Genomic DNA, 56,333 nt, shown 5'->3' on the forward strand with positions numbered 1-56,333 from the left:
CCGGAACGCCTGCTGGATGAAGTGACCCTGTTCCTGCACAGCGTCGAGGCCAGCCTGCCGACCGACCAGCAGCGCCTGCTGCGCGAAGCGCGCCGTCGCGACACCGTGCTCGATGGCCGTACCGTGCTGCTGGCCGAAGACGATGTCCGCAACATCTTCGCGCTGTCCAGCGTGCTCGAACCGCTCGGCGTCACGCTGGAGATCGCGCGCAATGGCCAGGAAGCGGTGGATCGCCTGGCCGAGCGCGAGGTCGATCTGGTGCTGATGGACATCATGATGCCGGAGAAGGATGGGCTGGCCGCGATGCGCGAGATCCGCGCGCAGCGCCACCTGCAGGACCTGCCGATCATCGCGCTGACCGCCAAGGCCATGCCGGACGACCGTGAGCGATGCCTGCAGGCCGGTGCCAACGATTACATCGCCAAGCCCATCGATGTCGACAAGCTGGTCTCGCTGTGCCGTGTCTGGTGCTCGCGGCAATGAACGAGCAGGCGCTGTTCGACCTGGAACTGAAGGTGCTGCTGGAAGCGCTGTACCAGCGCTACCACTACGACTTCCGCAGCTACGCGGTATCGTCGCTGCGGCGGCGCATCCGCCAGGCCATGCAGCGCTACGAGTGCGAGCGGCTGGCCGACCTGCAGCACCGCCTGCTGCACGAGCCGGACCTGTTCGCGCAGGCGATGCAGTTCTTCACAGTGCAGGTGTCGGAGATGTTCCGTGACCCGGCCTATTTCCGTGAGCTGCGCGAGCAGGTGGTGCCGGTGCTGCGCACCTATCCCTCGGTGAAGCTGTGGGTGGCTGGCTGCAGTACGGGCGAGGAAGTGTGGTCACTGGCGATCCTGCTGCACGAGGAAGACCTGCTCGAGCGCAGCATCGTTTACGCCACCGACATCAATCCGGCAGCGCTGGCCACCGCCGAAGCCGGCGCCTATGGCATCGACCGCATGGCCCAGTTCAGCCGCAACTACCTGGCGGCCGGCGGCACCGCTTCGCTCTCCGACTACTACGCCACGGCCTACGATGGCGCGGTGTTCAACCGCCAGCTGCGCCGCAACGTGGTGTTCGCCGACCACAGCCTGGCCACCGACACCGTGTTCTCCGAAGTGCACCTGGTGTCGTGCCGCAACGTGCTGATCTATTTCAACCGCGACCTGCAGGATCGCGCGGTGGGCCTGTTCCGTGATGCGCTGGTGCATCGCGGCTTCCTTGGCCTGGGCAGCAAGGAGTCGCTGCAGTTCGGGCGCCACCACGGTGCGTTCGAGGTCTGCTCGCGCGAGCATCGCCTGTACCGGAAAGTCGCCTGATGAGCCTGCCGATACGACCGGCCGTGCTGGTGATCGGGGCCTCTGCGGGTGGGGTCGCAGCGCTGCAGACGGTGCTTGGCGCGCTGCCTGCGGCACTGCCGGCGCCGGTGCTGGCAGTGCTGCACCTGCCACGCGATCGCAGCAGCCGCATCGCCGAAGTGCTGGCGCCGTACTGCGCGCTGCCGGTGCGCGAGGCCGAAGACAAGCAGCCGCTGCAGCCTGGCACGGTGACCTTTGCGCCACCGGACTATCACCTGCTGGTGGAAGACGCCGGTTCGCTGGCGCTGTCGGTGGACGCCCCGGTACTGTTTTCTCGCCCGGCCATCGATCCGCTGTTCGAGTCGGCGGCAGCGGTGTTCGGCGCGCAGGTGCTGGCCCTGCTGCTGACCGGTGCCAGCAGTGATGGCAGCGAAGGCGTGGCCGCCGTGCGCGCCGCTGGTGGCCGCGCCTGGCTGCAATGTCCCGAGGAGGCCGAGGCATCGATGATGCCGGCCTCCGCCCTGCAGCACGCTGGCGCCGATGCCGTGCTGCCCCTTGAACTGATGTGCCGTCGCCTGAAGGAGTTGTTTGCATGAACCTGTTGCCACCGGACCCTGCGCAGTCGCAGACCCCGGTCAACCTGCTGATCGTCGATGACGTGCCGCAGAACCTGGTAGCCATGCAGGCGCTGCTGCAGCGCGAGGGCGTGAACCTGCTGCTTGCGGGCTCGGGTGCGCAGGCGCTGGAGCTGCTGCTGGAGCACGAGGTGGCGCTGGCATTGCTGGATGTGCACATGCCGGAGATCGATGGTTTCACCCTGGCCGAGCTGATGCGCGGTTCGCACCGCAGCCGCGATGTGCCGATCATCTTCCTGACCGCCTCGCCGGATGACCCGGTGCGTGCGTTCAAGGGCTACGAAACCGGTGCGGTCGATTTCCTGCACAAGCCGGTCGCACCGCAGGTGATCCTGAGCAAGGTCAACGTCTTCATCGAGCTCTACCAGCAGCGCCAGCTGCTGAAGGCGCGCAACGAGGCGCTGGAACGTTCGCTCAAGCTCAACGAGACGATGGCGGCCGTGCTCACCCATGACCTGCGCACGCCGCTGTCGGCGATCCTGCTGTGTGCCGACAAGCTGGCGCTGGAGCTTCCAGAGGACAATGCCGGTGCGCAGCAGACCCTGAAGCACCTGGAAGCCAGCACCCTGCGCATGGCGCGGATGGTCGAGCAGCTGCTGGACTTTTCGCGGATCCGCAGCGGCGGCCTGCGCCTGCAGGCAAGTGCCTGCGATCTTGCGGAGGTGACGCGTGCCGTGGTGGCCGAAGCGGGCAGCGCCCACGGCCACGCACGGGTGCATCTCGACATGCAGGGCGATACCCGCCTGCAGGGTGATCTGGATCGGCTTGGCCAGGTCGCCGCGAACCTGGTCGGCAACGCGCTTACCCATGGCAGCGAGGCGAGGGTGGAGGTCGACGGCCGCGATCCGCGCAGCGTGCTGCTGCGGGTAAGCAACGCCGGTCGGATCGACGACGCGCTGCTGCCGCGATTGTTCGAGCCGTTCAAGGCCAGTTTCCACCCCAGCAATGGCCTGGGGCTGGGCCTGTACATCGTTGATCAGTTCGTCCGCGCGCACGGCGGCCACATCGGCGCGCGCAACGAGGCGGGGCAGGTGGTGTTCGAGGCGACGCTGCCACGGCGCTCTGAAAGCCCGGCAACGGCGGCCAGCTGAATCCTTCAGCAAGCGACGCGTGGATCTGAGACGGGCTCGTCCGCAACTGCTACCGTGGCGGCAGATATTGCCAAGGAAGCACCATGCCACTGCGTGCGATCGCCTATGTCAGCCGGGCGCTGCCGGATCTCTCCGCTCGACGGCTGCAGGCGCTGGTCGACGATGCGGCCCGCTTCAACAAGATGGCCGGCGTGACCGGCGTGCTGCTGCACGACGGCGGGCGTTTCCTGCAGTACATCGAAGGGCCGCCGGATGGCATCGGTTCGGTCTACGAACGCATCCTGCAGGCCGGCAGCCATATCGACATCATTGAACTGGCGCGCGGCCGCCTGGGCCAGCGCCAGTTTCCGTACTGGTCGATGCGCGCGCTGCCGGTGGAGGAGGCGCTGTTGCGCCAGCTGTCATCCTGTGACTGGTCGGGCTTTACCCGTACGCTGCAGGGTGATCGCTCCGCGCCGACGCCGGTGGACCTGCTCGACAACGTTGTGCAGCCAGCACTGCACGCCGGCTGAGCGTCAGCCCGAGGTGCCGCCGCCGCAATAGGCGGCATGCAGCGCCTGCAGCACGCCCAATGCGGGCCCTTCCTGCATGCGGTAGTGGATGGCCTGTGCTTCGCGCCGGGTCGCCACGATGTCCATATCGCGCAGCACAGCCAGGTGCTGCGACAGCGCGGACGCACTCAATCCGGTCAGCGCCTGCAGCTCCGGTACCGGCGCTTCGCCTTCCACCAGGCGGCACAGCACGCGCAAGCGGGCAGGATGGGCCAGGCGCTTGAGCAGGGCAGCGGCCTGCGCGGCGTGCTTGGCCATCGCGGCACTGTCGAGCGGGGTGCTGGGCATGGTTGACCTTTTTGTTTAGACGTGTCTAATTTAGATAAATCTAAATAAAAGGGCAATCCCATGAAGGGCGTGAATGAGGGCGGGGCATGAACCTGCCGTGGACTGCGGTAGCCGGCGGTGGGTTGATCGGCGCCGCCGCAGTGCTGTTGCTCGCCACCCTCGGGCGTGTGGCCGGTATCAGCGGGATCGCCGCAGGCAGCCTGCGCGCAGCGGAAGGCGAGCGCGGATGGCGCTGGGCCTTCCTGTCTGGCCTGCTCGCGGCGGCCGGGCTGGTGCTGTGGTGGCAGTCGCTGCCCGACGCGTTGCCGCGGGTACAGTTGCGCGATGCCTTGCCTGCCTGGCAGTTGATCGGCGCCGGCCTGCTGGTGGGCTTCGGCACCCGCTTGGGCAGTGGCTGTACCAGTGGTCACGGCGTCTGTGGCATGGCTCGCGGCTCGAAGCGCTCGCTGCTGGCGGTGCTGGTGTTCATGGCCTGCGCGATGCTGACGACGTTCCTCATCCGCCACGGCGGAGGCCTGGCATGAGCCGCGCGACAGGGGCCGCGGCAGCGGCGGGTGCGCTGTTCGGTGCGGGGCTGGCGCTTTCGGGGATGACCGACGCGCGCCGTGTGCTCGGCTTCCTCGACATTGCAGGTGATTTCGATCCCACCCTGGTGTGGGTGCTGGGCGCGGCGCTGCTGGTCAGTGCGGTCGGCCAGCGCTGGGTGCTGCGCCGCGCGCAGCCGTGGTTCGCGGTGCGCTTCCAGCTGCCCAGTGCGCGTGATGTCGATGCGCGCCTGCTGCTGGGTGCCGCTCTGTTCGGTATCGGCTGGGGATGGGCTGGCTATTGCCCGGGACCGGCCATCGCCGGGCTGGCAGTCGCATCGCGTGAAGCGCTGTGGTTCGTGCCTGCAATGCTTGCAGGTTTCTGGCTGCACGATCGGGTCGTACGCTGAGGCTTCACCCCTGTGTCACCCTGCGTGCGGTCAGATCCGGGGTTCACGGGGAAAGGAGCACAACGACATGGTACGGATGAAGTGGACGGGCAGGGCAATGCTGGCGGTCGCACTGGCCGCTGCGGTGGCACCGGCGCTGGCCTGCACGCGCGCGGTGTACCTGGGTGACAACGGTGATGTGATCACCGCACGCTCGATGGACTGGAAGGTCGACGTGGCGACCAACCTCTATGTGCTGCCGCGCGGCATCGCGCGCACCGGCCAGGCCGGACCGAAGTCGCTGGCCTGGACAGCGCGCTATGGTTCGGTGGTGGCCACCGGCTACGACGTGTCGACCACCGATGGCATGAACGAGAAGGGCCTGGTGGCCAACCTGCTGTGGCTGGTCGAATCGGAGTATCCGCAGCAGCGCGGCAACAAGCCGGGACTGGCGATCTCGCTGTGGGCGCAGTATGTGCTGGACAATTTCGCGACCGTGGATGAGGCAGTGGCGGCGCTGAAGCGCGAGCCGTACTCGATCGTCACCGACAAGGTGCCGGGCGAGGACCGCCAGGCAACGCTGCATCTGTCGCTGTCCGACGCGAGCGGCGACAGTGCCATCGTCGAGTACATCGGGGGGCGCCAGGTGATCCACCATGACGGGCGCTACCAGGTGATGACCAACTCGCCGATCTTCGAGCAGCAGCTGGCACTCAACAGCTACTGGCAGCAGATCGGTGGCACGGTGATGCTGCCAGGTACCAACCGCTCGTCCGACCGCTTCGCGCGTGCGTCGTTCTACATCAACGCCATTCCCAAGGCCGAGGACCCGGTGGAAGCGCTGGCCAGCGTGTTCAGCGTGATCCGCAATGCGTCGGTGCCGTACGGCATCACCACGCCGGGCGAGCCGAACATCTCATCGACGCGCTGGCGCACGGTGGCCGACCACAAGCGGCGGTTGTACTTCTTCGAATCGGCGCTGACCCCCAACACCTTCTGGATCGATCTGAACAAGGTCGATTTCGGCGGCCAGGTGCTCAAGCTCGACCTTGGCAAGGACCAGCGCAACACGTTCGCCGGCGATGCATTGGGTCACTTCGTACCCAGTGCACCGTTCGCCTTCCTCGGCGTGGACGGCTAGCGCGAGGCCTGGTCCGGCGCGTCCTTCGGATAGACCGCCAGCACGCTGCAGCCCGGGCGGGCGAAGCGCGGCGTGCTGGCGCGCATGTCGCCGGGGATTCCGGACGGCGTCTCCACGATGCGATCGCCCGGATTGCCACAGATCAGGCCGTTCTGGAAACCGGACTGGAATTCCACCGAGGTCGCCCCGGCCAGGATCGAGCAGCTGCCGGCCAGTTCGACGCGGTAGTAGCGATTGCCGCCATTGCGGCGCGGATTGGTCTCCACCACCACGCCTTGCGGATCCTCGTTCCAGCTGCGCACATGGCGGGTGGCGAAGCAGAACGCTGGCGAGGCCTGGAAGGTATGGCGCGGGCTGCTGCCGCCACGGCTGGGCTTGCCTGTGGCGGTCACGTTCACCGGCGGCAGGATGGCCGCGTACAGGCGGCTGCTCTGGCGAGCGGTGCTGGCGAACTCCCGGTTGTCGATGGGGGTGACACTGCCGACGCCGCAGCGGCGGCCATCCACCATCACCTGTTCACTGGGGCGGCCGCAGGCCCAGCCCGAAGGCGCCTCCAGCCGCAGTGTGCTGGCTTCGTTGACACCCGGGCAGGCTGCGCTGAAGTCGATGCGGAAGGCCTGGCCCCTGCCGTCACGGACCGCGATGGCGGTCGGTGTCTCCTGCTCGACCTGGCGTACGTCACGTGCGTCCAGGCAGTGCGGTGCAGGTGCGATGCGCTCGGCGGCCGATGGCGCGGATGGCGCCTGGGCCAGGGCGGCCAGGGGTAAGGCGCTGGCCAGTGCCAGCGGAAGCAATCGGATCATGCTGTTCATCCTGCCATCCCTGCGTCTGTAACTGGCTGGAACATAGCATGGCCGGTGCCGGGGCCGCGTTGCAGGGAAATGCCAGCACGCGCACACTCGTCATATGGGCGCGATCTTCCACCTGCGGCACTACGGCCAGGCCACCGGCCTGGACCGTCATGACTACGCGCAGTGGGTGCTGCCGCTGCAGGGCGAACTGCAGTTCGAGATGCAAGGCCGCGGTGGTCGCCTGGACCTGCTGCAGGGGGCCTTCGTCGCGGCTGGCGAAGCACACGACCAGATGGCCGATGGCCCGAATGCTTTCGTGATCGTCGACTGCCCCCCGGGTGTGCTCGATGACGGTACCCAGGAACACCTGTGCCGCCAGCGCTGGCTGCATCTGCCACTGGCGCTGCGACAGCGCCTGGCGCTGGTGTGTGAGGGCCAGGCACTGCCGGCCCTGTTGCCGCAGCTGCTCCAGGTGTTCGCACCGGCGGGCAGTGGTGCGCGCCTGCAGGGCCTGTGCGCGGCGGTGCAGGTTGATCCGGGCCAGGCGTGGCCGGTAGCACGCATGGCCGCCTTCGTCGGTGTCAGCGAAAGCCGGTTGCATGCGCTGTTCCAGCGGGAGTTCGGGCTGAGCCCGCAGGCCTGGCTCAGTGCAAGCCGGTTGCGTTGGGCCAAGCACCAGCTGCGTACCAGTGCGGCGCCGATCAGCGATATCGCGCTGGCGGCAGGCTATTCCGAGCAGAGTGCACTGACCCGTGCGCTGCGTCGTGAGTGCGGGCAGACGCCGGCCGCCTGGCGCAGGGGCGCCATCTGACCTGTAGAGCCGAGCCCACGCTCGGCTGCCCTTATCTGCACAGCGGCCAATCGCAGCCGAGCATTGGCTCGGCTCTACAGAGATGACAAGGCAATAGCCTCGGTCAAGAGCGCCCGCTGGCCAGCGCTTACACTGCGCGGCCCGTTCTCTTCCCCCGAAGAACCCGAATGCGCAACAACCCGATGGCCCTGGGCATCGCCAATGGCGTTGCCGCTGGCGCGCTGTGGGGCGTGGTCTTTCTCGCGCCCGCCGTGCTGCAGTCGTTCAATGCCCTGCAACTGTCCGCCGGTCGCTACCTGGTCTATGGCCTGATTGCCATCGCTCTGCTGCTGCCGCGCTGGAAGCGGCTGGCACCGCGGCTGGGCCGCGCCGAATGGTTCGGGCTGCTGTGGCTGAGCCTGGCCGGCAACCTGGTGTACTTCCTGCTGCTGGCCACGGCGGTGCAGTGGGCCGGTGGCGCGGCGGCGTCATTGATTGTCGGCCTGATTCCGGTGGTGGTCACTGTGGTTGGCGTGCGCGAGCAGGGCGCGGTGCCGTTGAAGCAGCTGCTGCCGGCGCTGGGCCTGTGCGTGCTCGGCGTGGCGCTGGTGGGCTGGGAAGCATTGATGTCCGAACACCTCGCAACACCGTGGCGGCAGCGCCTGATTGGCCTGCTCTGTGCGTTCGGTGCGCTGTTCTCGTGGGCGCTGTACTCGATCGGCAACAGTCGTTGGCTGGCGCGCCGGCCGGACCTGTCCAGCCACGACTGGTCGTTGCTGACCGGCGTCACCACTGGCGGCCTGGCCCTGCTGCTGGTGCCGATGGCCTTCATCGGCCACAGCGGTACCCACACCGCGGCGCAATGGAGTGGCTTCTGGGCGATCAGCGCCGGCGTGGCAGTGGTGGCCTCGATCCTCGGCAACGCGTTCTGGAACCGTGCCAGCCGCCTGCTGCCATTGACCCTGACCGGGCAGATGATCGTGTTCGAGACGCTGTTCGCGCTGGCGTATGCCTTCGCCTGGCAGCAGCGCTGGCCCTCGCTGCTGGAGGCGCTGGCGATCGTGTTCCTGGTGGCCGGCGTGATGCTGTGCGCGCATGCCCATCGCTCGCCACGGGCGATCGCCGAACATGCAGGCTGAATGTGGGCGTCAAGCGTGCTGATGCCGGCTTGGTCTCAGATGCAACCAAATGCCCGCACGTTGGCCGATGATCGCCGCAATGATTTTTTGCATCGCAGCACTTGACAGCGGACCGGCGCACAGTGTTTTCTGTGCGTCATGGTCCTTGATGCCGCCCACGCCAGCCTGATCGCCCCCGCCATTGCGGGCCGTCCGACTGCGCCGGTCGCCACCACCACCATTACCACCACCACCGTCACCACTGCCCTGGTGCGGCCCGTCGTCTTCGTGTAACTCCCGAAAACCACGGCCCCGCACCATCCAGGTGGCGGGGAAACTCGACACCTGCATGCGACGGGGCCTCCTAACGAGGTCTGCATGTCTTCCCACGCCCCCGCCCATCCCGTTGCCCCGGCCGATCTGGCTGCACCGTCCACTGTCGTGCACAAGTTCGGCGGCACCTCGGTGGCCGATGCCGAACGCTATCGCCATGTTGCCGGCCTGCTGCTGGCCCGTCCTGAGTCGCTGCAGGTCACTGTCGTCTCGGCGATGAAGGGGGTCACCGACGCGCTGATCGATCTGGCGCAGCTGGCGGCAAAGGGTGACCAGGGTTGGCGCGAGGCCTGGCATGCCCTGCGCGCGCGCCACCGTGGCGCCGCCGTGGCGCTGCTGGGCGAGCAGGTCGGCGAGACGGTCGAATGGATCGACGCCCGCTTCGATCAGCTGGCCGAAGTGCTGGCGGCGCTGGCGGTGATCGGCGAGCTGCCGCGCGAGGTGCTGGACCGCGTGCAGGGCCTGGGCGAAGTGTTCTCCGCGCAGCTGCTCGGCACCCACCTGCGTGCCTTGGGCGAAGACTGTGCGGTGCTCGATGCGCGCGATGTGCTGGTGGTCGGGCATGGCGAGCTGGGCGTCGATGTCGACTGGGAAGCCAGCGCCGACCGCCTCGCGCAATGGCGCCTGCAGCATCCTCAGCCGCGCCTGGTCGCCACCGGTTTCGTCGCGCGTGACCGTGATGACCGCATCACCACCCTGGGCCGCAACGGCAGTGACTACTCCGGCGCGATCTTCGCCGCGCTGTTCAATGCCGATGAACTGCACATCTGGACCGACGTCGACGGCGTGCTGTCAGCCGACCCGCGGCTGGTACCCGAAGCCGTGCAGCTCGAATCGCTCAGCTACGACGAGGCCTGCGAACTGGCTTACTTCGGCGCCAAAGTGGTGCACCCGCAGACGATGTCGCCGGCGATCCGCCTGGGCCTGCCGATCTTCATCCGCAATACGTTCCAACCGGCGCATCCGGGTACGCGCATCAGTGCCGAGCGCTCGCCGCGTGGGCCGGTAAAGGGCCTGACCCTGAGCCCGGGCCTGGCCCTGTTGAACCTGGAAGGCACCGGCCTGATCGGCGTGCCAGGCACTGCAGAGCGCGTATTCGCTGCCCTGCGCCAGGCGCAGGTGTCGGTGGTGATGATCTCGCAGGGTTCGTCGGAACATTCGATCTGCTGCGTGGTGCGCGCCGCCGAAGCTGCACGTGGCCGCGAGGCGCTGCTGCATGCGTTTGCGCATGAGCTGTCGGTGGGCCAGGTGCAGCGCGTGCAGGTCAGCGAGGGCGTCAGCGTTCTGGCGGCAGTGGGCGACGGCATGGCCGGCCAACCTGGCGTGGCGGCGCGCCTGTTCGAGGCGCTGGGCCGCGCGCAGGTGAACATCCTGGCAATCGCGCAGGGCTCGTCCGAGCGCAACATTTCGGTGGCGGTGGACAGTGCTGATGCCACCCGCGCCCTGCGCGCCGCGCATGCCGGCTTCTGGCTGTCGCCGCAGACCTTCGCGGTGGGTGTGATCGGGCCTGGCAACGTCGGTGCCGCGCTGCTGGACCAGCTGCTGGCCGCGCGCCCGCAGTTGCTGGCCAAGGCCAATGTCGACCTGCGCCTGCGCGCACTGGCCTCGCGTTCGCGCATGCGGCTGGATGCGGATGGGCTGCATGCCGACTGGCGCGAAGCCCTTCAGCAGGCGGGTGAGCCCAGCGATCTGGATCGCTTCACCGAACACCTGCTGGCCGCGCACCTGCCGCATGCGGTGGTGATCGACTGCAGTGGCAGTGCCGAGGTGGCCGAGCGCTATGAGGGCTGGTTGGCAGCCGGCATCCACGTGGTCACCCCGAACAAACAGGCCGGCGCCGGGCCGCTGCCGCGCTACCAGCGCATCCGCGCCGCGGCGGCGGCCAGTGGTGCGCGTTTCCGCTACGAGGCCACGGTGGGCGCGGGCCTGCCGGTGATCACCACGCTGCGTGACCTGGTCGATACCGGTGACGAGGTGCTGGCCATCGAAGGCATCTTCTCCGGCACGCTGGCCTGGCTGTTCAACCGCTTCGATGGCAGCCAGCCATTCTCGCAGCTGGTCGCGCAGGCGCGGTCGATGGGCTACACCGAGCCGGACCCGCGTGACGATCTTTCGGGCGTGGACGTGGCGCGCAAGCTGGTGATCCTGGCCCGCGAAGCCGGCCACGCGCTCAGTCTTGAGCAGGTGGAAGTGGAAAGCCTGGTGCCGGCGCTGCTGCGCGAGGGCAGCGTGGATGACTTCATGGCGCGGCTGGGCGAGTCCGACGCCAACCTGCTGCAACGCCTGCAGGATGCGCGGGCGCGTGGTGCGGTGCTGCGCTATGTGGCACAGCTGGGTGCCGACGGCGCCTCGGTGGGGCTGCAGGAACTGCCGGCCGATCATGCCTTCGCCAACCTGCGGCTGACCGACAACGTGGTGCAGTTCCGCACCCGTCGCTACTGCGACAACCCGTTGGTGGTGCAGGGGCCGGGTGCGGGTCCGGAGGTGACGGCAGCGGGTGTGTTCGCGGACCTGCTGCGGGTCGCCGCCGGTGAAGGAGCGCGGCTGTGATCGCACGTGCGTTCGCGCCTGCCTCGGTGGCCAACGTGGCAGTGGGCTTCGACATTCTCGGCCATGCCATTGCCGGTATCGGCGATACCGTGAGCGTGCGCCGCATCGACGAGCCGGCGGTGCGGATCGATGCGATCCGTGGCAGTGCCGTCGCGCTGCCACTGGACGCCGCCGGCAACACCGCCGGGGCTGCGCTGATGTCGCTGCGCGAAGGCCTGGGCCTGGATTTCGGTTTCGCAGTCGAGATCGACAAGGGCATCCCGTTCGGTTCCGGCATGGGCGGTTCGGCAGCGTCGAGTGTCGCGGCGCTGGTCGCCGCCAATGCGCTGCTGCAGGCCCCGTTGCCGCGCGAAGCGCTGTACCCCTACGCGCTGGACGGTGAGGCGGTGGCCAGTGGTGGCCGTCACGGTGACAACGTCGGCCCGCTGCTGCTGGGTGGCCTGGCGCTGTGCACGGCCGATCGCCTGTTGCCGGTCCCGGTGCCTGCCAGCTGGCACAGCCTGCTGGTGCATCCGCATGCGGTGCTGGAAACGCGCCGTGCCCGCCAGGCCCTGCAGGGCAGCTATGCGCTGGGCGAGTTCGTGGCCCAGAGCGCGAACCTCGCGCTGGTGCTCAGTGGTTGCCATCGCAGTGATGCGACGCTGGTACGCGCAGGACTGCGCGACGTGCTGGTCGAACCGCGACGGGCCGGATTGATTGCCGGCTTCGAGGCCGCCCGTGATGCAGCGCTGTCGGCCCATGCAATGGGCGCGGGCATCTCCGGTGCCGGACCCAGTGTGTTCGCCTGGTTCGAGGACGCCGACCAGGCCCGTGCCGCCGTGGCGCCGGTGCAGGCAGCGTTCGCTGCGGCCGGCTTCGACAGTGACGCCTGGGTATCGCCGCTGGATGCGCCGGGAGCCCGGCTGTGCTGAATCCTTCCCCTTCTCTGGAAACCGATCCCATGCAATTTGTTTCGACCCGCGGCCAGTCTCCCGCCGTTGGCCTCAGCGCCGCGATCGCCGCCGGATTGGCGCCCGATGGCGGGCTGTATGTTCCTGCGCGTCTGCCGGCCGCGCGCGAGCTGCAGGCCGGGACGACCCTGGCCGATACCGCCGCCGATCTGCTGGCACCGTTGTTTGCGGGCGATGCACTCGAGACTGCACTTCCGGCGATCTGCCGCGAAGCGTTCGACTTCCCGGTGCCGCTGCGTGCACTCGGCGAGGGTGACCACGTGCTGGAGCTGTTCCATGGGCCAACGGCGGCATTCAAGGATATCGGCGCGCGCTTCCTGGCCGGTACGCTGTCGCGGCTGCAGGTCGGCAAGGATCGCGATCTGACGATCGTCGTCGCCACGTCCGGCGATACGGGTGCCGCCGTTGCTGCGGCCTTCCATCGCCAGCCGGGCGTGCGCGTGGTGGTGCTGTATCCGGAGGGCCGCGTGTCTCCGCGCCAGGCGCATCAGCTCGGTTGTTTCGGCGACAACATCCAGGCTCTGCGCGTGACGGGCGCATTCGACGATTGCCAGGCGATGGTCAAGCAGGCGCTGGCCGACCGCGAACTGCAGGCGCAGGTGCCGTTGAGCTCGGCCAACAGCATCAGCCTGGGCCGACTGCTGCCGCAGATGAGCTACTACGCGCATGCAGCGTTGACCCACTACGCCGCGCATCGTCGCCGGCTCAACCTGGTGGTGCCGACCGGCAATCTGGGCAACGCGATGGCGGCCGTGCTGGCGCGCGCGCTGGGCGTGCCGATCGGCCAGGTCGTGCTGGCCACCAATGCCAATGCCGTGCTGTCGGCGTACTTCAATGGTGGCGACTACCAGCCGCAGGCCAGTGTGGCGACGGTGGCCAATGCAATGGACGTGGGTGCGCCGAGCAACTTCGAGCGACTGCGCTGGCTCTACCACGGCGACGACGCAGAACTGCGTGCAGCTTTCCGCGCGTTCGCAGTGGATGACGTGACCATCCGCGCGACGATTGCGGCAGCGCATGCCAGCCGCGGCGAGCTGTTCTGCCCGCACACGGCGACGGCGGTGAAGGTGCTGCAGGATCTGCGCGCGCGCGGTGCCAAGGGCGACTGGGCGGCGGTGGCTACGGCGCATCCAGCCAAGTTCGAGGCTGTGGTCGAGCCGCTGATCGGCGAAACGGTGGCGGTGCCACCTGCGCTGGATGCCTTGCTGCAGCGACCGGCGCACGCCGAACCATTGGCGGCAGATTACGCGGCGTTGCGCGAGGTGTTGCTGCGTTGATCGCAGATGGAGGCGGTTGCCGGCCGGCGGCCGGCACTACCCGTGTTGCATCCTTCCGCTAGTGCCGGCCGCTGGCCGGCAACCCAACCAACCGCGATACGGTCAGATCAACCCTTCACCGGCCAGCGTGCGCAGCCCATCCTCGTCGAGGATCTCCACCACGTTCAGGTGGGGCAGGGCGATCAGCCCCTGCTGGCGCAGCTTGGTGAAGGTGCGGCTGACCGTTTCCATGGTCAGGCCCAGATGGTCGGCGATATCGCCGCGGCCCATCGGCAGCGACACGCGCAGGCCGTCGCCCCCCAGCTTGGCCTCGCGCGCGGCCAGGCGCAGCAGGAAATCGGCCAGCTTCTCGGCTGGCTGCAGGCGTGCCAGCGCCAGCGCAGCATCCTGTGCGGCATCCAGTTCCTGGCAGGCGCGCTGCAGCAGCTTGCGCTCCAGGTGCGGGAAGCGGCTGCGCAGGGCCTTCATCTGTGGCAGCGCGACACGGCACACGCGGCTGTCGGCGATGGCCTCGATGTCGTAGCGATGGTGGTCGCTGCCGCTCAGGCCCAGGTAGTCGCCGGGCAGCACGAAACCGTTGATCTGGCGCCGGCCGTCGGCCAGGGTGCGCACCAGACGCAGTGCGCCGGCGGTCAATGTATAGACATGGTCGCGCTCTTCGCCGGTGCGTGCCAGCGTGCTGCCCATGCTGACCTGCTGCGAGACGGTGACCTGTTCCAGCGCCTGCACTTCGTCTGGCGACAGCGCCGAGCACACCGCAAGGTGCCGAACCGAGCAGTGCAGGCAGTCCAGCGTGGTGCAGGACGGCGAGGCGGGATCGTTGGTGGCGGGCGGAGCGCCGGAAGGCCGTGACATGTTGCGGGGGGCGTATCGCGGGCGGGGAGGGCCTTATGATACTTCAAGCGGCCGTTCGACCCTGCCCGAGGCGGGGGCGCTAGAATGTCGCCCCCTCCCACGTCCCGTTCCAGCAGGAGTTCCGCCCGTGATCAAGCCCCGTACCCCGCCCGGCACCCTTGAGCTGCTGCCGCGCGAGCAGATTGCGTTCCAGCGCATGCTGGACGTCATCCGCCGCAACTACGAGCGCTTCGGGTTCCTGCCGGTGGAGACGCCGGTGTTCGAGCTGTCCGACGTGCTGCTGACCAAGTCCGGTGGTGAGACCGAGCGCCAGGTGTATTTCGTGCAGTCCACCGGCGCGCTGGCCAACGCGGCCGAGTCGGGCGACCGTTCGCTGCCGGAAATGGCGCTGCGCTTCGACCTGACCGTGCCGCTGGCACGCTACGTGGCCGAGCACGAACACGAACTGACCTTCCCGTTCCGCCGTTACCAGATGCAGCGCGTGTACCGCGGCGAGCGTGCCCAGCGCGGTCGTTTCCGCGAGTTCTACCAGTGCGACATCGACGTGATCGGCAAGGACAGCCTGAGCGTGCGGTACGACGCTGAAGTGCTGGCGGTCATCCATGCGGTGTTCTCGGAACTGCGCATCGGTGACTTCAGCATCCAGCTGAACAACCGCAAGCTGATGCGCGGCTTCTTCGAGAGCCTGGGCGTGGCTGAAGGCGAGCGCCAGCTGGCGGTGCTGCGCGAAGTGGACAAGCTGGACAAGCGTGGCGCCGATTACGTTCGCGAGACGCTGGTGGGCGAGGGCTTCAACATCCCGGCAGAACAGGTCGAGAAGATCCTGGCCTTCGTCGCTGTGCGTTCGCAGGGCCATGCCGATGCGCTGGCGCAGTTGGCCACGCTGGAAGCCGACGCCGGTTCTTCGGAGATCCTGCGTACCGGCGTCGCCGAACTGCGCGAAGTGCTGCAGCTGGTGCAGGCGCTGGGCGTGCCGGAAACCGCATACTGCCTGAACTTCTCCATTGCGCGCGGCCTGGACTATTACACCGGCACCGTCTACGAGACCACGCTGACCGACCACCCGCAGATCGGCTCGATCTGTTCGGGCGGCCGTTACGAAGACCTGGCCAGCCACTACAGCAAGTCGAAGCTGCCGGGCGTGGGTATCTCCATCGGCCTGTCGCGCCTGTTCTGGCAGCTGCGCGAGGCGGGCCTGATCGACGGCATCGAAGCCAGCAGCGTGCAGGCGCTGGTGGCGCTGATGGACGAGCAGGGCATGCCGCAGTCGCTGGACATCGCGCGCCGCCTGCGCGCCGGTGGCATCAATACCGAAGTGCAGATGGAGCCGAAGAAGATCGGCAAGCAGTTCCAGTACGCGGCCAAGGCCGGCATCCGCTTCGTGGTGCTGGCCGGTGAAGACGAGCTCGCGCGCGGCGTGGTGGCGGTGAAGGACCTGCTGCGTGAACAGCAGTTCGAAGTGTCGCGCGACGAGCTGGCCAGCACCCTGCTGGTGGAGCTGGAGCAGTCCAGGGCGATGGTGTGAAGCCGGCCGTCGCAGGGGTAGTCACCGTGCTCCTGTTGGCGGGCTGCCAGAGTGACCCGGTGCTGCGCAGTGATCGGCTGGGCCCGGCGCAGTACCGGCTGCAGGTTGATCGCTGTCACGTGATCGACCGCGCGCAGCTTGAGGGCGACCTGCGGGCCCTGGCCTCGCGGACGTGCCCGGCGGGTGCAGGGGCGTTGCAGAACATCCAGTCCCTGCCGAGCCGGCAGGGCAGTCTGTTCGGGGAGTGCCTGCGGCGCGGGACGCTGCAGGCGGAGGTGCGTTGCCTGCCCTGAGTCGAGCCAGGTTGTTGATTTGAAAGCAGAACGCCCGCCCTTTGGTGGGCGTTCTGCATTTCCGGCATCCGGTCCAGGGGTCAGATCCGTTTTCCTTTGGAAAACGGATCTGACCCCATGAGGCTCCGATTTGACGCACTGCGCAAGAATGCGCTAATGTACTAACGCGCTATTACATTGATGCATGGACCCGACCCCGTGAAAGCCCGCCCCGAGATTGCCGCCAAAGACCCGAAGGCCGACCTGGAAGCCCTGGCCCGGGCCTTTGCCGCGCTGCGCGAGCCGGAGCAGGTCGAGGCATTCCTGCGCGACCTGTGCACCCCGGCCGAGCTGGAGGCCATGGCCGACCGCTGGAAGGTGGTGCCGCTGCTGCAGCAGGGCGTGCCGTACCGCGAGATCCACGAGCGCACCGGCGTCAGCGTGACCACCACCGGACGGGTGGCACGCACGCTCGAGCATGGCCATCGAGGCTATGCCGCCGCCATCGACCGCCTTGCTTCGCGCTGATCCGCGCCCCGTTCCGAACTTCGAGACCTCCCCCATGAGTGCAACCCAGGCAGCGCCGGCACGAGACCGGCTGCGTATCGCCATCCAGAAGAGTGGCCGGCTGGCCGAGCCCGCCCGCAACCTGCTCAGCGCCTGTGGTCTGAGCTGGCGCGAAAGCCGCGACAAGCTGTTCTGCTACGGCGAATCGCTGCCGGTGGACCTGCTGCTGGTGCGCGACGACGACATCCCCGGCCTGATCGCCGATGGCGTCTGCGACCTCGGCATCGTCGGTCGCAATGAACTGGACGAGCAGGCCGCAGCGCGTCGCCAGATCGGCCTGCCGGACGCCTACCAGGCGCTGCGCGGGCTGGGCTTCGGCCAGTGCCGGCTGATGCTGGCGGTGCCCGAGGAATGGCAGTGGCAGGGTCCGGCGCAGCTGGCCGGCACCCGCATCGCCACCAGCTACCCGGCCATCCTCAAGCAGTGGCTGGCGGAGCAGGGCGTGGACGCGCAGGTGGTCGAGCTGTCCGGGTCGGTGGAAATCGCCCCGCGCCTGGGTACCGCCGACCTGATCTGCGATCTGGTCTCCAGCGGCGCCACGCTGCGTGCCAACCAGTTGACCCCGGTACACAACCTGCTCGACAGCGAGGCGGTGCTGGCTGGTGCGATGCGCGTGCCGGATGACGCACGTGCATCGCTGCGCGCGATGCTGCTGCGCCGCCTCGACGGCGTGGTGCAGCGCCAGGACCGCAAGCTGCTGATGTTCCGTGCCAGCGAAGATCGCGTCGACGCGCTGGCGCAGCTGCTGGCCGATGCCGAGCCGCTGGTGCGGCTGCCGGCCGATGGTGGCGCGCTGCGCCTGCAGACCATGTGCCCCGGCCCGCTGAGCTGGCAGCGCATGGAAGAACTCGAGCGCGCGGGCGCGCAGGGCCTGATGGTACTGAGCGTGGAGCGATCGCTGGCATGAACCGTCTGATCTGGTCCCGACTTGATGAGGCCGCGCGCAGCGCGGCATTGACCCGCCCGGTGCAGGCCGTGGCGCAGCAGACCCGCGATGCCGTAGCGGCCCTGATCGCGCAGGTGCGTGCACAGGGCGACGATGCGCTGCGTGCGATTACGGCGCGTTTCGATGGCGTCGAGCTGGCCTCGTTTGAAGTTTCCGAAGCCGAATTCGCCGCTGCCGAAGCCGCCGTGCCCGCCGAACTGCGACAGGCGATGGTGGACGCCGCCGAACGCATTGCGCGCTTCCACGCCGCTGGCATGGGCAAAGGCTATGCAGTTGAAACCGCGCCGGGCGTGGTCTGCGAACGCATGCTGCGCCCGATCGGCCGGGTGGGCCTGTACGTACCGGCTGGCAGCGCGCCGTTGCCGTCCACCGCGTTGATGCTGGGCGTTCCGGCGCAGCTGGCCGGTTGCCCGCAGGTGGTGCTGTGCACCCCGCCGCGCGCCGACGGCAGTGCCGATCCGGCAGTGCTGGTAGCCGCCCGCCTGACCGGCGTGCAGCGCGTGTTCAAGCTGGGCGGCGCGCAGGCGATCGCGGCGATGGCCTATGGCACGGCCAGCATTCCGGCCTGCGACAAGCTGTTCGGGCCGGGCAACAGCTTCGTTACCGAAGCCAAGCAGCAGGTCGCACAGGACGGCGCCGCCGCCATCGACATGCCTGCCGGTCCTTCGGAGGTGCTGGTGATTGCCGATGCTGGCGCCAATCCGGCGTTCGTCGCCGCCGACCTGCTGTCGCAGGCCGAGCACGGTCCGGATTCGCAGGTGCTGCTGCTGACCGACGACGCCGTGATGCTGGCGGCGGTCGAAGCCGAGGTTGAGAGCCAGGTGGCCCTGCTGCCGCGCCAGCAGATCGCGCGCCAGGCACTGTCGGCATCGCGGCTGGTGCAGGTTGATTCGTTGGACGAGGCGTTCGCGATCAGCAACCGCTATGCACCAGAGCACCTGATCCTGGCCCTGCGTGATCCGCGCGCATGGCTGGACAAGGTGCAGGCGGCCGGCTCGGTGTTCCTGGGCGATTACACCCCCGAAGCACTGGGTGACTACTGCAGCGGCACCAACCACGTATTGCCCACCGCCGGTGCCGCGCGTGCCTACAGCGGCGTGAGCGTTGCCAGCTTCCAGAACCTGATCAGCGTGCAGAGCGCCAGCGCCGCCGGCCTGGCCGCGATCGGCGGCTGCGCGCGCATCATCGCCCGTGCCGAAGGCCTGGATGCGCACGAGCGTGCCGTTGCGTTGCGCATGGAGGTGGCGGCATGAGCGCGGCGATCGATGAGGTGCTGGCACTGGTGCGCCCGGACCTGCAGGCCTTCGCCGGCTACAGCTCGGCACGCAGCGCGGCGGTGCAGGGCGAGGTCTGGTTGAATGCCAATGAGTCGGCCTGGGCCAATGCGGCCGATCCCGCAGGCAGCAGCCGGCGCTATCCGGAGCCGCAGCCGCTCGCGCTGCGCGAGGGACTGGCGGCGCTGTACGGCGTGACGCCACAGCAGCTGCTGATCGGTCGCGGCAGCGACGAAGCCATTGATCTGCTGGTGCGCGCGCTGTGCGTGCCGGGTCGCGATGGCGTGCTGGTCACGCCGCCGGTGTTTGGCATGTACGCCGTCTGCGCTCGCCTGCAGGGTGCCGCCTTGATTGAAGTGCCGCTGGTGGACAGCGAGGATGGACTGCGCACCGATCTGGATGCGGTGATCGACGCGGCCAAGGCGCAGGGTGCCAAGCTGGTGTTCCTGTGTGCGCCGTCGAACCCGGCCGGCAGTGACATCGTCCTGGATGAGGTCGAGCGCGTGGCGGTTGCGCTGCGCGGGCAGGCGCTGGTCGTGGTGGACGAGGCCTATGTCGAGTATGCACAACGGCCGTCGGCGACCACGTTGCTGGCCGCGCACGCCAATCTGGCGGTGCTGCGCACGCTGTCGAAGGCGCACGCGCTCGCGGCCGCCCGCGTTGGCACGCTGATCGCTGCCCCGGAGCTGATTGCCCTGCTGCGTCGCTGCCAGGCGCCGTACCCGGTGCCGACGCCGTGCGCGGAACTGGCCGTGCAGGCACTGCAGCCGGCCGCGCTGGCGCGCACCGCCGAGCGCGTGACCACGGTGATCGCCGAGCGCGAGCGCCTGCGTGCAGCCCTGGTCGGCCTGCCCGGCGTGTGCCGGGTGTATGCCTCGGCCGGCAACTACCTGCTGGTCCGCTTCGCCGATCCCCAGTCCGCGTTCGATACGCTGCTGGCTGCGGGCGTGGTGGTGCGCGACCAGCGCGCTGCGCCGCAGCTGGGTGATGCGCTGCGCATCAGCATCGGCAGCCCCGAAGAGAATGACCGCGTGCTTGCGGCCCTGTCGGCGCGGAGGGCCGCAGCATGACCCCGATCCTGTTCATTGACCGCGACGGTACCCTCATCGAGGAGCCGTCCGACTTCCAGATCGACGCCTACGAAAAGCTGCGCTTCGTGCCGCAGGTGATCCCGGCGCTGCTGAAGCTGCGTGATGCCGGCTACCAGTTCGTGATCGTCACCAACCAGGACGGCCTCGGCAGCGACAGCTACCCGCGCGCCAGCTTCGATGGCCCCAACGACCTGATGCTGCAGATCTTCGAGAGCCAGGGCATCACCTTCCGTGACGTGCTGATCGATTCCAGCTGGCCGCAGGACAATGCGCCGACCCGCAAGCCGGGCATCGGCCTGATGACCGCCTACCTGCAGGACCGCAGCATCGACTGGGCACGCTCGGGCATGGTCGGTGACCGGATCACCGACCTGCAGTTTGCCGCCAACCTCAACATCCGTGGTTTCCAGCTGCGCACCGCGCAGTTTGGTGGGCAGTGGGACTGGCCGGGAATCGCCCATGCGCTGGCCGACGCGCCGCGCACCGCCGTTGTCCAGCGCAACACCAAAGAAACGAAGATCCGCGTTGAGCTGGACCTGGACCGCGCGGGCGATGCACGCATTGCCACCGGCCTGCCGTTCTTCGACCACATGCTGGAGCAGATCGGCAAGCACGGCGGCTTCGCGCTGGACATCCAGGCCGAGGGTGACCTGCACATCGACGAGCACCACACCATCGAGGACACCGGGCTGGCCCTGGGCCAGGCCCTGCGCGAGGCGTTGGGCGACAAGCGCGGCATTGGCCGTTACGGCTTCACCCTGCCTATGGACGAGACCCTGGCCAGCGCTGCGCTGGACTTCAGCGGCCGTCCCTATTTCGTGTTCGAGGGCGAGTTCAAGCGCGAGCGCGTGGGCGATATGCCGACCGAGCTGGTGCCGCACTTCTTCCGTTCGCTGTGTGATGCCAGCGGTTTGAACCTCAACCTGCAGGTGCGCGGCGACAATGATCACCACAAGGTGGAGGCCTGCTTCAAGGCGCTGGCGCGCGCGCTGCGTCCGGCGCTGGCCCGGCAGGGCACGGCACTGCCGAGTACCAAGGGGGCGTTGTGAGCGATGTTGCGCTGATCGATGCCGGTGGCGCCAACCTGGGCTCGGTGCGCTACGCACTGGAGCGCCTGGGCGCGACGGTGCGGCTGGTGCGCGATGCGGACGGCCTGGTTGGTGCGCGGCGGGTGATCCTGCCCGGCGTCGGCGCCGCCGGTCCCGGCATGCAGCGCCTGCACGCTCAGGGCCTGGTGGAACCGCTGCAGCGACTGGAGGTGCCGTTGATGGGCATCTGCCTTGGCATGCAGCTGCTGTTCGAACGGTCCGAGGAAGCGGGCGTAGAGACACTGGGACTGATTCCGGGCGTGGTACGCAAGCTGGTGCCGGCCTGTGGCATCCGCGTGCCGCACATGGGCTGGAACCGCCTGCTGCCGCTGCGCGAATCGCTGTTGCTGCAGGGCGTGCCGGAACGCGCCAGCGCCTACTTCGTGCACAGCTATGCGGCGCCGCTCAATACCCACACCGTCGCTGCCTGCGACCACGGTGGCCTGTTCACCGCCGTGGTGGAGCAGGGGCGCTACTACGGCGCACAGTTCCATCCCGAGCGCTCCGGCGAGACCGGCTCGCTGATGCTGCGCAACTTCCTCGAGGGCACTGCTGCATGAGTTTCATCGTCTACCCCGCGCTGGATATCCGCGACGGCCGCGTGGTGCGGCTGCGCCAGGGCGACTACGCGCAGGAAACCTCCTATGGGGATGACCCTCTGCCGCGGGCGCAGGCCTTCGCCGCGCAGGGCGCGCAGTGGATGCATCTGGTCGACCTGGATGCCGCACGGGCCGGTGGCTACACGCTGGCGCCGCTGTTGGCATCCATTCGTGCGCAGACCCCGCTGCAGGTGCAGACCGGCGGTGGCGTGCGCGGCCGCGACGATGTGGCGCGCATCCTCGACGCTGGCGCCGGCCGCGTGGTGGTGGGTTCGCTGGCGGTGCGTCGTCCCGATGAAGTGGTCGGCTGGCTGGAGGAATTCGGCGCCGATCGCATCACGATTGCGCTGGACGCGCGCCAGGACGCACAGGGGCAGTGGCAGCTGCCGGTGCACGGATGGACCGAGAACGCCGGGGTGACCCTGGATGACCTGGCCCGGCGCTACGCGCGCGCCGGCATGCGCCATCTGCTGTGCACCGACATCGCCCGCGACGGCATGCTGGCCGGGCCCAACATCAGCCTCTACCAGCACCTGTCGGCGCTGTTGCCGGGTGTGGCGGTGCAGGCGTCCGGTGGCATCCGTGACGTGGCCGATGTGGCCGAGGCGCGTGCTGCCGGCTGCGGCGGTGCCATCCTCGGCAAGGCGCTGCTGGAGCAGCGCATGGACCTGAGCGAGGCGTTGGCATGTTGAGCCGCCGCATCATTCCGTGCCTGGACGTGCGCGATGGCCGCGTGGTCAAGGGCGTGCGCTTCCGCGATCACGTCGACATGGGCGACATCGCCGAGTTGGCACAGCGCTATCGCGACCAGGGCGCGGACGAGCTGGTGTTCTATGACATCGGCGCCAGCCCCGAGGCACGGTCGGTTGACGTCGCCTGGATCGAGCGCATCGCGCGCCTGATCGACATTCCGTTCTGTGTGGCCGGTGGCATCGACAGCGTGGAAACCGCGCGCCGCGTGCTGTTCGCCGGTGCCGACAAGGTGTCGATCAATTCGCCGGCGCTGGGCCGGCCGGAGCTGATCACCGAGCTGGCGGACGAGTTCGGCGTGCAGTGCGTTGTGGTGGGGGTCGATTCGGTGCGCGAGGCCGACGGACAATGGCGGGTGCGTCGTTTCAGCGGCGATCCGGACAAGACCCAGGCGGTGCCGCTGCGCACGCTCGACTGGATCGTCGAAGCGCAACGGCGTGGAGCCGGTGAGATCGTGCTGAACTGCATGGACAGCGACGGTGTGCGCCGTGGCTACGATGTCGTGCAGCTGCAGCAGGCGCGGGCGCTGTGCCAGGTGCCGCTGATTGCCTCCGGTGGTGCCGGAGCGATGGAGCACTTCGCCGACGCCTTCGACCAGGCCGACGTCGACGGTGCGTTGGCGGCCAGTGTGTTCCACAGCGGCGCCATCGCCATTCCAGAATTGAAGCGCTACCTGCGCGGACAGCAGATCGAGGTGCGGGATGTCTATTGAAGTGAGGCCATCGCTGGATGCGCTGCAGGCGCTGGACTGGGGCAAGGGCGACGGCCTGCTGCCGGCCGTGGTGCAGGATGCCGATACCCTGCAGGTGCTGATGCTGGGCTATGTCAGCGCCGAATCGCTGGCGGCTACGCTGGCCATCGGCCACATGACTTTTTTCAGTCGCAGCAAGCAGCGGTTGTGGACCAAGGGCGAGCAGTCCGGCAACGTGCTGGTGGTGCAGTCGATCCGTGTCGACTGCGACGCCGATACGCTGCTGGTGATGGCGCGCCCGGCCGGGCCGACCTGCCACACCGGTGCCGAGAGCTGTTTCGACCAGGCGCCGAAGGATTTCCTGGGTGGGCTGGGCCAGCTGGTGGCCATGCGTGACGCGCAGCGCCCTCCCGGCAGCTACACCACCAGCCTGTTTGAAGGCGGCATCCGCCGCATCGCGCAGAAGGTGGGTGAGGAGGGCGTGGAGACCGCATTGGCCGCCGTGGCGCAGGATGATGAGGCATTGCTGGGCGAGGCGTCGGACCTGCTGTACCACCTGCTGGTGCTGCTGCGCGCGCGCGGGCTGTCGCTGGATGATGCGCGCGCGGTACTGGAAAAACGCCATCGTTGAGGAAGGCGTACGGACCAACGGTCCGCACCCACCTCTGCAATGCAGCCGAGCATGGCTCGGCTCTACAATAGGTGGTCTTCTTCTTTCCCGGACCGCCCATGAAACTGCCTGCCGCCTGGCTGTGCTGCCTGTTGCTGACCTCGCCGGCCTGGGCCGCGGACACCGTGGTCAGCGGCAAGGTGTATCTGGAGCGTGACGGCAAACCCGGCCGCGGTGCGACCGATCCGGGCCTGGCCGGGGTGCAGGTTTCCAACGGCGAGACCATCGTCAAGACTGCCGCTGACGGCAGCTACAGCCTGCCGGTGCGCGACGGCCAGACCGTATTCGTGATCAAGCCCGATGCCTACGCCTTCCCGAAGGCGGCGGACGGCCTGCCTTCGTTCTGGCGCCACTACCGCCCGAACGGCTCGCCGGCGCTGAAGTACGGCGGCATCGCCGCGACCAGCGACGTCACCCGCAACTGGGACTTCGCCCTGCAGTCGGATCGGCATGACAGCCGTCGTGGTTTCCAGATGCTGGTATTCACCGATTCGCAGACCGCCAGCCTGAAGGACATCGGCTACTACCAGCAGTCGATCGTGGCGCCACTGGTCGGCCAGACCAGGGCACGCATGGGCACCACCCTGGGCGACATCGTCAACGACGACCTGACCCTGTACCCGGCGATCAACAAGGTCACCACCGAACTCGGCGTGCCGTGGTTCCACGTGCCGGGCAACCATGACCTCGACTTCGATGCGGCCAGCGACGAACACTCACTGGACAGCTGGCGCAACATCTACGGCCCGGACACCTACGCGGTGGAAGAGGGCGGCGCCAGTTTCGTGTTCCTGGACGACGTGGTGTACGACCCCAAGGCCAGGCCGAAGTACGTCGGCGGCCTGCGCGAAGACCAGTTCGCCTTCCTCGCCAGCTACCTGAAGGGCCTGCACAAGGACCGCCTGCTGGTGCTGGGCATGCACATCCCGCTGTTCGACGCGGCGCCGGGGCGCGAGACCTTCCGCCATGCTGACCGCCAGCGCCTGTTCGACCTGCTGAAGGACTTCCGCAACGTACTGGTGCTCAGCGGCCACAGCCACACCCAGCAGCACGTCTACCACGGCAAGGCCGAGGGCTGGAACGGCGACAAGCCGCTGCACGAATACAACGTCGGTGCCAACTGCGGTGCGTTCTGGTCGGGCGTGAAGAATGCCGCTGGCGTGCCGGACAGCACCATGAGCGACGGCACGCCGAAGGGCTATGCATTGCTCGACGTGGCCGGCAACGGCAGCTATCGCCTGCAGTACCGCGTGGCCGGCAGGCCGGCCAGCGAGCAGATCGGCCTGCACGCGCCGAAGGTGCTGCGCCAGGGGGCCTACCCGGCGTGGGGTGTCTACGCCAACGTCTACATGGGCGAGGATCGGAGCGTGGTCGAGTACCGTGTCGATGGCGGCGCCTGGCAGCCGATGAAGCAGGTCAGCCAGCCCGACCCGCGCCTGATGGTGGAGAACGTGGCCGATGATCTGGCCAGCAGCCTGCGCGGCTACGACCGTTCGCCCGAGGCCACTGCGTCGCCGCACCTGTGGCGTGGCGCGCTGCCGACCGATCTTGCAGTGGGCAGCCATAAGGTCGAAGTACGCTCCACCCAGCCTGATGGCGCAGTGTTCACCGCCACCACCAGCTACAGCCTGCAGACTGCCCAGCCCTGACCCCCACGCACCAGCGCTCCAGCGAAAGGATCCCGCATGGATATCCGCTTCATGGCCGGCACCACGCCGGTGACCCTCAGCCGCCACTGGTTCACCGGCGCGATGCTGCTGCAGAGCGCCACCGAGAAGGTCTGGGTGCAGCACCCGCTGCATCCGGGCACCCACTTCTCGTTCTCGCTGGTACAGTCGTGGCTGCGCCACATCGCCGGCCACGAAGTGCTGGTCGAGCGCACCCGGCCGCTGTTGTTCGCCGGCTTCCGCCCGCAGCGCCTGCGCGTGCTGGTGGATGGGGTGCAGGTGGCCGAAGAGGAAGGCATGTAGGTTCACCTGAACCACCGGCGCGCTAGGCAAAGCCGCCCCGATGCCTGAGAATCGGGGCGATTCAATCGATCCAAGCAGGCCAGCGTGACCATCGCAGCAGCGTCAACGGTTTCCTCCGACTCCGCCCGCGGCGGTCTTCCGCGCCGTCTGGTCGTCGCCGATGTCGGCGGCACCTTTGCCCGGCTCGCGCTGGCGGAAACCCGACCCGGCCAGACGCCGCTGCTGGGCAGCCACCGTACCTATGCCTGTGCCGAGCATTCCAGCCTGGCCGCAATCCTGGCCGATTTCACCGCCGGCCTCGGCCACCCGGTGCAGACCGCGGTGGTCGCCATCGCTGGCCTGCTGGATGGCGATGTGCTGATCAACTCGAACCTGCCGTGGACGGTCTCGCTGTCGGCCACCCGCGCGCAGTCCGGGCTGCACGAACTGCAGCTGATCAATGATTTCGAAGCGGTGGCGCTGGCCATCCCCTACCTGCAGCCGGAAACCCTGGTGCCACTGAACGGCGACGCCGATCCGGCGCAGGCCTTCCCGGCGCTGGTACTGGGCGCGGGTACCGGGCTGGGCGCCGCGCTGCGTTTCGCTGATGGCGAGCGTCCGGTGCTGGCCAGCGAGATCGGTCATGCCGCGCTGGGCGCCGGCAACGCGCTGGAACTGCAGGTGCTGGGCCGTCTGCTGCAGCGTTGGCCGCACGTGGACAACGAGCGCGTGCTGTCCGGCAGCGGCCTGATGAACCTGTATCCGTGCCTGTGCGAACTGCGCGGCGTCACCCCGGTGTGGACCAGTACGGAGGCGCTGATCGGCGCCGCGCGTGGCGGTGAGGATGCACTGGCGGTGGAAACGTTGCAGGTCTTCTGTGCGTGGCTGGGCAGCCTGGCCGGCGACGCGGCGATCGCCGTCGGCGCGCGCTCGGTGTACCTGGCCGGTGGCATTTCCGCGCATGTGCAGGATTTCCTGGCCGATGGCCGCTTCCGTGAGCGCTTCCTCAACAAGGGCGTGCTGACCGAGGTGCTGCGCCAGGTGCCGGTGTGGCGCGTGGAGCATGGCCAGCTGGGCGTGCTCGGCGCAGCGGTCTGGCACGCCGCACGGCAGCCCACGCACGACTGATCGGCAGGGTTGGCATCGGGCCGGCCGTGCATTGCAGACTGGGAGGGGAAAATGGTGGATCGCAGGCAGTTCCTGCAGGCCGGTGCACTGGCCGCAGGCATGGCGGCATTGCCGGGCGTGCAGGCGCGCACGCAGGGTGGGGCCCGGGTGGTCTCCACCTGGGACTTCGGCGTACCGGCCAACCAGGCCGCATGGAAGGTGCTGGCGCAGGGTGGCAGCGCGCTGGATGCGGTGGAGGCGGGCGCACGCTGGGCCGAGAGCGAGCTGTGCAACCCTACCGTTGGCCATTGCGGCAATCCGGATCGCGACGGCGTGCTGAGCCTGGATGCGAGCATCATGGACGGCGATGGCCGTTGTGGTGCAGTGGCCGCGCTGGTGGACATCCTGCATCCGGTGTCGGTGGCCCGCAAAGTGATGGAGAACAGCCCGCATGTGCTGCTGGTCGGCGAGGGCGCGCAGCAGTTCGCGGTGCAGCAGGGGTTCGAGCGCAAGCATCTGCTGACGCCGCAGGCCAAAGCGGCCTGGCGCGAGTGGCTGAAGACCGAGAAGTACCAGCCGCAGATCAATGCCGAGCGCCGTGGCATTCCCGGCAACAGCGACAACCACGACACCATCGGCATGCTGGCACTGGATGCCAAGGGCCAGCTGGCCGGTGCCTGCACCACCAGCGGCATGGCGTGGAAACTGCACGGTCGCGTTGGCGACAGTCCGATCATCGGCGCCGGCCTGTACGTCGACAACGACGTCGGCGCGGCCACTGCTTCGGGGGTGGGTGAAGAGATGATCCGCAACGCGGCTTCGTTCCTGGTGGTCGAGCTGATGCGCCAGGGGCGTTCACCGGCGCAGGCCTGCCGTGAAGCCATCGACCGCGTGGTGCGCAAGCGCCCGGAAGCGAGCAGAACGTTGCAGGTGTGCTTCCTGGCCATGAACAAGCAGGGCGAGGTCGGCGCCTATGCGCTGCATCGTGGCTTCGTCTATGCGGTGTGCGATGCGCAGCGCCAGGATGACCTGCGTGACTCGCCGTCGATCTACACGAGCACCCAGGCGTGAGTACGCGGCTGACCCTGGAGATCGCCAGCAACTCGCTGGCCTCGGCGCTGGCCGCGCAGGCTGGCGGCGCCGACCGCATCGAACTGTTCGACAACCTGGCCGAGGGCGGCACCACGCCGTCGTTCGCCAGCATCGCGATGGCCCGCGAGCGCCTGTCGATTCCGCTGTTCGTGCTGGTGCGGCCACGCCCGGGCGACTTCCACTACGACGCGCTGGAAACCGAACTGATGCTGCGTGACATCGCGCAGTGCCGCGCGCTGGGTTGCGATGGCGTGGTGATCGGCGCGCTGGACGTGCAGGGCGGCATCGACCTGGCGCTGTGCCGGGAACTGGTGCAGGCCGCCGGGCCGTTGCAGGTGACCTTCCATCGCGCCTTCGACGCCGCCCGCGATCTGCCGGCGGCGCTGGAGCAGGTGATCGGGCTGGGCTGCCAGCGCGTGCTGACCTCGGGCGGGCAGGCCAGCGCCGAGGCCGGTGCCGATGTGCTGGCGGGCCTGGTCACCCAGGCGGCGGGGCGCATCACGGTGATGGCTGGCGCCGGATTGGCCCCGGGCAACATCGCAACCGTCGCGCGGCAGACCGGCTGTACCGAACTGCACGCCTCCGCAAAAGGCCTGCGCCGCTCGGCGATGCAGTTCCAGAACCCGGCCCTGCGCGGTCTGGACCCGGACTGGAGCCAGACCGCCACCGCTACCGTGGCCGCGCTGCGGCAGGCGCTGGACGGCTGATCGCTGCCCAGGGTCGGATCCCTTCGCAGAAGGGCTCTGACCCCGGGGCTGTCCCGCGACGGACAAAACCGTTCCGCGCGCGATTGTCGTGATCATGTCACTACTTCGTGCGCCGTTCTGTCAGCAATGCGTCGCAACTCTTTGATTGTTCTGGACACCGGCAGCCGATAGCGGCATCTCGCCGGCTGTTGCTGCGTTGCCGCATGCCGGGCGTGGTTCAGCTGTGCTTTAGTTTGGATCGATCCACAGGGGAGGTGCCATATCGGTCGTGAACCGATCCAAGCGCCTGGATCCGTCGTAGTGCCGCGCCACCGTCCGCCCGTGCGTCCACATCTTCGAAGAGCAACCACCCATGGCTCAGATCGTCCACAAGCGTCGCCACCTGCTGTCCCAGGCCCTGATCCTGGCCCTGTTGCCGCTGGCGGCCAGCGCGCAGGAAGCTGCCAGTTCGTCCACCAAGGATCTGGACGCGGTCACCGTCACCGGCTCGCGCATCAAGCGCGCCAGCGTCGAGGGCCCGGCGCCGGTCAACGTGATCACCGCCGCGCAGATCCAGAAGGAAGGCTTTGTCAGCGTGTACGACGCGCTGAAGACCCTCACCGAGGCCACAGGCACCGTTGAAGCCGCATCGCAATGGGGCTCGCATACGCCCAATGCCAGCGGCCTGAACCTGCGCGGGATGGGCCCGAACCGCTCGCTGCTGCTGGTCAATGGCCGTCGTGTAGCGGATTACCCGCTGCCCTACGGTGGCGAAACCAACTTCTCCAACTACGGCAACATTCCGGCCGCGGCGGTGGAGCGCATTGAAGTGCTGACCGGTGGCGCCTCGGCCATCTACGGTTCGGATGCGATCGCCGGCGTGGTCAACGTCATCCTCAAAACCAACTACGACGGCGACGAAGTACGCGTGCGCGGCGGCACTTCCAGCGAAGGCGGACGTGATACCTGGGATCTGTCCTGGGCCGGTGGCAAGACCGGCGACAACTGGAGCGTGACCTACGCGCTGCAGTACACCAAGCGCGACCCGCTGTTCGGGCGTGATCGCCCGCAGATGGACGATGCCGACGATGCGCCGTACCCGTCCTGGAACATGGAACAACGCAAGGTCGGCTTCCGTCCCACCGCCGGTCTGGCGCTGATCGATCCGACCACGGGCCAGCGCCTGGCGCCGCCCACCGGCACCTGCGAAAAATTCGACGGCGAGTATTACACCGCCGATCGATTGGTCTACAACTACGCCGCCAACCGCATCACCAACACCGGCCGCCTGTGCGGCATGAGCGCCGACTACGCCAACTGGCTGCTTACCGGCGGCGCCGAGAACGTGTCCGGAAACCTGTACGCCACCTTCGATTTCAGCAATGACCTGCAGGCCTGGACCAACCTGGCGGTGTATCGCTCCGAAGCGATCTGGGGCACCAATCCGCCCGGCGTGTCGCTGATCGACGATGACAACGGCTATTACTGGGATGCCAACCGCAACCGGCCGATCCTGGGGGTGCGCCAGTTCACCCCGAACGAAGTCGGGGGCCTGGATACGCTGCGCAACACCAACCGCGAACTGTCCTGGGACTGGAGCGCGGGCCTGCGCGGGCGCCTGGCCGACCGTTTTGACTGGAGTGCCACGGTGGGGCGTTCCTATTACCGCGTGGAAGAACGGCAGAACGTGGTCGACAAGCAGAAGTCGTATGACTACTTCCTTGGCCCGCGCCTGGGCACCACCGCCGATGGCGAGGCGATCTATGCGTTGAACGAATCGCGCTGGTGGAACCCGCTGACGCCGGACCAGTACTGGCAGATGGGGACCGTGGCGAAGAACCGCGCGGCGTCATGGGTCAACCAGGCGTCGGCGGATATCACCGGCGAGCTGTTCCAGGGCTGGGCCGGCCCGATTTCGTTTGCGGCGGTGGCTGAAGTCGCGCAGCAGGGCTATCACCTCAGTCCGGACCCGCGCGCTGGCATCGACTTCGACCTGCAGAATGTCGATCGCGGCGGCGGCGAGCGTACCCGCTACTCGGCCGGCGTCGAGTTCAAGATCCCGCTGCTGGACAGCGTGACCGCTACTGCGGCCGCGCGCTACGACCGCTATGGCAACTACAAGGCCGATGACAGCAGCGAAGCGCTGGACATCGGCAGCCAGAAGGAAACCACCTGGAACGTCGGCCTGGAATGGCGCCCGGTCGAATCGCTGCTGGTGCGTGGCTCGTACGCCACCAGCTTCCATGCGCCGGACATGCATTACCTGCTGGGCCAGCCGAGCAGTTCGGAAGTGCAGACCTATGACCGCCTGCGCTGCATCCAGAGCGGCGCGTACCTGGTCAACAACTGTGGCGTGGGCAACACCGACGTCTGGTACACGTTCGACGTGAACCGGCGTGGGACGCCGCTGCTGCGCTCGGAGACCGGTGATTCGTGGACGGTCGGCTTCGTCTGGGACGTGCTGCCGAACCTGTCGGTCAGTGCCGACTACTGGGCGATCAAGCTGGAAGACATGATCGTCGACGTCGGCGCCGATGAGGTGCTGGCCAGCGAGGCCGGCTGCCTGACCGGCAAGAACATGGACGGTACGCCATGGGCCAACCCGGCCGGTGGCGAGTACTGCGCCGGCATCCTGGCCCGCGTGAACCGTGACAGCAACGGTCGCCTGGTATCGATCGAGCGCGGCCCGTTCAACCTGGCCAGCCGCGAGGTGCGCGGCATCGACCTGACCGCGCGCTATCGCCTGGAAACCGCGCGGTGGGGCAGCTTCCAGCTGGGCGTGAACTACACCAACCAGATCTCGACCAAGGAGCAACGCTACGCCGCCGACCCGAATCCGGAACGCCGCGATCGTGACCTGCGCAGCAAGCTGCGCGCGAGCCTGGCCTGGCAGCGCGGCAACTGGAACGCCAATGTCTATGCCGACCGCATCGGTTCGGTGCCGGGCGTGCGCTACCACTGGGGTACCGACCGCCTGGACAACCCTGGTGGCTGCCTGCCGTTCGCCGATGGCTACGTGCCCAGTGACAGCCCGTCGCTGAACTGCCTGGAGCCGGCACGGCTGCCGGATGGTTCGGTGAACCCGAACCCCAACGCCGGGCAGCAGACGGCGCGCTACTACGGTCGAGTGGGGCCGTTCATCACCTGGAACTTCAACGTGGGCTACCAGCTGACCGAACACGCGAAGGTAAACGTGTACGTCAACAACGCCTTCAACGCCGCCAGCTGGAACCACAAGGACCCGTACAAGCTGGATTACGACTTCGCTCCGACCCGCCTGCTGGGCGCGGTCGGCCGCGAGTTCGCGTTGGAGTATGTGTTCACCTTCTGAGGTGACCTGCCTCCGCCGGTAGGTCCACGCCATGCGTGGATATGGACACCCGGGTGCCCATTCAGGAAATGCGGACAGGCTGGATTTGACCTTCCCACGATGGCAAGGTTTAGCCTGTCCGCATCCAGAAGGAGCCCCGGGAATCCGATCATGAGCACGCCCCGCGCCACTGCAGCCCCCGCAAGCCCTGCCACCATCAGCCTGCCCATCGAGGGCATGACCTGTGCCAGCTGTGTCGGCCGGGTCGAGGCGGCGCTGTCCAGGGTCGAAGGCGTGGGCAGTGTTTCGGTCAATCTGGCCACCGAGCGCGCGGATATCCGCCCGTCCGGTCCGGTCGATCGGGCCGCGTTGATCCAGGCGGTGGAGCGGGTGGGCTACGACGTGCCCGCTGCCACCACCGAGCTGTCGGTCGAGGGCATGACCTGTGCGTCCTGCGTGGGCCGAGTCGAACGTGCGCTGTTGGCCGTGCCCGGCGTCAGCCAGGCCAGCGTGAACCTGGCCACGGAGCGCGCCACGGTGCGTGGCGTGGCGGAAGTTGCAGCGCTGGTCGCCGCGATCGACAAGGCCGGCTATGACGCACGCGTGATTGAAGCCGGCGTGCAGTCCGATGACGAGGCCGCGGAAAAGAAGGATGCCGAGCGCGCCGAACTGAAGCGCGACCTGATCGTGGCGTCCGCGCTGGCGCTGCCGGTGTTCGTGCTGGAGATGGGGTCGCACCTGATCCCCGGCATGCACGAATGGGTGATGTCCACCATCGGCATGCAGGCCAGCTGGTACCTGCAGTTCGTGCTGACCGCGCTGGTGCTCGCCATCCCGGGCCGCCGCTTCTACCAGAAGGGCATCCCCGCGCTGCTGCGGCTGGCGCCGGACATGAATTCGCTGGTGGCGGTGGGCACTGCCGCAGCGTTTGGCTACTCGGTGGTGGCCACGTTCCTGCCGACGCTGTTGCCGGCGGGCACGGTGAACGTCTACTACGAAGCAGCGGCGGTGATCGTTGCGCTGATCCTGCTCGGCCGCTTCCTTGAGGCCCGGGCCAAGGGCCGCACCTCCGAGGCGATCAAGCGACTGGTCAATCTGCAGGCGAAGGTTGCCCACGTGGTCCGTGACGGCCGGACGGTGGATGTCCCGGTCAATGAAGTGCTGAGCGGCGACGTGGTGGAAGTGCGCCCGGGCGAGCGCGTGCCGGTCGACGGCGAGGTGGTCGAGGGCCGCAGCTACATCGACGAGTCGATGATCAGCGGCGAGCCGATCCCGGTCGAGAAGCAGCCGGGCAGCAGCGTGGTGGGCGGTACGGTCAACCAGAAGGGCGCACTGACGGTACGTGCCACGGCGGTGGGCGCGCAGACCATGCTGGCGCAGATCATCCGCATGGTCGAACAGGCGCAGGGCTCGAAGCTGCCGATCCAGGCGGTGGTCGACAAGGTCACCCTGTGGTTCGTGCCGGCGGTGATGCTGGCCGCGCTGGCGACCTTCGCAGTCTGGCTGATCTTCGGGCCCTCGCCAGCGCTGAGCTTCGCGCTGGTCAATGCGGTGGCGGTGCTGATCATTGCCTGCCCGTGCGCGATGGGGTTGGCGACGCCGACCTCGATCATGGTCGGGACCGGCCGTGGCGCCGAGATGGGTGTGCTGTTCCGCAAGGGTGAAGCGCTCCAGTTGTTGAAGGATGCACAGGTGGTGGCGGTGGACAAGACCGGCACGCTGACCGAAGGGCGCCCGCGCCTGACCGATCTGGAGATTGCTGCCGGCTTCGATCACAACACGGTGCTGGCGGCAGTTGCCGCAACGGAGTGGCGCTCGGAGCATCCCATCGCCCGCGCGATTGTTGATGCCGCGACCGGCCAGGGCATCGCGTTGCCGGGCATGGTCGACTTCGAATCGGTCACCGGCATGGGCGTGCGGGCCAGTGTCGAGGGTGCACGCGTGGAGGTCGGTGCCGATCGCTTCATGCGCGACCTGGGCGTGGACATCACTTTGTTTGCGACGCTGGCGGCAGAGCTGGGCACCCAGGGCAAGTCGCCGCTGTATGCCGCCATCGACGGCCGCCTGGCCGCAATCATCGCGGTATCCGATCCGATCAAGCCGAGCACGCCGGCCGCAATCGCGGCACTGCATCAGCTCGGCCTTAAGGTGGCGATGATCACCGGTGACAACGCTGGTACCGCGCAGGCGATCGCGCGCCAGCTCGGCATCGACGACGTGGTGGCCGAGGTGCTGCCGGAAGGCAAGGTCGAGGCGGTGCGCCGCTTGAAGGCCACACATGGCCATGTCGCCTTCGTCGGCGACGGCATCAACGATGCGCCGGCGCTGGCCGAGGCCGATGTCGGCCTGGCCATCGGCACCGGCACCGATATCGCGGTCGAGTCGGCCGATGTCGTGCTGATGTCGGGCAACCTGCAGGGCGTGCCGAATGCCATTGCACTATCGAAGGCGACGCTGGGCAACATCCGCCAGAACCTGTTCTGGGCCTTCGCTTACAACACCGCATTGATTCCGGTGGCGGCCGGCGTGCTGTATCCGACCTGGGGCGTGCTGCTCTCGCCGGTGTTCGCGGCCGGTGCGATGGCACTGTCCAGCGTGTTCGTGCTGGGCAACGCGCTGCGCCTGCGCCGCTTCCAGCCGCCGATGGCGGACGCCCCCGCCGCGATCCATTGAGGGAGAACCGCATGAATATCGGTGAAGCCGCCAAGGCCTCCAGCGTGTCGGCGAAAATGATCCGCTACTACGAACAGATCGGCCTCATTCCTGCGGCTGATCGCACCGAGTCGGGCTACCGGGCGTACTCGCAGGCGGACATCCACCGCCTGCGCTTCATCCGCCGCGCGCGCGATCTCGGCTTCCAGGTTGCCGAGATCACCGATCTGCTGGGCCTGTGGAACGACACCTCGCGGCACAGCGCCGACGTCAAGCACCTGGCCGAACAGCACATTGCCGACCTGGAGCAACGCATCGAGCACATGCGGCAGATGGCCGACACGTTGAAGTCGCTGATCAGCTGCTGCGCGGGTGACGAGCGCCCGGAATGCCCGATCCTGGAGCGGTTGGGCGAAGACCATGATGCCCCGGTGCCGGTTGTCGCCGCCAAGACCGGCGCGGTGCGGCGACGCGCACAGAAGCATTGAATCGATATCGCGTGCACTGAAAAGCCCGCCCTGTGACAGTGCACGGGGCGGGCTTGGTTCTGGATGCAGTTCAGGGAATCAGGCAGTGCGAGGCGGGAAGCCGGCATCGTTCACCGCGGCGAACACCTGTTCCTGCGACGCGGTGGTCTGCACCTTGACCAGCCCGGTCGGCGGATCGGCCACCACGCTGGCGTTGGGGTCGATCTGCTGGATCGCACGGGTCACGCTGCGCGCGCAGCCGCCGCAGGTCATGCCGTCGACATGGAATTCCATCTGTAGCTCCTTCGCTGCTCTTGGGATGGGACCAGTGTGCACCTTCCAACGATGGCAGGGTCAAGCGTCGGGCTGAACGACGAACAAGGCGCGGACAAAAAAAACGGCAGCCACCTGTACCAGCGCGGCTGCCGTGGAGGAACGTCCCCGCCAGGGCAGGGCATGGGTTGCGCCGGGACGTGCCCGGCCAACCCGGTGCGGGCTTAGAACTTCCAGTTCACGCCGAAGTACAACTGGCGACCGGCGTACAGGTTGGACAGCAGGCGGGCCTGGCTGTCGTTGCCGATGTAGCTGCGCAGCTCGGACTTGGTGGCGTTCAGCACGGCAGCCGTCACCGTCCAGTCCGGGGTCAGGTTGTAGGCCACGTTCAGGTCAAGCTGGCTGTACGGCTTGGTGTAGGTGGTCATGCCATTGTTCAGCCCGCCGACCACTTCACCGCGACGGTTGTACGAGGCACGCGCCAGGAACTTGTCGTTCTCGTAGAACACGGTGACGTTGGCCTGGTTCTTGGCGCTGCCGACCAGCGGCGATGAGCCGATTTCCTCGCCGTCCAGCACGATCGAGGCCAGGTTGGTGTCGTTGTAGGTGTAGTTGGCCTGCACGCCCAGACCGAAGTCGAAGGTGTACTGGCCATACAGCTCCACGCCCTGCGAAACGCCATCGCGGCCGTTGGCCTGGGTCTCGTACTTCTGCACGGTGACCGACTGCCCGCCGACGTTCATCTGCTGGTCGCGCACCACCGGCACGGTGAAGTTGTCCACGTTCTTGCGGAACAGCGAAACACCTGCGACCGCGCCCGGCTGGAAGTACCACTCCAGGCCCAGGTCGAACTGGACCGCCTTGAACGGCTCCAGCGCCTTGTTGCTGCCCGAGCCGTACCAGCCGGGCGTGTCGGTGCCGCCGGTGACACGGCGATCGTTGGCGTACTCCTCGCTGATGTAACGCAGGCCACCGGGATAGGCGATGCTGGTGTAGCTCGGGCGCGCGACCACCTTCGACGCCGCACCGCGCAGCACCAGGTTGTCGGTGATGTCCCAGGCAATGTTGAAGCTCGGCAGCACGTCGGTATAGGTCTTCTCCAGCGACGACAGGGCGTACACCTTGTCGCGCACCTGGGCGTCGGGCAGGCGGACGAAGCCACCCTGGCAGCGCAGGTTCGGATCGGCGGCCGGATCATCGCAGCTCATCGGCGCGCCGCTGGCGTTGTCGACGAAGTAGTCGTTGAAGCGCTCGACCGAGTCGCTGGACTGGGCGAACTGCTTGGTGCGCACCACGCGCACGCCGACGTTGCCGCGCACGCGCTCGGTGCGGAAGTTGGCCTGGAAGTAGCCGGAGTAGATCTTCTCGTTGACGTCGTAGACGAAGTCTTCTTCGGTGCGGTTGTGCGAGCCGCCGTAGGTCTTGTTCAGGTAATCGATGTAGGCCGGGTAGTTGATGCCCGGGAACACATTGGCGTTGAAGGCGCCGGTGATGTTGCTGATCGGGTTGGACAGGAAGAAGCCCGGCTGCGCGTTGCCAGCGGTCGGATCGCAACCGGCCTGGTAACGGTTGTTGTCATAGTCGGACGGGTCCAGGCCCGGGCACACCCAGTAGGTGTTGCCGGTGTTGCGGTGGACCTTGCCGTCGCGGTACTTGGCACCGAACTGGATCGAGTCCAGCCAGCCGGCCTCGAACAGCTTGGTGACGTCTGCCTGGAAGTAGTTCTGCTTGACTTCGGTCTGCATCCACGACGAGTCGGTGGAACCGGTATCGACTTCGGCGACGCCGGCCATCAGCTGCTGCTGCAGGTCGGGAGAGAACTGCACCGACGGCGTGCCGGTGAGGTCCCACGCGGTGTACTGGTTGCCGGACTGCCACTGGTTGCCCACCTTGCGGCGCGGCTTGGCCGACATGCGGAAGTTCATCGACGGACCACCTTCGGACCAGGTGCGGCCGCCGGTGAACGAGGCTTTCCAGAGGGGGCTGATGTCCCAGTCAATGGTCAGGTCCGCGGTCTGCGACAGTGCCTTTTCCTTGCTGTAGCCGCCGGTGAGCTGCGGGGTGGGGATGGTGCAGTCGTCCGGGCCCCAGCCACCGGGCTTGAGGCCGGCGGCAGCCGCTTCATCCTCGCTGCAGTAGTAGGTCTTACCGGCCAGCTTCTGGTACTGCGCGCCGGTGACGATGCTGCCGCTCGGATCGAAGTCCAGGCCATTGAGCAGGCGGCCGCCGGCCCAGTTGCCGTCCTGGTTGTAGCGGGCCAGGTTCCACTCCGGCACCTTCAGCATGTTCTGGGTGTAGTCACCCTGCAGCTCGAAGCGGAAGTAGTTGGCCGTCATCGTGACGTTGTCGACCGGCTTGAACTGGAAGGTCAGCTGCCCGCCCTTGCGTTCGCGCTTCTCTTCCTTCACCGCGAAGTTCACCGAGGTCGGCATGAAGAACTCACTGTAGTTCTTGCCGGTCTGGTTGTTGAAACCGGACTCGCCCCACCAGTAGTGGATGCCATCCTGCTCCAGCAGGTTGCCGTTGGCATCGCGGGCGGTGGTGCCGTTGCCGTACCACTGGTAGTCCTCGGTGCTGGCCTCCATGGTGCGGGTAGTGCGTTTCTGCTGGGTCACGCCGACCAGCACGCCGAAGCGGTCGTCCTTGCTGTGCCAGGAATACAGCGCCGACACCTGCGGGTCGACGTCGTGGCTGGTGTCGGAGGTGGTGCCCTCCAGGTTCACGTAGCCGGAGTTGGATTCCATGTCGAGCGGACGGCGGGTATGCAGGATGACCGTGCCGCCGATGCCGCCTTCGTCGATGCGTGCTTCCGGCGACTTGAACAGCTCGGCGCTGGACAGCATGTTCGACGGCAGCAGGGTGTAGTTGAAGGAACGGGTGGCTTCGTTGTTGGTTTCCGAGGAGGCGACGAAGTTGCCGTTCAACTGGGTCAGGGTCAGGTCCGGTGCAAGGCCGCGCACGCTGACGCTCTTGCCTTCGCCACCGCTGCGGGTGATGACCACGCCGGGCACGCGCTGCAGTGCGTCGGCCACGTTCTTGTCGGGGAACTTGCCGACGTCTTCGGCGGTGATCACTTCGACCACGGCGTTGGCATCGCGCTTCTGCTCAAGGCTCTTTTCAATGGCATAGCGGTAGCCGGTGACCTGGACGCTGTCCAGAGTCGTGGCGTCCTGCGAGCCGGTGGTCGTGGCCTGCTGCGCGGCGGCGCCTGCCGGAATGACGGCGGCAGCCAGGGCCAGCGCGATGGCCAGCGACAATGCGTCCTGGCCGTGCGTACGTGTTGAATGCTTCATTCCCATCTCTCCCTCTCTCCTGGATTGATCCGGTGACGTGGCACGGACAACTTGAATCGATCTAATTTGAAGTGAATTTGTCGCTGTCGCCATGCAGTGGCAGTAGCACCGCACGCGTGGCCTGGTGTACGTCCTGTTGCTGCTCCCCCAACTCCCGGCCATCGCAGCGTCGTCTTGGATCGATCTAAGCGATGGGCGGGCGATTTTTAGCATGGGTCGCCCTTGGGCGCATGCTGCTCCGCAATATGGTACTGGCGTGGCGTAGGGATGACGGTTTGCTGAAATCAGTGAAATCGTTTTCGTGCGCAGGGAAGGGGGCGGCAGGGCTGCGCCCTGCACCTGCGGGTAGTGCCGGCCGCTGGCCGGCAAGAGCCAAAGCCAAAGCGGCTCTGGGTTGTCTGGGTTTGGCGGTGCGGTGTGGACTGGCAGGACACGCCGTAAACCCTTCCATGGGGGCTCGATGGCGCCATCCATGGCGCCAACGGTCCTGCCAGCCCACACCGCCCCACCTTTGACAGTTTCCCGGTGACGGTTGGATTGATCCTGGAGCGACATGGGGTCATGGGGTCAGATCCGTTTCCCGTTGGAAAACGGATCTGACCCCGGATTGATTTCGATATCTGACAGAGATTCATCCACGCATGGCGTGGATCCATCCACAGTTCGCGGAAATCTGTCGAAGGCGGGGTGGGTCCGGTTGCGGGGGTGTCCGCGGCATGGATGCCGCGGCCAAGCCCCCAGGGATGGGTTTACGGCGTCCCTCGCAACCGGACCCACCCCGCCATTCCACGGATCGCCGGCTTTTGCTGTTGCTTCGGCTGTTGCTTCTGAGGTTGCCGGCCAGCGGCCGGCACTACCGCGGGTGCAGGGCGCAGCCCTGCCGAATACCCCCTCATGCTGCGCCGCAGAATGCATTCGGCTGAACCTGCATGCTCTACTTGAATCGATCTAAATCCACGGTCACGTGGGTCGGGCGTCATTCCAGGGGGAGCCTTCTGCCGGTCCAGGCAGAGCTCAGCGGAACGGTGCCGGAAGGCCCGGGCCGTCTGTCTCTGCGTCATCGACTACAGGAACCCGACATGCGTCCAGTGCCGTCCGCTCCCGCCGTCCCATCATCCTCGCGCCCGCTGGCGCGCCTGGCCTGCCTGCTTGCGCTGTCGGCGGCGCCGATGCTGCTGCAGGCCGCGCCGGCAGCGCTGGAGCGCGAGGTCAACACCTTCATCGGCAGCAAGGACGACGGCAACACGTTCCCGGGTGCGTCGGCACCGTTCGGCCTGATCCAGGTCAGCCCGATCGGCAGCCACTATTCGGGTTGGCGCTATGACGACGAGAAGATCCGTGGCTTCGGCCACTCCTTCATCTCCGGTGCCGGCTGCTGGGAACAGGGCGGCCAGGTGTCGGTGCTGCCGGTCACGGGCTCGATCGGTCCGGGCGGCGATTTCGATACCGGCAACGCCAGGCAGTTCGACCACAAGGCCTACGCCGCGTCCTACACCCACGATGGCGAGGTCGGCCAGGCCGGCTACTACAAGGTGCGGCTGACCAGCTACGGCGGCATCGATGCCGAGGCGACCGCGCGTACCCGTGCTGCGGCCGAGCGCTACACCTTCAGCCAGCGCAGTGGCGATGGCCACGTGCTGGTCAATGTCGGCCAGGCCAACGAGCGCCATTCGGTGATCGGCAGCGTGGTCGATGTGGTCGGCGACCGCGTGGTCGAGGGCAAGCTGGTCACCAAGAGTTTCTGCGGCGGCCATCAGTACACCACCTGGTTCCGCATCGAGTTCGACCGTCCGTTCAAGGCGCATGGCACCTGGGGTGAGGGCGGCGGCCTGCCGGGCGCGCGCCACAGCATGGAAGGCGAGCAGAAGCCGAACGGTGCCTGGCTCAGCTTCGACCTGGCCAAGGGCCAGTCGGTGACGGCGGTCAGCGCGATCTCGCACGTGGATGCCGAAGGCGCGCGCACCAACCTGCGTGCCGAGGGCATGCAGGGTGGGTCGCTGCTCGGTTTCGACCGCATGCGCGCGCTGTCGCAGCAGGCCTGGCGTGAGCAGCTTGGCCGTGTACGCGTGCAGGGCGGCACCGCCGATGACCGCACCGTGTTCTACAGCGCGGTCTACCACGCGCTGCTGCAGCCGATGACCGGCAACGATGCCGATGGCCGCTACCGCGGCTATGACGATGGCATCCACCGTGCCGAAGGCTGGACCTATTACGAGTACTTCTCGCTGTGGGATACCTACCGCGCGCAGAACCAGTGGCTGGCACTGACCCGCCCGGACGTGGCGCGCGACATCGGCCGCACCCTGCTGGCGATCGATGAGCAGGGCGGTTGGCTGCCGCGCTGGGGCTATGCCAACTTCGAAACCAACATCATGACCGGCGATCCGGTCACCCCGTTCATGGTCGACCTGTGGCGGTTCGGTGCACTCAAGGGCCGTGAATCGCAGGCGTGGGATGCGCTGCGCCGCAATGCCTTCGGCACGCCGCCGCTGAACTCGCGCATGGCCGGCCGCTCCGGCAACCCGACCTACCTGGACAAGGGCTACGTGGCCTATGACCGCGCGTTCCCGTCCAAGGGCATGGACGTCGATCCGCACCACGGTGGTTCGGCCACGCTGGAGTACGCGCTGGCCGACTGCGCGCTCTCGCAGATGGCCGACGGCCTGGGCCATGCCCAGGATGCGGCGACGCTGCGCGAGCGCGGCCGCAACTGGCGCAAGGTGTGGGACCCGCAGGTGCGCGACGCCGAGACCGGCTTCACCGGGTTCCCGCGCCCGCGTACCGAGGACGGCCAGTGGTACACCCCGTCCGACGGCCATTACAGCCCGCGTTCGCACCACGGTTTCCACGAGGGCACGGCGTGGCAGTACCAGTGGCTGGCGCAGCAGGACGTGCCGGGCCTGGTCGAAGCGATGGACGGCCGCGAGCAGGCGGGCCGCCGCCTCGATGCGTTCTTCGCGATGGACGCGCTGCAGGCCGACCCGCTCAATGCCGCCCGCAAGGCGTGGGTGGTCGGGCCGTACAGCTACTACAACCAGTTCCGCTACAACCCGAACAACGAGCCGGACCTGCACTCGCCGTGGCTGTACACGCTGATCGGCCAGCCGTGGAAGACCGCGGCCGTGGTGCGTGCGGCGCAGCAGCTGTTCACCAATGCCCCCAACGGTGTGACCGGCAACGATGACCTCGGCACGATGTCGGCCTGGTACCTGTTCAGTGCCATCGGCGTGTACCCGGCGGTGCCGGGCAGCGGCCAGTTCCTGCTGCACACCCCGCGCTTCAGCAAGGTGGAAGTGGACATGGGCAATGGCCGCACCCTGCGCATCGACGCGCCGGGCGCCGATGGCCGCCGCCTGCAGTATGTGCAGGGCGTGCAGGTCGATGGCCAGGCGCATGCACCGGTGTGGCTGGACTGGAACCGCCTGCAGCAGGGCCCGCGCGTGCGCTTTGCGCTGGATGCGAAGGTGCCGGAGCAGGGCTGGGGCACGGCGGTGAAGGATCTGCCGGTATCCTGGTGCGCGGCACCGGGCAGCCAGCTGCGCTGAGCCGGACTGTGCCGTTCGCGGTGACCCAGCGAACGGCACGGCACGACACGGCCCTGATCCATTAGGCTTGAGCTTCCAGCGGAGTCCGGGAAGACGATGAACGACAACGGCAGCAGTCCCAGCAAGCGCGCCGGCAAGGCGGTGACGGTGACCGACATCGCGCGTGCGATCGGCGTGTCACGGGCAACCGTGTCGCTGGTGCTGCGCGGCAGCCCGCTGGTCAATGTCGATACCCGCGCCAAGGTCGAGGCCGAGCTGCGCCGCCAGCGCTATGTCTACAACCGCGCGGCGGCCAACCTGCGCCGGCGCACCTCGTCGAGCATCGCGCTGGTGATCAACGACCTGTCCAACCCGTTCTTCGCCGAATTCGCGTCAGGCGTGGACGAGGCGCTGGGCGGGCGCGGTTACGTGACGTTGCTGGGCAGCACCGGGGAATCGCCAGAGCGCCAGCAGGCCGTGCTGTCCACGCTGATGGAGCACACCCCGGCCGGCCTGATCCTGTCGCCTGCCGAGGGCAGCGACACCGCGCAGTTGCGGCAGGCGCTGGGCGCCAATGCCAACGTGCTGCTGTTCAACCGCGAACTGGCCGGGGCTGACTGGGACTTCCTGACCCTGGACAACCAGCACGGCGCCTATCTGGCCACGCGCCACCTGATCGAGCGCGGCCATCGCCAGATCGCCTTCTTCGGCGGCCACGCCGCATCCAGTTCCTGCCACCAGCGCCGCGCCGGTTTCCAGCAGGCGCTGGCCGAGGCCGGGCTGTCGCTGCCGCCGGGTTGGATGATCGAGTCGGCGCCGAACCGCCTGGAAGCAGCAGCGCGCACCGATGAACTGTTTGCCGATGGCCATCGTCCGAGTGCGGCGGTCTGCTACAACGACACCGTCGCGCTGGGCCTGATGCTGGGCTTGAACTCGCGTGGCATCCGTCCCGGTGGCGACTTTGCCGTTACTGGTTTCGATGACATTTCCGAGGCTGCGGTGGCGGTGCCACCGTTGACCACGCTCACTGCCGACCCGCGCGAGCGTGGCCGGCAAGCGGCCGCGCTGCTGCTGCAACGGCTGGACGAACCGGATGCGCCGCCACGGCGCACGGTCGCGCCGGTGCAGCTGCGCATCCGCGAAAGCAGTGCTGCGCGACCGAACTGATTCCTTTCATACACCCCTTCCACGCAACAACGACCTTCCGCGCATCGAGGCGCGTACCGCATGCCGATTTCCGCAACGCCCCGTCCATCGGGTTCCTCGGGCAACGCACCCGCCGTCACCAACGGCAAGGCGTTGGCTGTCGTCACCACGATCTTCTTCATGTGGGGCTTCCTGACCTGCCTCAATGACATCCTGATCCCGCACCTGAAGGCGGTGTTCGAACTGAACTACGCCAAGGCGATGCTGGTGCAGTTCACCTTCTTCGGCACCTATTTCCTGATGTCGCTGCCGGCGGGGCGGTTGGTGGCGGCGCTGGGCTACAAGAAAGGCATCGTCGCCGGCCTGGTGATCGCCGGCATCGGCGCGCTGGGCTTCTGGCCGGCGGCCGAACTGCGCGTCTATGGCGCCTTCCTCGGCGCACTGTTCGTGCTGGCCACCGGCATTACCGTGCTGCAGGTGGCCGCCAACCCCTATGTCGCGCTGCTGGGCCCGGAGCAGACCAGCTCCAGCCGCCTGACCCTGGCGCAGGCGCTGAACTCGCTGGGCACGGCCATCGCCCCGATCTTCGGCGGCATGCTGATCCTGTCCAACACGGTCAAGAGCGCTGACGACATCGCGGCGCTGCCGGCCGCCGAGCAGCTGGCCTACCGTGCCGCCGAGGCGCAGGCTGTGCAGGGTCCGTACGTGGGCCTGGCGGTGGCGCTGGTGCTGCTGGCGCTGTTCGTATTCCTGTTCCGCCTTCCGGCGCTGAGCGACGCCACCGAGCAGGCCGACCAGGGCCACCACCACAGCTACCTGGATGCGCTGCGCAAGCGCCACCTGCTGCTGGGCGTGCTGGGCATCTTCTTCTACGTCGGCGCCGAAGTGTCGATTGGCAGCTTCCTGGTCAACTACCTGTCGATGCCGAACATCGGTGGCTTCAGCGAGCAGCAGGCCACGCATTACGTGTCTGCCTACTGGACGATGGCGATGATCGGCCGCTTCGCCGGTTCGGCGCTGCTGGCGCGCTTCTCGCCCAGCCGTCTGCTGGCGATCTTCGCGCTGGTCAACGTGGCGCTGCTGGTCACCACCATGCTGAGCTCCGGCAACGTCGCGCTGTACTCGGTGGTGGCCATCGGCCTGTTCAACTCGATCATGTTCCCGACCATCTTCGCGCTGAGCATCGAGCGCCTCGGCCCGCTGACCAACAAGGGGTCCAGCCTGCTGATCATGGCCATCGTCGGCGGTGCCGTGGTGCCGTACCTGCAGGGCGTGCTGGCCGACCACATCGGTGTGCAGGCCAGCTTCATCCTGCCGCTGCTGTGCTACGGCTACATCATTTTCTACGGACTGGTCGGCGCGCGTACGCCGGCCTCCGCAACGCAGGGAGGCTGAGTCCGGAATGGGTGCCATCGTTTGCTTCGGCGAAATTTTGATCGATCTACTAGCACAGCCGCCGGCCTCGGCCGATACCCCGCGTGCGTTCCTGCAGTACGCGGGTGGGGCGCCGGCCAACGTCGCGGTGGCGGCTGCGCGGCTGGGTGCGAAGACCCAGTTCGTCGGCATGCTCGGCCGCGACATGTTCGGTGACTTCCTGGCCGACAGCCTGGTCGAGCATGGCGTGGGTACCGACTACATCGTGCGTACCGACGCGGCCAAGACGGCACTGGCCTTCGTGGCCCTGGATGCCAATGGCGAGCGCAGTTTCAGTTTCTACCGCCCGCCGGCGGCTGACCTGCTGTTCCGTGACAGCGACTTCCAGGCGGCGTGCCTCGACAGCGCGCAATGCTTCCACGTCTGTTCCAACAGCCTGACCGAGCCGGCCATCGCCGAGGCGACCTTCGCCGGCATGGACCGTGCCCGCGCTGCTGGTGCGGTGGTCAGCCTGGACCTCAACCTGCGTCCTGCCCTGTGGCCGGCGAACGAGGACCCGGCGCCGCGCCTGTGGCAGGCGCTGGAACGCGCCGACCTGGTCAAGCTGTCGCGCGAGGAGCTGGACTACCTGGCCGCGCCGCTGGGCGCCGATGGCGAGGCGGCGGTGCTGCGGCGCCTGCTGGCCGCGCGGGCGCGCTGGGTGATCGTCACCGATGGTGCAGCCACGCTGCACTGGTACACCCGCGACAACCACGGCACGGTCACCAGCTTCCGCGTGGCCACGGTCGACACCACGGCGGCCGGTGATGCCTTCGTCGGCGGCGTGCTGGTCGGCCTGCTGGAGCGCGGCGGGGCCGGTGCCGGTTTTACCGCCTTCTGCCAGGACCCCGAGGCGATCACCGCCACGCTGCGCTTCGGCGCTGCGGTCGGCGCGCTGGCTGTTACCCGCAAGGGCGCGTTCGCCGCGATGCCCTCGCTCGATGAAGTGCAGCAGCTGCTGCAGGCACAGGACATTACCGCATGAGCACCTCGCCCGATTTCCGTTCGCCCGCGTTCCTGCGCGCGCACATCGCCGACACCATGGCGTTCTACCACCCGCGCTGCATCGATCCCAATGGTGGCTTTTTCCACTACTTCCGTGATGACGGCAGCATCTACGATGCCAGCCATCGCCACCTGGTGAGCAGCACCCGTTTCGTCTTCAACTACGCGATGGCCTACCGCGAGTTCGGCAATGCCGAGTACCGCGACGCGGTCGAGCACGGCGTGCGCTACCTGCGCGAGGTGCACCGCAACCCCGCCACCGGCGGCTACGCCTGGACCCTGCGTGATGGCAAGGTCGAGGACGACATGAACCACTGCTACGGCGTGGCCTTCGTGCTGCTGGCCTACAGCTGCGCGCTGAAGGCAGGTATCGAGCAGGCGCGCGCGTGGATGGACGAGACCTGGCAGCTGCTGGAAGCGCGCTTCTGGGAGCCGCAGCACGGGCTCTACAAGGATGAAGCGGACGGCCAGTGGAACTTCACCGGCTACCGTGGACAGAACGCCAACATGCACATGTGCGAGGCGATGCTGGCCGCGTTCGAGGCCAGTGGCGAGCAGCGCTATGTGGAGCGCGCGCTGCAGCTGGCCGACAACATGACCCGCCGCCAGGCGGCCAAGGCCGGCGGGCTGGTCTGGGAACACTACGATGAGAACTGGGAGATCGACTGGGACTACAACCTGGACGACCCCAAGCACCTGTTCCGCCCGTGGGGCTTCCAACCGGGGCACCAGACCGAGTGGGCCAAGCTGCTGCTGATCCTCGATCGCCACGTGCAGGCCGACTGGCTGGTGCCGACCGCGCAGCACCTGTTCGACGTGGCCGTGGCGCGCAGCTGGGACGAAGCGCGAGGTGGCCTGTACTACGGCTTCGCACCGGAATCGCGCCGGCAGCCGGGCATGGATGGCGCGCCGATCGGTGGCGACAGCTTCGTCTGCGACGACGACAAGTACTTCTGGGTGCAGGCCGAAACGCTGGCGACCGCCGCACTGATGGCCAAGCGCACCGGCGATGACCGCTACTGGCAGTGGTACGAACGCATCTGGGCGTATTCGTGGGAACACTTCGTCGACCATCAGTTCGGCGCCTGGTTCCGCATCCTCGATGCCGACAACCGCAAGTACAGCGACGAGAAGAGCCCGGCCGGCAAGGTGGATTACCACACCATGGGCGCGTGCTACGAAGTGTTGAACGTGGTGCGTTGAGGCGCGTGTCGCCATACGCATGATGAATCGGAATCAGTAGCGCCGGGCCACGCCCGGCGGAAAAACAGGAGCTCCGCGTGCATCGTCTTTCCCTCGTTGTCCGTCTGCTCCTGCTGCTGGTCGCAACGTCGGCCTTCCCGGCAATTGCAGCGCCTCTGCAGGCACAGTGGGAGTTCCGCATGCTGACCGGCGACGCGCAGGGCGCCGCCCACCCAGGCCTGCAGCAATGGCGTGCGGCAACGGTGCCGGGCAGCGTGCACACCGACCTGCTGGCGCATGCGCTGATCCGCGACCCGTACGTGGGTGCGCCCGAAGCGGAGCTGCAATGGATCGGCCTGGCGGCCTGGGAGTACCGCGCGCGCTTCGACGTGGACGCGGCGATGCTGGCCAAGCCCCATGCCGAACTGCGCTTCGACGGGCTGGACACTTATGCCGAAGTAAGCCTCAACGGCAAGCCGCTGCTGCGCGCGGACAACGCGCACCGGACCTGGCGCGCGCGCGTGGAAGGGCATCTGCGCGCCAGGGGCAATGAACTGCAGATCGTGTTCCGCTCACCGATCCGCACGCTGCTTCCGGGCGTACAGGCGATGCCACACAGGATCGCTGGCAACTACCCGTCGCCGTATGGCGATGAGCCGAAGGACGCGATGGTCGGCAACTTCGCGCGCAAGCCGGCCTACCACTTCGGTTGGGACTGGGGCCCGCGTTATGTCACCGCCGGGGTCTGGCGCGGGGTCGACCTGCAGGCCTGGGATACGCACCGCCTGACCAGTATTGCCGTGCGCACCGATGCATTGAGCGCGGAGCAGGCGAAGCTGGCGGTGCTGCTGCAGGTGGAGCAGGGCAGCGCCACCGGTTCTGCGGTCGTCAATGTGGAAGTCCTCGATCCGCAGGGTCGCAGCGTGGCCCAGCAGCAGCGCACCGTACTGCTGAAGCCCGGGCAGAACAGTGTTGAACTACCGATTGAACTGGCGGAACCGAAGCGGTGGTGGCCGGTCGGCCATGGTGCGCAGGATCGCTATACCGTGCAGGCGCGCCTGGATGGCGGTGCCGACGCAACGCTGGTGCGCGAGCAGCGCATCGGCCTGCGCACGGTCGAACTGCGCCGCGAAGAGGACGGCAAGGGCGGGCAGGGCTTCGCCTTCGTCATCAACGGCGTGCCGATCTTCGCCAAGGGCGCCAACGTCATTCCGTTCGATGCCTTCCCTGCCCGCGTCGACGCAGCACGCCTGCGCCAGGTGCTGACCGCCGCGCGCGACGCCAACATGAACATGCTGCGCAACTGGGGCGGTGGCTACTACGAGGACGACGCGTTCTTCGACATCGCCGATGAGCTGGGCCTGCTGGTCTGGCAGGACTTCATGTTCGGCGGCGGCATGCAGCCGGGCTACGATCCGGCCTTCCGTGCCAGCGTGGTGGCCGAGGCGCGCGACAACGTGCGCCGGCTGCGCCATCACCCCAGCATCGTGCTGTGGTGTGGCAACAACGAGGAAGAAACCGCCTGGAAGGACTGGGGTCACGGCCGCGACCTGAAGGCGGCCGACCCGGCATTTGCGGCGAAGGTCTGGCAGGGCTATGTCGACCTGTTTGGCAACGACCTGCGCCAGGTGGTGGGCGAGGAAGGACTGGGCGTACCGTACTGGTCCAGTTCGCCCAGCAACGATCTGGACGAGAAGGCCAACGATTCCACCCGCGGCGACAAGCACTACTGGCAGGTCTGGGGCAATCCGGCGCTGCCGGTGCAGGCCTACCTGCGTGAGACGCCGCGCTTCATGTCCGAGTACGGGCTGCAGGCGTGGCCGTCGGTGGCGACGGTGGACCAGATCGCCACCCGCGCCGAGCAGCGCATCGACAGCCCGGTGATCCGTGCACACCAGAAGTTCATGGCCGGCGAGGGCAACAGCCGCCTGTTGCACTACATCGAACAGGGCTATGGCACGCCGAAGGACTTCGAGGACTTCGTCTACCTCAGCCAGGTCATGCAGGCCGATGGCATCGCACTGGCGGCGCTGCATCATCGCGCCTCCCGGCCATACACGATGGGTTCGCTGTACTGGCAGCTCAACGATGTCTGGCCGGGCGCCTCGTGGTCCAGCGTGGATTATTTCGGCCGCTGGAAGGCGCTGCACTTCGCCGCGCGGCGCTTCTTCGCGCCGGTCACGGTAGCCGCGCTGCGCGATGAGGGCAGCACGCGGGTACGCCTGATCAATGACGGTGTGGCGCTGGATGCACGTTGGCGGCTGCGGGTGATGGACGTGGAAGGGAAGGTGCTGCGCCGTCGCGAGGATGCGGTGACGCTGGCGGCGTCGGGCGTCACCTCGATCGGTGATTTTCGCGATGCCGAGTTGCTGGCCGGTGCCGATCCGAAGCGCACGGTGGCGGTGTTTGAGCTGCTGCAGAACGGGGCGGTGAGCGCACGGCAGGTGGTCGGATTCGTCGAAGCCAAGGACCAGGTATTGCCGCGGCAGAAGCTCAAGGCCACCTTGTCCATCGAAGGCGACCACTATCGACTGCGGCTGGAAAGCGCGGCGTACGTGCGCGCGGCGTGGATCGACTTCGGCGCGCTGGACGTGCAGGTCGAAGAAAACCTGCTGGATCTGCTGCCGGGCGAAACCCGCGATATCGCGGTGCGCGGCCCGGCGGATCTGGTTACCCTGCGCGAGGCGCTGAGGGTGAAGACCCTCAACGACCGTTGAGCAAAAAAGGGGACGGAGGGGATTAAGTCGTTTGTGGCACACATGGGCCACAAACGACTTAATCCCCTCCGTCCCCTTTTTCCTGCTTACAGCTGGATCTGCTGGAAGTTCTCGACCCGCTCGTGGCCGTTGGCGGACTGGCCGGTACGCGGCATCGGGTAGTCATCCAGGCGGTCGATCAGCCGGGTCTGCAGGCCGGCTTCGCGGGCAGCATCCAGTTCTTCGACCACATCGGACAGGAACAGGATCTCGCCGGCCGGCACGCCAATGGCCTGCACGATGCGGCGGTAGCTGTCGGCCTCACGCTTGCCACCCATCTCGGTATCGAACCAGCCCGACACCAGCGGGCTGAGGTCACCGGCATCGCTGAAGCCGAAGAACAGCTTCTGTGCCGGCACCGAGCCGGAGGAGTACACGTACAGCGGCAGGCCGGAGGCATGCCAGCCCTTCAGCACCGGTGCCACTTCCGGGTAGAAGTGCGCGGTGTAGTCGCCGCGACGGTAGCCCTCATCCCAGATCAGGCCCTGCAGCGCCTTCAGTGCGGTGTGCTTGCGGTCCTGGTCAATCCAGCCCTGCAGCGTCTCGGCCACCAGGCTGTCCTGGCAGGCGCCGCCGATCTCGGTAGCCACCGCGTCCAGCCAGCGGCGGACCTCCGGCTGCTGGCCATGTTCGGCGACGAACGCGGGCAAGGCCTTGCGGGCATAGGGGAACAGCACGTTCTTGACGAACGAGATGCTGCTGGTGGTGCCTTCGATGTCGGTCAGGATGACGCGGGGCTGCATGGATCAGGACGCCTGGGTAGGTACGTAACGGGGGAACTTCTGCGCGATGTCGGTGCCGGTGAAATGACCCACCCAGCCGTCCGGTTCGGTGAAGAAGCGGATCGCCACGAAGCTCGGTTCATCGCCCATGTCGAACCAGTGGGTGGTGCCATCGGGCACGGCGATCAGGTCGTCCTTCACGCACTCGATCTCATAGACCTTGTCACCCACGTGCAGGGTGAACAGGCCCGAGCCTGCGACGAAGAAGCGCACCTCGTCTTCCTTGTGGAAGTGCTCGTCGAGGAACTTCTTGCGCAGCTCGGCGCGGTTCGGGTTGTCCGGGGCGATCGAGGCCACGTCCACGCTCTTGAAGCCGCGCTCGGCGACCAGGCGGTCGATGTCCGCACGGTAGGCGGCGAACACTTCCTCCTGGCTGGCGCCCGGCGCGACTGGCGCGGTGGCCTGCCAGCGCTCGAAGGTGACGCCTATCTTCTGCAGCTCGGCAGCGATGACCGCGCCGTCCTGGGTGTCCAGCAGCGGCGATTCGGGGCGGGTGTCGTCGTAGATGCGCAGTCGGCTCATGGCGGCAGCTTGAACGTCTCGGGGGGAAGACAGGGTAGCAGGGTGGGGGCGAGGCGCAGATTCCGGATCGGCATCTGCACCTGCGCGCGGGCTCAGCCGCGCAGCTTGCGCAGCTCGAGCTCGCAGTGGAACAGGAATTCGAAGGCTTCCAGGTGCCGGCGCGCCTCGGCCATGTCACGGCCCCAGGCATACAGGCCGTGGCCGTCGATCAGGTAACCCCACAGGTTCTGCCGGTCGAGCAGGTCGTCGACCTGCGCCGAGAGCACGTTCATGTCCTGGGTGTTGGCGAACACCGGTACGTCGATGGCCATTTCATGGGTGCTGTTGCCGGCGAAGGCCTTCAGCAGCTCGTAGCCTTCCAGGCGGATATGACCCTGCGGCGCGTACAGGCGCGAAGCGATGGTCTGCACCGGCGAATGCGTATGCAGCACACAGCCGATTTCCGGGAAGCGGCGGTACAGCTGGGTGTGCAGCAGGGTCTCGGCGGACGGGCGCAGCGGGCGACCGACGGCCAGGCCGTCGAAGTCCACCACCATGATGTCGTCCTCGATCAGCCGGCCCTTGTCCTTGCCGGACACGGTGATCGCGGCGTGGCGGTCATCCAGGCGGTGGGAGAAATTGCTGCTGGTGGCCGGGGTCCAGCCGGCGTGCGCCAGTTCGCGGACGTTGTCGATCAGCAGCTGGGCCAGTTCGCTCAGGCGCGCGGTGTCGTACGGGAAGGTGGGGGCGTTCATGCCGGCGATTTTACTGGATTCGGCCAACGGCTGAGCCCCTCGTGGCGGGTCGTGTAGAGCGGTTCATGGGCGGGCGGGGCGGGTGGGCCGTGCAGGGGACGCTGCAAGTACGTCCCTGTAAGCTCGATGGCGCCATACATGGCGCCAACGCCCCTGCACGGCCCACCCACCCGCCTCGGACAGGTTCCGGCGTGCGGCCAGCCACGGAGTGAAGAAGGAAAAGCGAAAAGCGGGTCGCGGCGCTGGGCTTGCTCGGAGCCGAGCATGGCTCGGCTCTACAGGGGATTCATCGACCGGAGAGAATTCATCTCTCAGACGCAATTCATCCACGCATGGCGTGGATCTACCGGACGTGCCAGGAGACTGTCGGAGGCGGGGAGGGGGGAGGTTGCGGGGGCGTGAGCCGCATGGATGCGGCGACCGAGCTTACAGGGATGTACTTGCAGCGTCCCCCGCAATCTCCCCCCTTCCCGCCAAACCCTCAGCCCAGCTCTTGCCGTCGCTCCGGCTTCAAAGGCGGGTGCAGGGCCGCAGGCCCTGCAATACAAAAACCCCTTACTGGCCCCGCAGGCGGCTGTGCCGGAACCCGTAGCAGAAATAGATCACGAAACCGACGACCGTCCACACCCCCATCAGCATCCAGTTGTGCATCGTCATCGCCGACAGCAGCGCCAGGCAGCTCAGCACGCCCAGGCCGCAGATCAGCCACGCCATCGGCATGCGGAACGGGCGCGGCAGGTCCGGCTGGGTGCGGCGCAGGATCAGCACGCCGGCACAGACTGCGGCGAACGCGATCAGCGTGCCCATCGAGGTCAGCTCGCCGAGGATGTCCAGCGGGAACAGCGCCGCCAGCAGCGCGATGCCGATGCCGGTGATCACGGTGTTGATGTGCGGGGTGCGGTACTTCGGGTGGATCCTGGTGAACACCGGTGGCAGCAGGCCGTCGCGGCCCATGATCATGAAGATGCGCGGCTGGCCGATGATCATCACCAGCACCACCGAAGACAGGCCGACCAGCGCACCGACCTCGACCACCCAGCGCAGCCAGCCCAGCTGTGGGTGCGCGGCCACGGCAGTCACCACCGGCTCGTCGGTGCCCAGCAGCTGGAACGGCACCAGGCCAGTCATCACTGCGGCCATTGCGATATACAACACGGTGCAGATCACCAGCGACAGCATCATGCCGATCGGCATGTCACGCTGCGGGTTCTTCGATTCCTGCGCCGCCACCGATACCGCCTCGAAACCGATGTAGGCGAAGAACACCATCGCCGCGCCACGCAGCACGCCTTCCATGCCGTACTTGCCCGGGCCTTCATTGGCCGGAATGAACGGGGTCCAGTTGCTGGTGTCCACGTATTTCCAGCCGACCACGATGACCAGCACGATCAGGCCGGTCTTGAGCACGACCATCGCCATGTTCATCGCCGAGGACTTGCTGATGCCGACGTAGCACAGCCAGGTCAGCAGCAGCACCAGTGCGGCGGCGGGCAGGTTGGCGATCGCGCCGGTGGGGCGCAGCTCCGCGTCCAGTGGCGCGCTGACCAGTGCCGCCGGTAGATGGATGTCGAACTGGCTGAGCAGGCTGAGGAAATAACCGGTCCAGCTGACCGCCACCGCCGAGGCGGAGACGCCGTACTCGAGCACCAGCATCCAGCCGATGAACCAGGCCGAGAGCTCGCCGAAGGTGGCGTAGGTGTAGGTGTAGGCGCTGCCGGAGACCGGCACCATCGAGGCGAATTCGGCATAGGCCAGCGCGCAGAAGGCGCAGCAGATGGCGGCCAGCACGAAGGACAGCATGATCGCTGGGCCGGCGTGGTTGGCGGCGGCCTGGCCGGTGATGACGAAGATGCCGCCGCCGATCACCGCGCCGATGCCCAGGGCGGTCAGCCCCCAGGGGCCAAGGTGGCGACGCAGGCTCAGGCCGTTGGCGTCTTCATGGGCGGCATGCGGATGCTTGGTGGCCCACAGTTGCTTGAACATGTGTGGTGGTCTTGTCGAAGCGCGCCATGGGCGGCGCGCGGGAAAACGGAGGGGCCGGCGCGAGGCCGGCCCGAAGGCGGATCAGGGCGACTTGGCGAGCTTGCTGTTGCGGATGCCGTAGCCCAGGTAAATCAGCAGGCCGAGCAGCGTCCAGCCAACGAACAGGTGCCAATGCACCACGAACGCCTGCCAGAACAGGAACAGGCAGGTGGCCGCGCCGAGCGGGCAGATGATCCAGACCATCGGCACGCGGAACGGGCGGTGCAGGTCCGGCTTGGAATAGCGCAGCACCAGCACGCCGATGCAGACCGTGGCGAAGGCCAGCAGGGTGCCCATCGAGACCAGCTCGCCCAGCACGTTCAGCGGCACCAGGCCGGCCAGCGCGGCGGCGATCACGCCGACCACGATGGTGGCGACGTACGGGGTGCGGAAACGGGCATGGACCTTGCCGAAGAACTTCGGCAGCAGGCCGTCGCGGGAGATGGTATAGGCGATGCGGGTCTGGCCCATCATCATCACCAGCACCACCGAGGACAGGCCGGCGATGGCGCCGACTTCCACGAACGTCTTCAGCCAGGACAGGGTCGGGTAGGGCTCCAGCGCGGTCGCCACCGGCTTGTCGGTGCCCAGCAGGTGGTACGGCATCATGCCGGTCAGCACCGCACAGACGATGATGTAGACGATCGTGCACACGGCCAGCGAGCCGAGCAGGCCGATCGGCATGTTGCGTTGCGGGTCCTTGGTCTCACCGGCAGCGGTGGAGACCGCATCGAAGCCGATGTACGCGAAGAACACGATGGTGGCGGCGCGGAAGATACCGCTCCAGCCGAACTCACCCGGCACGCCGGTGTTTTCCGGAATGAACGGGTGCCAGTTGGCCGGGTCGATGTGGGCCGCGCCGATGCCGATGAACAGGCAGATGACGGTGACCTTGATCGCCACGATGATCGCGTTGACGAACGCCGACTGGGTCACGCCCACGTACAGCAGGCCGGATACCGCCGCCACGATCAGCACCGCCGGCAGGTTGAACAGCTTGCCGGAGGAGACGAACTCGCTGCCGGTCCAGGCGATGGGCGCGGCGCTGAGCATGTCCGGGAAGGGCATGTGCAGCGTGGTGGTGATGAAGCTGATCAGGTAGGCCGACCAGCCCACCGCGACCGAGGCCGAGGCGAACAGGTACTCCAGCACCAGGCACCAGCCGATGAACCAGGCCATGCCTTCGCCGAGGGTGGCGTAGGAATAGGAGTAGGCACTGCCGGAGACCGGCATCATCGCCGCGAACTCGGCATAGCACAGGCCTGCCAGCGCACAGGCGAAACCGGCCAGCACGAACGACAGCATCACCGCCGGGCCCGCGTGGTTGGCTGCGGCCTGGCCGGTCAGCACGAAGATGCCTGCGCCGATCACCGCACCCACGCCCAGCAGGATGAGGTGTTTAGCCGTGAGGGTCCGTTTCAACGTGGCTTCGCCGTCCAGGCTGCCTTCGATGGGTTCGCCGGCATCGACGTGCCCGGCCGGCTCGACCGGCTTGACCCTCAACAGAGCTTTCAGCATGCAGTACTTCCTAGTGATCGGATGGGGTGGGCGGCCGATACGTTGCCGGCTGCCTTGAATGGTGAAGGCCGTGCGAACGGCCCGCTGTACCTTAGCCAAAGCTGAAGCCAACGCACAAGCGCAATCGCAACAATGAACGGCGATAATGAGCAGTATTTTTCCGAACCGTCCCCATTCATGAGCCAGACCGCCGAAACCCTTGCCGCGCTTGACGATCGCCTGCGCGGCCTGCTCCGGGACTACGCGCGCCGCGAACCCGCCCACGACGCCCTGGCTGCCGAATTCGGCACATTGCTGGATGATCCGGAAGATCCGTTCCGCCGCGAGCGACTGGCCGGCCACTTCACCGCCAGTTGCTGGCTGGTCAGCGCCGATGGCCAGCGCCTGCTGCTCACCCACCACCGCAAGCTGCAGCGCTGGCTGCAGCTGGGCGGCCACGCCGACGGCGACCGTGACCTGGCCCGGGTGGCGCTGAAGGAAGCCGAGGAGGAGTCGGGCCTGAGCGGCCTGGTGCTGGAAGACCCGGCCATCTTCGATCTGGACAAGCACTGGATTCCCGAGCGCAAGGACGTGCCGGGACACTGGCACTACGACGTGCGTTTCGTGATCCGGGCGCTCGGTGGCGAGGCATTCGTGCTCAGCGAGGAATCGCTGGACCTGGCCTGGCGGCCGGTAACCGAGGTCGCGGCCGACCCGGCGTCGGATGAATCCATGCAGCGCATGGCGCGCCGCTGGCTGGCACGTTGATGCTCTCGGACGGCTGTGCCGCGTTTGTTGCGGCTCATGCCTGTGGCGAGGCGAAGCACGATGCTGCCCTTGCGATGATCAAGGCTGCATTGCCAGTCATCACATCCATCGACT

At 67.4% G+C, this 56,333-nt stretch carries 51 protein-coding genes (2 of these 51 cut by a window edge); 40 read left to right on the forward strand and 11 right to left on the reverse strand.

Annotated elements, in window-relative coordinates; translation table 11 throughout:
* The 5 genes from AC5P56_RS12850 to AC5P56_RS12870 all read left to right on the forward strand — a co-directional run.
* Positions 1 to 483: the end of a response regulator gene (locus AC5P56_RS12850; RefSeq protein ID WP_049440809.1), read on the forward strand. It extends 2,631 nt beyond the left edge of the window; only the last 483 of its 3,114 coding nucleotides appear in the window; its start codon lies beyond the left edge, outside the window; the stop codon is at positions 481 to 483.
* Positions 480 to 1,304, forward strand: a complete 825-nt coding sequence (locus tag AC5P56_RS12855) for a CheR family methyltransferase (RefSeq protein ID WP_075076806.1) — start codon at positions 480 to 482, stop codon at positions 1,302 to 1,304. The genes AC5P56_RS12850 and AC5P56_RS12855 overlap by 4 nt, the downstream gene beginning before the upstream one ends.
* The gene (locus tag AC5P56_RS12860; RefSeq protein ID WP_046430340.1) at positions 1,304 to 1,879 is read left to right on the forward strand and encodes a chemotaxis protein CheB; all 576 of its coding nucleotides are present in this window, start codon (positions 1,304 to 1,306) and stop codon (positions 1,877 to 1,879) included. Before AC5P56_RS12855 ends, AC5P56_RS12860 begins: the two co-directional genes overlap by 1 nt.
* Positions 1,876 to 3,009 (forward strand): hybrid sensor histidine kinase/response regulator, encoded by a 1,134-nt coding sequence (locus AC5P56_RS12865; protein ID WP_032957670.1) that lies wholly within the window; start codon positions 1,876 to 1,878, stop codon positions 3,007 to 3,009. The genes AC5P56_RS12860 and AC5P56_RS12865 overlap by 4 nt, the downstream gene beginning before the upstream one ends.
* Before the next feature lie 83 nt (positions 3,010 to 3,092).
* Complete coding sequence (locus AC5P56_RS12870) at positions 3,093 to 3,521, forward strand: BLUF domain-containing protein (RefSeq protein WP_049406521.1); 429 nt, start codon at positions 3,093 to 3,095, stop codon at positions 3,519 to 3,521.
* A gap of 3 nt (positions 3,522 to 3,524) precedes the next feature.
* On the opposite strand, the gene AC5P56_RS12875 is transcribed toward AC5P56_RS12870, so the two are convergent.
* A complete protein-coding gene (locus AC5P56_RS12875; protein ID WP_032957672.1) occupies positions 3,525 to 3,848 on the reverse strand; it encodes an ArsR/SmtB family transcription factor in 324 nt (107 codons plus the stop codon).
* Between the two features lie 86 nt (positions 3,849 to 3,934).
* Between AC5P56_RS12875 and AC5P56_RS12880 the strand changes: the two genes are divergently transcribed.
* From AC5P56_RS12880 to AC5P56_RS12890, 3 genes are all read left to right on the forward strand, one after another.
* Positions 3,935 to 4,372 carry a YeeE/YedE family protein gene (locus AC5P56_RS12880; RefSeq protein ID WP_495231712.1) on the forward strand — a complete coding sequence of 146 codons (438 nt, stop codon included), beginning with the start codon at positions 3,935 to 3,937 and terminating at the stop codon, positions 4,370 to 4,372.
* Positions 4,369 to 4,782 carry a DUF6691 family protein gene (locus AC5P56_RS12885; protein ID WP_049440814.1) on the forward strand — a complete coding sequence of 138 codons (414 nt, stop codon included), beginning with the start codon at positions 4,369 to 4,371 and terminating at the stop codon, positions 4,780 to 4,782. Before AC5P56_RS12880 ends, AC5P56_RS12885 begins: the two co-directional genes overlap by 4 nt.
* Before the next feature lie 67 nt (positions 4,783 to 4,849).
* The gene (locus tag AC5P56_RS12890; protein WP_495231713.1) at positions 4,850 to 5,902 is read left to right on the forward strand and encodes a linear amide C-N hydrolase; all 1,053 of its coding nucleotides are present in this window, start codon (positions 4,850 to 4,852) and stop codon (positions 5,900 to 5,902) included.
* Here AC5P56_RS12890 and AC5P56_RS12895 read toward each other — a convergent pair.
* Positions 5,899 to 6,705 carry a DUF6491 family protein gene (locus tag AC5P56_RS12895; protein WP_495231714.1) on the reverse strand — a complete coding sequence of 269 codons (807 nt, stop codon included), beginning with the start codon at positions 6,703 to 6,705 and terminating at the stop codon, positions 5,899 to 5,901. The genes AC5P56_RS12890 and AC5P56_RS12895 overlap by 4 nt on opposite strands.
* 103 nt (positions 6,706 to 6,808) lie before the next feature.
* Here AC5P56_RS12895 and AC5P56_RS12900 point away from each other — a divergent pair, with 103 nt between their 5' ends.
* Both AC5P56_RS12900 and AC5P56_RS12905 read left to right on the forward strand, forming a co-directional pair.
* Positions 6,809 to 7,504 carry a helix-turn-helix transcriptional regulator gene (locus AC5P56_RS12900; RefSeq protein WP_197605206.1) on the forward strand — a complete coding sequence of 232 codons (696 nt, stop codon included), beginning with the start codon at positions 6,809 to 6,811 and terminating at the stop codon, positions 7,502 to 7,504.
* 167 nt (positions 7,505 to 7,671) lie between these two features.
* Positions 7,672 to 8,622, forward strand: coding sequence for a DMT family transporter (locus AC5P56_RS12905; RefSeq protein WP_032957678.1), 951 nt, complete (start codon positions 7,672 to 7,674; stop codon positions 8,620 to 8,622).
* 9 nt (positions 8,623 to 8,631) lie between these two features.
* Here AC5P56_RS12905 and AC5P56_RS12910 read toward each other — a convergent pair whose 3' ends face one another.
* Positions 8,632 to 8,952 (reverse strand): hypothetical protein, encoded by a 321-nt coding sequence (locus AC5P56_RS12910; protein WP_164072103.1) that lies wholly within the window; start codon positions 8,950 to 8,952, stop codon positions 8,632 to 8,634.
* A 27-nt stretch (positions 8,953 to 8,979) separates the two neighbouring features.
* Between AC5P56_RS12910 and thrA the strand changes: the two genes are divergently transcribed.
* Genes thrA through thrC form a run of 3 tightly spaced genes read left to right on the forward strand, consistent with a single transcriptional unit; the run spans position 8,980 to position 13,711 of the window.
* Entirely contained in the window at positions 8,980 to 11,484 is a 2,505-nt protein-coding gene (gene thrA / locus AC5P56_RS12915) for a bifunctional aspartate kinase/homoserine dehydrogenase I (RefSeq protein ID WP_445979008.1), read from the forward strand.
* A complete protein-coding gene (locus AC5P56_RS12920) occupies positions 11,481 to 12,395 on the forward strand; it encodes a homoserine kinase (protein WP_049406512.1) in 915 nt (304 codons plus the stop codon). Before thrA ends, AC5P56_RS12920 begins: the two co-directional genes overlap by 4 nt.
* A gap of 29 nt (positions 12,396 to 12,424) precedes the next feature.
* On the forward strand, positions 12,425 to 13,711 hold the full coding sequence (gene thrC, locus AC5P56_RS12925; RefSeq protein WP_495231715.1) for a threonine synthase: 1,287 nt from the start codon (positions 12,425 to 12,427) through the stop codon (positions 13,709 to 13,711).
* Positions 13,712 to 13,813: 102 nt separating this feature from the next.
* On the opposite strand, the gene AC5P56_RS12930 is transcribed toward thrC, so the two are convergent.
* The gene (locus AC5P56_RS12930; RefSeq protein WP_010482595.1) at positions 13,814 to 14,566 is read right to left on the reverse strand and encodes a Crp/Fnr family transcriptional regulator; all 753 of its coding nucleotides are present in this window, start codon (positions 14,564 to 14,566) and stop codon (positions 13,814 to 13,816) included.
* Positions 14,567 to 14,693: 127 nt separating this feature from the next.
* On the opposite strand from AC5P56_RS12930, the gene hisS reads away from it, so the two are divergent.
* The 19 genes from hisS (at position 14,694) to cueR (ending at position 35,323) form a co-directional block, all read left to right on the forward strand.
* Complete coding sequence (hisS, locus tag AC5P56_RS12935; RefSeq protein WP_032958002.1) at positions 14,694 to 16,091, forward strand: histidine--tRNA ligase; 1,398 nt, start codon at positions 14,694 to 14,696, stop codon at positions 16,089 to 16,091.
* Positions 16,088 to 16,384 (forward strand): hypothetical protein, encoded by a 297-nt coding sequence (locus tag AC5P56_RS12940; RefSeq protein WP_495231716.1) that lies wholly within the window; start codon positions 16,088 to 16,090, stop codon positions 16,382 to 16,384. The genes hisS and AC5P56_RS12940 overlap by 4 nt, the downstream gene beginning before the upstream one ends.
* Before the next feature lie 198 nt (positions 16,385 to 16,582).
* A complete protein-coding gene (locus AC5P56_RS12945) occupies positions 16,583 to 16,891 on the forward strand; it encodes a YerC/YecD family TrpR-related protein (protein WP_005416326.1) in 309 nt (102 codons plus the stop codon).
* Between the two features lie 34 nt (positions 16,892 to 16,925).
* Positions 16,926 to 17,837, forward strand: a complete 912-nt coding sequence (hisG, locus tag AC5P56_RS12950; RefSeq protein ID WP_032957997.1) for an ATP phosphoribosyltransferase — start codon at positions 16,926 to 16,928, stop codon at positions 17,835 to 17,837.
* A complete protein-coding gene (gene hisD, locus AC5P56_RS12955) occupies positions 17,834 to 19,129 on the forward strand; it encodes a histidinol dehydrogenase (RefSeq protein WP_134808810.1) in 1,296 nt (431 codons plus the stop codon). Before hisG ends, hisD begins: the two co-directional genes overlap by 4 nt.
* Positions 19,126 to 20,220, forward strand: a complete 1,095-nt coding sequence (hisC, locus tag AC5P56_RS12960; RefSeq protein WP_495231717.1) for a histidinol-phosphate transaminase — start codon at positions 19,126 to 19,128, stop codon at positions 20,218 to 20,220. Before hisD ends, hisC begins: the two co-directional genes overlap by 4 nt.
* Positions 20,217 to 21,290 (forward strand): bifunctional histidinol-phosphatase/imidazoleglycerol-phosphate dehydratase HisB, encoded by a 1,074-nt coding sequence (gene hisB, locus AC5P56_RS12965; protein ID WP_053494372.1) that lies wholly within the window; start codon positions 20,217 to 20,219, stop codon positions 21,288 to 21,290. Before hisC ends, hisB begins: the two co-directional genes overlap by 4 nt.
* Positions 21,287 to 21,889: an imidazole glycerol phosphate synthase subunit HisH gene (gene hisH, locus AC5P56_RS12970; RefSeq protein ID WP_032957991.1), complete on the forward strand. Its 603-nt coding sequence runs from the start codon at positions 21,287 to 21,289 to the stop codon at positions 21,887 to 21,889. Before hisB ends, hisH begins: the two co-directional genes overlap by 4 nt.
* Positions 21,886 to 22,620 (forward strand): 1-(5-phosphoribosyl)-5-[(5-phosphoribosylamino)methylideneamino]imidazole-4-carboxamide isomerase, encoded by a 735-nt coding sequence (gene hisA, locus AC5P56_RS12975; RefSeq protein ID WP_014646952.1) that lies wholly within the window; start codon positions 21,886 to 21,888, stop codon positions 22,618 to 22,620. Before hisH ends, hisA begins: the two co-directional genes overlap by 4 nt.
* Positions 22,614 to 23,390 (forward strand): imidazole glycerol phosphate synthase subunit HisF, encoded by a 777-nt coding sequence (hisF, locus tag AC5P56_RS12980; protein WP_014646953.1) that lies wholly within the window; start codon positions 22,614 to 22,616, stop codon positions 23,388 to 23,390. Before hisA ends, hisF begins: the two co-directional genes overlap by 7 nt.
* Positions 23,380 to 24,000, forward strand: coding sequence for a bifunctional phosphoribosyl-AMP cyclohydrolase/phosphoribosyl-ATP diphosphatase HisIE (hisIE, locus tag AC5P56_RS12985; protein WP_014646954.1), 621 nt, complete (start codon positions 23,380 to 23,382; stop codon positions 23,998 to 24,000). Before hisF ends, hisIE begins: the two co-directional genes overlap by 11 nt.
* A gap of 98 nt (positions 24,001 to 24,098) precedes the next feature.
* Complete coding sequence (locus tag AC5P56_RS12990) at positions 24,099 to 25,688, forward strand: calcineurin-like phosphoesterase C-terminal domain-containing protein (RefSeq protein ID WP_111206152.1); 1,590 nt, start codon at positions 24,099 to 24,101, stop codon at positions 25,686 to 25,688.
* 36 nt (positions 25,689 to 25,724) lie between these two features.
* Positions 25,725 to 26,009 (forward strand): hypothetical protein, encoded by a 285-nt coding sequence (locus AC5P56_RS12995; RefSeq protein ID WP_046430369.1) that lies wholly within the window; start codon positions 25,725 to 25,727, stop codon positions 26,007 to 26,009.
* A gap of 84 nt (positions 26,010 to 26,093) precedes the next feature.
* Positions 26,094 to 27,116, forward strand: coding sequence for a glucokinase (locus tag AC5P56_RS13000; protein WP_169412490.1), 1,023 nt, complete (start codon positions 26,094 to 26,096; stop codon positions 27,114 to 27,116).
* Between the two features lie 51 nt (positions 27,117 to 27,167).
* Positions 27,168 to 28,166, forward strand: a complete 999-nt coding sequence (locus tag AC5P56_RS13005) for a glycosylasparaginase (RefSeq protein WP_227864045.1) — start codon at positions 27,168 to 27,170, stop codon at positions 28,164 to 28,166.
* The gene (locus AC5P56_RS13010) at positions 28,163 to 28,894 is read left to right on the forward strand and encodes a copper homeostasis protein CutC (protein ID WP_164167546.1); all 732 of its coding nucleotides are present in this window, start codon (positions 28,163 to 28,165) and stop codon (positions 28,892 to 28,894) included. Before AC5P56_RS13005 ends, AC5P56_RS13010 begins: the two co-directional genes overlap by 4 nt.
* Before the next feature lie 352 nt (positions 28,895 to 29,246).
* The gene (locus tag AC5P56_RS13015; RefSeq protein WP_032957985.1) at positions 29,247 to 32,204 is read left to right on the forward strand and encodes a TonB-dependent receptor plug domain-containing protein; all 2,958 of its coding nucleotides are present in this window, start codon (positions 29,247 to 29,249) and stop codon (positions 32,202 to 32,204) included.
* Between the two features lie 150 nt (positions 32,205 to 32,354).
* Positions 32,355 to 34,856 carry a heavy metal translocating P-type ATPase gene (locus AC5P56_RS13020; protein ID WP_241886765.1) on the forward strand — a complete coding sequence of 834 codons (2,502 nt, stop codon included), beginning with the start codon at positions 32,355 to 32,357 and terminating at the stop codon, positions 34,854 to 34,856.
* An 11-nt stretch (positions 34,857 to 34,867) separates the two neighbouring features.
* Positions 34,868 to 35,323, forward strand: a complete 456-nt coding sequence (gene cueR, locus AC5P56_RS13025) for a Cu(I)-responsive transcriptional regulator (RefSeq protein WP_049440847.1) — start codon at positions 34,868 to 34,870, stop codon at positions 35,321 to 35,323.
* A gap of 78 nt (positions 35,324 to 35,401) precedes the next feature.
* On the opposite strand, the gene AC5P56_RS13030 is transcribed toward cueR, so the two are convergent.
* Together AC5P56_RS13030 and AC5P56_RS13035 are read right to left on the reverse strand one after the other, a co-directional pair.
* On the reverse strand, positions 35,402 to 35,596 hold the full coding sequence (locus tag AC5P56_RS13030; RefSeq protein WP_008267227.1) for a heavy-metal-associated domain-containing protein: 195 nt from the start codon (positions 35,594 to 35,596) through the stop codon (positions 35,402 to 35,404).
* Between the two features lie 203 nt (positions 35,597 to 35,799).
* Positions 35,800 to 38,874: a TonB-dependent receptor gene (locus AC5P56_RS13035; RefSeq protein ID WP_142234656.1), complete on the reverse strand. Its 3,075-nt coding sequence runs from the start codon at positions 38,872 to 38,874 to the stop codon at positions 35,800 to 35,802.
* Positions 38,875 to 39,947: 1,073 nt separating this feature from the next.
* On the opposite strand from AC5P56_RS13035, the gene AC5P56_RS13040 reads away from it, so the two are divergent.
* The 6 genes from AC5P56_RS13040 (at position 39,948) to AC5P56_RS13065 (ending at position 49,855) form a co-directional block, all read left to right on the forward strand.
* Positions 39,948 to 42,413 (forward strand): GH92 family glycosyl hydrolase, encoded by a 2,466-nt coding sequence (locus AC5P56_RS13040; RefSeq protein WP_075077211.1) that lies wholly within the window; start codon positions 39,948 to 39,950, stop codon positions 42,411 to 42,413.
* Between the two features lie 96 nt (positions 42,414 to 42,509).
* The gene (locus AC5P56_RS13045; protein ID WP_014646964.1) at positions 42,510 to 43,559 is read left to right on the forward strand and encodes a LacI family DNA-binding transcriptional regulator; all 1,050 of its coding nucleotides are present in this window, start codon (positions 42,510 to 42,512) and stop codon (positions 43,557 to 43,559) included.
* 60 nt (positions 43,560 to 43,619) lie between these two features.
* Complete coding sequence (gene fucP, locus AC5P56_RS13050) at positions 43,620 to 44,933, forward strand: L-fucose:H+ symporter permease (RefSeq protein ID WP_032957977.1); 1,314 nt, start codon at positions 43,620 to 43,622, stop codon at positions 44,931 to 44,933.
* A gap of 7 nt (positions 44,934 to 44,940) precedes the next feature.
* On the forward strand, positions 44,941 to 45,936 hold the full coding sequence (locus tag AC5P56_RS13055) for a carbohydrate kinase family protein (protein ID WP_046430385.1): 996 nt from the start codon (positions 44,941 to 44,943) through the stop codon (positions 45,934 to 45,936).
* The gene (locus tag AC5P56_RS13060) at positions 45,933 to 47,159 is read left to right on the forward strand and encodes an AGE family epimerase/isomerase (RefSeq protein WP_014646967.1); all 1,227 of its coding nucleotides are present in this window, start codon (positions 45,933 to 45,935) and stop codon (positions 47,157 to 47,159) included. The genes AC5P56_RS13055 and AC5P56_RS13060 overlap by 4 nt, the downstream gene beginning before the upstream one ends.
* 77 nt (positions 47,160 to 47,236) lie before the next feature.
* Complete coding sequence (locus AC5P56_RS13065) at positions 47,237 to 49,855, forward strand: beta-mannosidase (RefSeq protein ID WP_495231718.1); 2,619 nt, start codon at positions 47,237 to 47,239, stop codon at positions 49,853 to 49,855.
* An 86-nt stretch (positions 49,856 to 49,941) separates the two neighbouring features.
* Here AC5P56_RS13065 and mtnC read toward each other — a convergent pair whose 3' ends face one another.
* From mtnC to AC5P56_RS13090, 5 genes are all read right to left on the reverse strand, one after another.
* On the reverse strand, positions 49,942 to 50,637 hold the full coding sequence (mtnC, locus tag AC5P56_RS13070) for an acireductone synthase (RefSeq protein WP_014646969.1): 696 nt from the start codon (positions 50,635 to 50,637) through the stop codon (positions 49,942 to 49,944).
* 3 nt (positions 50,638 to 50,640) lie between these two features.
* Positions 50,641 to 51,198: a 1,2-dihydroxy-3-keto-5-methylthiopentene dioxygenase gene (locus AC5P56_RS13075; protein WP_005409451.1), complete on the reverse strand. Its 558-nt coding sequence runs from the start codon at positions 51,196 to 51,198 to the stop codon at positions 50,641 to 50,643.
* Positions 51,199 to 51,290: 92 nt separating this feature from the next.
* Positions 51,291 to 51,932: a methylthioribulose 1-phosphate dehydratase gene (locus AC5P56_RS13080; RefSeq protein ID WP_041863375.1), complete on the reverse strand. Its 642-nt coding sequence runs from the start codon at positions 51,930 to 51,932 to the stop codon at positions 51,291 to 51,293.
* A 555-nt stretch (positions 51,933 to 52,487) separates the two neighbouring features.
* Positions 52,488 to 53,915: an amino acid permease gene (locus tag AC5P56_RS13085; RefSeq protein ID WP_134808819.1), complete on the reverse strand. Its 1,428-nt coding sequence runs from the start codon at positions 53,913 to 53,915 to the stop codon at positions 52,488 to 52,490.
* A gap of 81 nt (positions 53,916 to 53,996) precedes the next feature.
* Positions 53,997 to 55,472, reverse strand: a complete 1,476-nt coding sequence (locus tag AC5P56_RS13090) for an amino acid permease (RefSeq protein WP_014646972.1) — start codon at positions 55,470 to 55,472, stop codon at positions 53,997 to 53,999.
* Between the two features lie 132 nt (positions 55,473 to 55,604).
* Between AC5P56_RS13090 and AC5P56_RS13095 the strand changes: the two genes are divergently transcribed.
* Positions 55,605 to 56,219 carry an NUDIX hydrolase gene (locus tag AC5P56_RS13095; RefSeq protein WP_288496772.1) on the forward strand — a complete coding sequence of 205 codons (615 nt, stop codon included), beginning with the start codon at positions 55,605 to 55,607 and terminating at the stop codon, positions 56,217 to 56,219.
* Positions 56,219 to 56,333, forward strand: partial view of a hypothetical protein gene (locus AC5P56_RS13100; RefSeq protein ID WP_053495366.1) — the start only. 278 nt of this gene lie beyond the right edge of the window; the window shows 115 of its 393 coding nt (coding positions 1-115); it begins with the start codon at positions 56,219 to 56,221; the stop codon falls past the right edge of the window. The genes AC5P56_RS13095 and AC5P56_RS13100 overlap by 1 nt, the downstream gene beginning before the upstream one ends.

The organism is Stenotrophomonas sp. YJH_SMC_131 (assembly GCF_059367975.1).

What these genes read in the sequence shown, in the direction of transcription:
- AC5P56_RS12855 (WP_075076806.1), top strand. Translation starts at nt 480, where the DNA reads ATGAACGAGCAGGCGCTGTTCGACCTGGAACTGAAGGTGCTGCTGGAA.
- AC5P56_RS12860 (WP_046430340.1), top strand. Translation starts at nt 1,304, where the DNA reads ATGAGCCTGCCGATACGACCGGCCGTGCTGGTGATCGGGGCCTCTGCG.
- AC5P56_RS12865 (WP_032957670.1), top strand. Translation starts at nt 1,876, where the DNA reads ATGAACCTGTTGCCACCGGACCCTGCGCAGTCGCAGACCCCGGTCAAC.
- AC5P56_RS12870 (WP_049406521.1), top strand. Translation starts at nt 3,093, where the DNA reads ATGCCACTGCGTGCGATCGCCTATGTCAGCCGGGCGCTGCCGGATCTC.
- AC5P56_RS12875 (WP_032957672.1), bottom strand. Translation starts at nt 3,848, where the DNA reads ATGCCCAGCACCCCGCTCGACAGTGCCGCGATGGCCAAGCACGCCGCG.
- AC5P56_RS12880 (WP_495231712.1), top strand. Translation starts at nt 3,935, where the DNA reads ATGAACCTGCCGTGGACTGCGGTAGCCGGCGGTGGGTTGATCGGCGCC.
- AC5P56_RS12885 (WP_049440814.1), top strand. Translation starts at nt 4,369, where the DNA reads ATGAGCCGCGCGACAGGGGCCGCGGCAGCGGCGGGTGCGCTGTTCGGT.
- AC5P56_RS12890 (WP_495231713.1), top strand. Translation starts at nt 4,850, where the DNA reads ATGGTACGGATGAAGTGGACGGGCAGGGCAATGCTGGCGGTCGCACTG.
- AC5P56_RS12895 (WP_495231714.1), bottom strand. Translation starts at nt 6,705, where the DNA reads ATGATCCGATTGCTTCCGCTGGCACTGGCCAGCGCCTTACCCCTGGCC.
- AC5P56_RS12900 (WP_197605206.1), top strand. Translation starts at nt 6,809, where the DNA reads ATGGGCGCGATCTTCCACCTGCGGCACTACGGCCAGGCCACCGGCCTG.
- AC5P56_RS12905 (WP_032957678.1), top strand. Translation starts at nt 7,672, where the DNA reads ATGCGCAACAACCCGATGGCCCTGGGCATCGCCAATGGCGTTGCCGCT.
- AC5P56_RS12910 (WP_164072103.1), bottom strand. Translation starts at nt 8,952, where the DNA reads ATGCAGGTGTCGAGTTTCCCCGCCACCTGGATGGTGCGGGGCCGTGGT.
- thrA (WP_445979008.1), top strand. Translation starts at nt 8,980, where the DNA reads ATGTCTTCCCACGCCCCCGCCCATCCCGTTGCCCCGGCCGATCTGGCT.
- thrC (WP_495231715.1), top strand. Translation starts at nt 12,425, where the DNA reads ATGCAATTTGTTTCGACCCGCGGCCAGTCTCCCGCCGTTGGCCTCAGC.
- AC5P56_RS12930 (WP_010482595.1), bottom strand. Translation starts at nt 14,566, where the DNA reads ATGTCACGGCCTTCCGGCGCTCCGCCCGCCACCAACGATCCCGCCTCG.
- hisG (WP_032957997.1), top strand. Translation starts at nt 16,926, where the DNA reads ATGAGTGCAACCCAGGCAGCGCCGGCACGAGACCGGCTGCGTATCGCC.
- hisD (WP_134808810.1), top strand. Translation starts at nt 17,834, where the DNA reads ATGAACCGTCTGATCTGGTCCCGACTTGATGAGGCCGCGCGCAGCGCG.
- hisC (WP_495231717.1), top strand. Translation starts at nt 19,126, where the DNA reads ATGAGCGCGGCGATCGATGAGGTGCTGGCACTGGTGCGCCCGGACCTG.
- hisB (WP_053494372.1), top strand. Translation starts at nt 20,217, where the DNA reads ATGACCCCGATCCTGTTCATTGACCGCGACGGTACCCTCATCGAGGAG.
- hisA (WP_014646952.1), top strand. Translation starts at nt 21,886, where the DNA reads ATGAGTTTCATCGTCTACCCCGCGCTGGATATCCGCGACGGCCGCGTG.
- hisF (WP_014646953.1), top strand. Translation starts at nt 22,614, where the DNA reads ATGTTGAGCCGCCGCATCATTCCGTGCCTGGACGTGCGCGATGGCCGC.
- hisIE (WP_014646954.1), top strand. Translation starts at nt 23,380, where the DNA reads ATGTCTATTGAAGTGAGGCCATCGCTGGATGCGCTGCAGGCGCTGGAC.
- AC5P56_RS12990 (WP_111206152.1), top strand. Translation starts at nt 24,099, where the DNA reads ATGAAACTGCCTGCCGCCTGGCTGTGCTGCCTGTTGCTGACCTCGCCG.
- AC5P56_RS12995 (WP_046430369.1), top strand. Translation starts at nt 25,725, where the DNA reads ATGGATATCCGCTTCATGGCCGGCACCACGCCGGTGACCCTCAGCCGC.
- AC5P56_RS13005 (WP_227864045.1), top strand. Translation starts at nt 27,168, where the DNA reads ATGGTGGATCGCAGGCAGTTCCTGCAGGCCGGTGCACTGGCCGCAGGC.
- AC5P56_RS13015 (WP_032957985.1), top strand. Translation starts at nt 29,247, where the DNA reads ATGGCTCAGATCGTCCACAAGCGTCGCCACCTGCTGTCCCAGGCCCTG.
- AC5P56_RS13020 (WP_241886765.1), top strand. Translation starts at nt 32,355, where the DNA reads ATGAGCACGCCCCGCGCCACTGCAGCCCCCGCAAGCCCTGCCACCATC.
- cueR (WP_049440847.1), top strand. Translation starts at nt 34,868, where the DNA reads ATGAATATCGGTGAAGCCGCCAAGGCCTCCAGCGTGTCGGCGAAAATG.
- AC5P56_RS13030 (WP_008267227.1), bottom strand. Translation starts at nt 35,596, where the DNA reads ATGGAATTCCATGTCGACGGCATGACCTGCGGCGGCTGCGCGCGCAGC.
- AC5P56_RS13035 (WP_142234656.1), bottom strand. Translation starts at nt 38,874, where the DNA reads ATGGGAATGAAGCATTCAACACGTACGCACGGCCAGGACGCATTGTCG.
- AC5P56_RS13040 (WP_075077211.1), top strand. Translation starts at nt 39,948, where the DNA reads ATGCGTCCAGTGCCGTCCGCTCCCGCCGTCCCATCATCCTCGCGCCCG.
- AC5P56_RS13045 (WP_014646964.1), top strand. Translation starts at nt 42,510, where the DNA reads ATGAACGACAACGGCAGCAGTCCCAGCAAGCGCGCCGGCAAGGCGGTG.
- fucP (WP_032957977.1), top strand. Translation starts at nt 43,620, where the DNA reads ATGCCGATTTCCGCAACGCCCCGTCCATCGGGTTCCTCGGGCAACGCA.
- AC5P56_RS13055 (WP_046430385.1), top strand. Translation starts at nt 44,941, where the DNA reads ATGGGTGCCATCGTTTGCTTCGGCGAAATTTTGATCGATCTACTAGCA.
- AC5P56_RS13060 (WP_014646967.1), top strand. Translation starts at nt 45,933, where the DNA reads ATGAGCACCTCGCCCGATTTCCGTTCGCCCGCGTTCCTGCGCGCGCAC.
- mtnC (WP_014646969.1), bottom strand. Translation starts at nt 50,637, where the DNA reads ATGCAGCCCCGCGTCATCCTGACCGACATCGAAGGCACCACCAGCAGC.
- AC5P56_RS13075 (WP_005409451.1), bottom strand. Translation starts at nt 51,198, where the DNA reads ATGAGCCGACTGCGCATCTACGACGACACCCGCCCCGAATCGCCGCTG.
- AC5P56_RS13080 (WP_041863375.1), bottom strand. Translation starts at nt 51,932, where the DNA reads ATGAACGCCCCCACCTTCCCGTACGACACCGCGCGCCTGAGCGAACTG.
- AC5P56_RS13085 (WP_134808819.1), bottom strand. Translation starts at nt 53,915, where the DNA reads ATGTTCAAGCAACTGTGGGCCACCAAGCATCCGCATGCCGCCCATGAA.
- AC5P56_RS13090 (WP_014646972.1), bottom strand. Translation starts at nt 55,472, where the DNA reads ATGCTGAAAGCTCTGTTGAGGGTCAAGCCGGTCGAGCCGGCCGGGCAC.
- AC5P56_RS13095 (WP_288496772.1), top strand. Translation starts at nt 55,605, where the DNA reads ATGAACGGCGATAATGAGCAGTATTTTTCCGAACCGTCCCCATTCATG.